The 55851-nt window shown below is 70.3% G+C and carries 50 protein-coding genes (2 of these 50 only partly in view); 25 read left to right on the forward strand and 25 right to left on the reverse strand.

All coding sequences use genetic code 11. The features are described 5' to 3' along the window. Positions 1-1689: the 5' portion of an ATP-dependent chaperone ClpB gene (gene clpB / locus IAI59_RS13505; RefSeq protein WP_207419705.1), read on the reverse strand. The gene continues 900 nt to the left of window position 1, outside the view; only the first 1689 of its 2589 coding nucleotides appear in the window; it begins with the start codon at positions 1687-1689; its stop codon lies off the left edge, out of view. Between the two features lie 146 nt (positions 1690-1835). Here clpB and IAI59_RS13510 point away from each other — a divergent pair, with 146 nt between their 5' ends. Further along, on the forward strand, positions 1836-2594 hold the full coding sequence (locus IAI59_RS13510) for an MOSC domain-containing protein (protein WP_207419704.1): 759 nt from the start codon (positions 1836-1838) through the stop codon (positions 2592-2594). Between the two features lie 56 nt (positions 2595-2650). Here the strand turns inward: IAI59_RS13510 and IAI59_RS13515 are convergent, their stop codons facing one another. From IAI59_RS13515 to IAI59_RS13545, 7 genes are all read right to left on the reverse strand, one after another. Next, a complete protein-coding gene (locus tag IAI59_RS13515; protein WP_207419703.1) occupies positions 2651-3145 on the reverse strand; it encodes a DUF4167 domain-containing protein in 495 nt (164 codons plus the stop codon). A 221-nt stretch (positions 3146-3366) separates the two neighbouring features. Next, positions 3367-4224, reverse strand: a complete 858-nt coding sequence (gene prmC, locus IAI59_RS13520) for a peptide chain release factor N(5)-glutamine methyltransferase (RefSeq protein WP_207419702.1) — start codon at positions 4222-4224, stop codon at positions 3367-3369. Continuing rightward, a complete protein-coding gene (prfA, locus tag IAI59_RS13525; RefSeq protein ID WP_207419701.1) occupies positions 4221-5291 on the reverse strand; it encodes a peptide chain release factor 1 in 1071 nt (356 codons plus the stop codon). The genes prmC and prfA overlap by 4 nt, the downstream gene beginning before the upstream one ends. Next, positions 5288-6598 carry a histidine--tRNA ligase gene (gene hisS, locus IAI59_RS13530; RefSeq protein ID WP_207419720.1) on the reverse strand — a complete coding sequence of 437 codons (1311 nt, stop codon included), beginning with the start codon at positions 6596-6598 and terminating at the stop codon, positions 5288-5290. The genes prfA and hisS overlap by 4 nt, the downstream gene beginning before the upstream one ends. Before the next feature lie 41 nt (positions 6599-6639). Continuing rightward, positions 6640-7764, reverse strand: coding sequence for a flavodoxin-dependent (E)-4-hydroxy-3-methylbut-2-enyl-diphosphate synthase (gene ispG / locus IAI59_RS13535; protein ID WP_207419700.1), 1125 nt, complete (start codon positions 7762-7764; stop codon positions 6640-6642). 107 nt (positions 7765-7871) lie between these two features. Continuing rightward, positions 7872-8915 (reverse strand): NAD(P)H-dependent flavin oxidoreductase, encoded by a 1044-nt coding sequence (locus IAI59_RS13540; RefSeq protein WP_237181032.1) that lies wholly within the window; start codon positions 8913-8915, stop codon positions 7872-7874. Further along, entirely contained in the window at positions 8915-10135 is a 1221-nt protein-coding gene (locus IAI59_RS13545; protein WP_207419699.1) for an aspartate kinase, read from the reverse strand. Before IAI59_RS13545 ends, IAI59_RS13540 begins: the two co-directional genes overlap by 1 nt. Before the next feature lie 135 nt (positions 10136-10270). Between IAI59_RS13545 and ubiG the strand changes: the two genes are divergently transcribed. Continuing rightward, complete coding sequence (gene ubiG, locus IAI59_RS13550) at positions 10271-10996, forward strand: bifunctional 2-polyprenyl-6-hydroxyphenol methylase/3-demethylubiquinol 3-O-methyltransferase UbiG (protein WP_207419698.1); 726 nt, start codon at positions 10271-10273, stop codon at positions 10994-10996. Between the two features lie 13 nt (positions 10997-11009). Here ubiG and IAI59_RS13555 read toward each other — a convergent pair whose 3' ends face one another. Genes IAI59_RS13555 through IAI59_RS13565 form a run of 3 tightly spaced genes read right to left on the reverse strand, consistent with a single transcriptional unit; the run spans position 11010 to position 12581 of the window. Continuing rightward, entirely contained in the window at positions 11010-11474 is a 465-nt protein-coding gene (locus IAI59_RS13555) for a DUF1178 family protein (RefSeq protein ID WP_207419697.1), read from the reverse strand. After that, on the reverse strand, positions 11474-11734 hold the full coding sequence (grxC, locus tag IAI59_RS13560) for a glutaredoxin 3 (RefSeq protein ID WP_207419696.1): 261 nt from the start codon (positions 11732-11734) through the stop codon (positions 11474-11476). The genes IAI59_RS13555 and grxC overlap by 1 nt, the downstream gene beginning before the upstream one ends. A gap of 4 nt (positions 11735-11738) precedes the next feature. Next, a complete protein-coding gene (locus IAI59_RS13565) occupies positions 11739-12581 on the reverse strand; it encodes a ComF family protein (RefSeq protein ID WP_207419695.1) in 843 nt (280 codons plus the stop codon). A 76-nt stretch (positions 12582-12657) separates the two neighbouring features. Between IAI59_RS13565 and IAI59_RS13570 the strand changes: the two genes are divergently transcribed. The 5 genes from IAI59_RS13570 (at position 12658) to IAI59_RS13590 (ending at position 18380) form a co-directional block, all read left to right on the forward strand. Continuing rightward, positions 12658-13548 (forward strand): methyltransferase domain-containing protein, encoded by an 891-nt coding sequence (locus IAI59_RS13570; protein ID WP_207419694.1) that lies wholly within the window; start codon positions 12658-12660, stop codon positions 13546-13548. A 61-nt stretch (positions 13549-13609) separates the two neighbouring features. Further along, a complete protein-coding gene (gene map / locus IAI59_RS13575; RefSeq protein WP_207419693.1) occupies positions 13610-14413 on the forward strand; it encodes a type I methionyl aminopeptidase in 804 nt (267 codons plus the stop codon). Between the two features lie 53 nt (positions 14414-14466). Then, the gene (radC, locus tag IAI59_RS13580; RefSeq protein ID WP_207419692.1) at positions 14467-15204 is read left to right on the forward strand and encodes a RadC family protein; all 738 of its coding nucleotides are present in this window, start codon (positions 14467-14469) and stop codon (positions 15202-15204) included. A gap of 91 nt (positions 15205-15295) precedes the next feature. Next, on the forward strand, positions 15296-16510 hold the full coding sequence (locus tag IAI59_RS13585; RefSeq protein ID WP_207419691.1) for an MFS transporter: 1215 nt from the start codon (positions 15296-15298) through the stop codon (positions 16508-16510). Between the two features lie 97 nt (positions 16511-16607). Further along, entirely contained in the window at positions 16608-18380 is a 1773-nt protein-coding gene (locus IAI59_RS13590; protein WP_237181031.1) for a chloride channel protein, read from the forward strand. 238 nt (positions 18381-18618) lie between these two features. Here the strand turns inward: IAI59_RS13590 and IAI59_RS13595 are convergent, their stop codons facing one another. Together IAI59_RS13595 and IAI59_RS13600 are read right to left on the reverse strand one after the other, a co-directional pair. Further along, positions 18619-19989: an ABC1 kinase family protein gene (locus IAI59_RS13595; protein ID WP_207419690.1), complete on the reverse strand. Its 1371-nt coding sequence runs from the start codon at positions 19987-19989 to the stop codon at positions 18619-18621. After that, positions 19982-21844, reverse strand: coding sequence for a M3 family oligoendopeptidase (locus IAI59_RS13600; protein ID WP_207419689.1), 1863 nt, complete (start codon positions 21842-21844; stop codon positions 19982-19984). Before IAI59_RS13600 ends, IAI59_RS13595 begins: the two co-directional genes overlap by 8 nt. Before the next feature lie 122 nt (positions 21845-21966). Here IAI59_RS13600 and IAI59_RS13605 point away from each other — a divergent pair, with 122 nt between their 5' ends. After that, complete coding sequence (locus tag IAI59_RS13605; RefSeq protein ID WP_237181030.1) at positions 21967-23682, forward strand: AMP-dependent synthetase/ligase; 1716 nt, start codon at positions 21967-21969, stop codon at positions 23680-23682. Between the two features lie 29 nt (positions 23683-23711). Here IAI59_RS13605 and IAI59_RS13610 read toward each other — a convergent pair whose 3' ends face one another. The 4 genes from IAI59_RS13610 to IAI59_RS13625 form a co-directional block, all read right to left on the reverse strand. After that, a complete protein-coding gene (locus IAI59_RS13610) occupies positions 23712-24827 on the reverse strand; it encodes a Gfo/Idh/MocA family protein (protein WP_207419688.1) in 1116 nt (371 codons plus the stop codon). A gap of 168 nt (positions 24828-24995) precedes the next feature. Further along, positions 24996-25298 (reverse strand): DUF2312 domain-containing protein, encoded by a 303-nt coding sequence (locus IAI59_RS13615; protein WP_207419687.1) that lies wholly within the window; start codon positions 25296-25298, stop codon positions 24996-24998. Between the two features lie 116 nt (positions 25299-25414). Beyond that, positions 25415-25723 carry a DUF1244 domain-containing protein gene (locus IAI59_RS13620; protein WP_207419686.1) on the reverse strand — a complete coding sequence of 103 codons (309 nt, stop codon included), beginning with the start codon at positions 25721-25723 and terminating at the stop codon, positions 25415-25417. Between the two features lie 52 nt (positions 25724-25775). Further along, complete coding sequence (locus IAI59_RS13625; RefSeq protein ID WP_207419685.1) at positions 25776-26960, reverse strand: pyridoxal-phosphate-dependent aminotransferase family protein; 1185 nt, start codon at positions 26958-26960, stop codon at positions 25776-25778. 139 nt (positions 26961-27099) lie between these two features. Here IAI59_RS13625 and IAI59_RS13630 point away from each other — a divergent pair, with 139 nt between their 5' ends. From IAI59_RS13630 to IAI59_RS13660, 7 genes are all read left to right on the forward strand, one after another. Then, the gene (locus IAI59_RS13630) at positions 27100-29985 is read left to right on the forward strand and encodes an FAD-binding and (Fe-S)-binding domain-containing protein (RefSeq protein WP_207419684.1); all 2886 of its coding nucleotides are present in this window, start codon (positions 27100-27102) and stop codon (positions 29983-29985) included. Continuing rightward, positions 29982-30557 (forward strand): DUF924 family protein, encoded by a 576-nt coding sequence (locus IAI59_RS13635; protein ID WP_207419683.1) that lies wholly within the window; start codon positions 29982-29984, stop codon positions 30555-30557. Before IAI59_RS13630 ends, IAI59_RS13635 begins: the two co-directional genes overlap by 4 nt. Before the next feature lie 308 nt (positions 30558-30865). Next, positions 30866-32059, forward strand: a complete 1194-nt coding sequence (locus IAI59_RS13640) for an OmpA family protein (protein WP_207419682.1) — start codon at positions 30866-30868, stop codon at positions 32057-32059. A gap of 202 nt (positions 32060-32261) precedes the next feature. Continuing rightward, positions 32262-33638 carry an MFS transporter gene (locus IAI59_RS13645; protein WP_237181029.1) on the forward strand — a complete coding sequence of 459 codons (1377 nt, stop codon included), beginning with the start codon at positions 32262-32264 and terminating at the stop codon, positions 33636-33638. A gap of 88 nt (positions 33639-33726) precedes the next feature. Next, a complete protein-coding gene (locus IAI59_RS13650; protein ID WP_207419681.1) occupies positions 33727-34017 on the forward strand; it encodes a DUF3253 domain-containing protein in 291 nt (96 codons plus the stop codon). Beyond that, positions 34014-35771 carry an ABC transporter ATP-binding protein/permease gene (locus IAI59_RS13655; RefSeq protein WP_207419680.1) on the forward strand — a complete coding sequence of 586 codons (1758 nt, stop codon included), beginning with the start codon at positions 34014-34016 and terminating at the stop codon, positions 35769-35771. Before IAI59_RS13650 ends, IAI59_RS13655 begins: the two co-directional genes overlap by 4 nt. Next, on the forward strand, positions 35768-36613 hold the full coding sequence (locus tag IAI59_RS13660; RefSeq protein ID WP_207419679.1) for a VOC family protein: 846 nt from the start codon (positions 35768-35770) through the stop codon (positions 36611-36613). Before IAI59_RS13655 ends, IAI59_RS13660 begins: the two co-directional genes overlap by 4 nt. On the opposite strand, the gene IAI59_RS13665 is transcribed toward IAI59_RS13660, so the two are convergent. Next, positions 36610-37275 carry a GntR family transcriptional regulator gene (locus tag IAI59_RS13665; RefSeq protein ID WP_237181028.1) on the reverse strand — a complete coding sequence of 222 codons (666 nt, stop codon included), beginning with the start codon at positions 37273-37275 and terminating at the stop codon, positions 36610-36612. The genes IAI59_RS13660 and IAI59_RS13665 overlap by 4 nt on opposite strands. A 141-nt stretch (positions 37276-37416) precedes the next feature. Between IAI59_RS13665 and IAI59_RS13670 the strand changes: the two genes are divergently transcribed. Genes IAI59_RS13670 through IAI59_RS13685 form a run of 4 tightly spaced genes read left to right on the forward strand, consistent with a single transcriptional unit; the run spans position 37417 to position 42098 of the window. Next, positions 37417-38370, forward strand: coding sequence for a 2-hydroxyacid dehydrogenase (locus IAI59_RS13670; RefSeq protein ID WP_207419677.1), 954 nt, complete (start codon positions 37417-37419; stop codon positions 38368-38370). A gap of 17 nt (positions 38371-38387) precedes the next feature. Further along, positions 38388-40139 carry an L-arabinonate dehydratase gene (araD, locus tag IAI59_RS13675; RefSeq protein WP_207419676.1) on the forward strand — a complete coding sequence of 584 codons (1752 nt, stop codon included), beginning with the start codon at positions 38388-38390 and terminating at the stop codon, positions 40137-40139. An 11-nt stretch (positions 40140-40150) separates the two neighbouring features. Further along, positions 40151-40873 carry a ribonuclease activity regulator RraA gene (locus IAI59_RS13680; RefSeq protein WP_207419675.1) on the forward strand — a complete coding sequence of 241 codons (723 nt, stop codon included), beginning with the start codon at positions 40151-40153 and terminating at the stop codon, positions 40871-40873. After that, positions 40785-42098, forward strand: coding sequence for an acyltransferase family protein (locus IAI59_RS13685; protein WP_272877389.1), 1314 nt, complete (start codon positions 40785-40787; stop codon positions 42096-42098). The genes IAI59_RS13680 and IAI59_RS13685 overlap by 89 nt, the downstream gene beginning before the upstream one ends. Here IAI59_RS13685 and IAI59_RS13690 read toward each other — a convergent pair. Together IAI59_RS13690 and IAI59_RS13695 are read right to left on the reverse strand one after the other, a co-directional pair. Then, on the reverse strand, positions 42085-43575 hold the full coding sequence (locus IAI59_RS13690) for an amidase (RefSeq protein WP_207419673.1): 1491 nt from the start codon (positions 43573-43575) through the stop codon (positions 42085-42087). The genes IAI59_RS13685 and IAI59_RS13690 overlap by 14 nt on opposite strands. Before the next feature lie 12 nt (positions 43576-43587). Further along, positions 43588-45195, reverse strand: coding sequence for a gamma-glutamyltransferase family protein (locus IAI59_RS13695; RefSeq protein WP_207419672.1), 1608 nt, complete (start codon positions 45193-45195; stop codon positions 43588-43590). A 115-nt stretch (positions 45196-45310) separates the two neighbouring features. Here IAI59_RS13695 and IAI59_RS13700 point away from each other — a divergent pair, with 115 nt between their 5' ends. Next, positions 45311-45652: a tRNA-binding protein gene (locus IAI59_RS13700; protein WP_207419715.1), complete on the forward strand. Its 342-nt coding sequence runs from the start codon at positions 45311-45313 to the stop codon at positions 45650-45652. Continuing rightward, positions 45653-46138, forward strand: coding sequence for a xanthine phosphoribosyltransferase (gene gpt, locus IAI59_RS13705; protein ID WP_207419671.1), 486 nt, complete (start codon positions 45653-45655; stop codon positions 46136-46138). A gap of 18 nt (positions 46139-46156) precedes the next feature. On the opposite strand, the gene IAI59_RS13710 is transcribed toward gpt, so the two are convergent. Further along, positions 46157-47149, reverse strand: coding sequence for a D-2-hydroxyacid dehydrogenase (locus tag IAI59_RS13710; RefSeq protein WP_207419670.1), 993 nt, complete (start codon positions 47147-47149; stop codon positions 46157-46159). A 107-nt stretch (positions 47150-47256) separates the two neighbouring features. On the opposite strand from IAI59_RS13710, the gene IAI59_RS13715 reads away from it, so the two are divergent. Genes IAI59_RS13715 through IAI59_RS13725 form a run of 3 tightly spaced genes read left to right on the forward strand, consistent with a single transcriptional unit; the run spans position 47257 to position 50377 of the window. Continuing rightward, positions 47257-48837 carry an ABC transporter substrate-binding protein gene (locus IAI59_RS13715; protein WP_207419669.1) on the forward strand — a complete coding sequence of 527 codons (1581 nt, stop codon included), beginning with the start codon at positions 47257-47259 and terminating at the stop codon, positions 48835-48837. Beyond that, the gene (locus IAI59_RS13720) at positions 48837-49604 is read left to right on the forward strand and encodes an SDR family NAD(P)-dependent oxidoreductase (RefSeq protein WP_207419668.1); all 768 of its coding nucleotides are present in this window, start codon (positions 48837-48839) and stop codon (positions 49602-49604) included. The genes IAI59_RS13715 and IAI59_RS13720 overlap by 1 nt, the downstream gene beginning before the upstream one ends. Further along, the gene (locus tag IAI59_RS13725; protein WP_207419667.1) at positions 49601-50377 is read left to right on the forward strand and encodes an N-acyl homoserine lactonase family protein; all 777 of its coding nucleotides are present in this window, start codon (positions 49601-49603) and stop codon (positions 50375-50377) included. The genes IAI59_RS13720 and IAI59_RS13725 overlap by 4 nt, the downstream gene beginning before the upstream one ends. Here IAI59_RS13725 and IAI59_RS13730 read toward each other — a convergent pair. From IAI59_RS13730 to IAI59_RS13745, 4 genes are all read right to left on the reverse strand, one after another. Continuing rightward, positions 50374-51534, reverse strand: coding sequence for a beta/alpha barrel domain-containing protein (locus tag IAI59_RS13730; protein ID WP_207419666.1), 1161 nt, complete (start codon positions 51532-51534; stop codon positions 50374-50376). The two genes, IAI59_RS13725 and IAI59_RS13730, sit on opposite strands and share 4 nt — an antisense overlap. Continuing rightward, positions 51531-52910 carry a class II 3-deoxy-7-phosphoheptulonate synthase gene (locus IAI59_RS13735; protein ID WP_207419665.1) on the reverse strand — a complete coding sequence of 460 codons (1380 nt, stop codon included), beginning with the start codon at positions 52908-52910 and terminating at the stop codon, positions 51531-51533. Before IAI59_RS13735 ends, IAI59_RS13730 begins: the two co-directional genes overlap by 4 nt. Before the next feature lie 99 nt (positions 52911-53009). Beyond that, positions 53010-53597 (reverse strand): LysE family translocator, encoded by a 588-nt coding sequence (locus IAI59_RS13740; protein WP_207419664.1) that lies wholly within the window; start codon positions 53595-53597, stop codon positions 53010-53012. Between the two features lie 46 nt (positions 53598-53643). Beyond that, the gene (locus tag IAI59_RS13745; RefSeq protein ID WP_237181026.1) at positions 53644-55137 is read right to left on the reverse strand and encodes an N-acyl-D-amino-acid deacylase family protein; all 1494 of its coding nucleotides are present in this window, start codon (positions 55135-55137) and stop codon (positions 53644-53646) included. Between the two features lie 75 nt (positions 55138-55212). Here IAI59_RS13745 and IAI59_RS13750 point away from each other — a divergent pair, with 75 nt between their 5' ends. Continuing rightward, positions 55213-55851, forward strand: partial view of a penicillin acylase family protein gene (locus tag IAI59_RS13750; RefSeq protein ID WP_207419663.1) — the 5' portion only. It continues 1725 nt past the right edge of the window; the window shows 639 of its 2364 coding nt (coding positions 1-639); the start codon lies at positions 55213-55215; its stop codon lies beyond the right edge, outside the window.

The following is a 55851-nucleotide window of genomic DNA, read 5'->3' on the forward strand; positions in this document are numbered from 1 at the left end:
CTGGTCCTCCATCCGCAGGAGCTTGGCACGCTCGCCTTCCAGCATCTTCTCCACCGGAACGCCGGTCCAGCGGCTGACCACGGCGGCGATGCTTTCTTCCGTCACCGCCTCGTTGACCAAGCGGCCGCCCTCGCCATCGCCCCCGGCGATCTGGCGCTCCAGCTCGGGAATGCGTCCGTAGAGCAGCTCGCCCGCCTTGGCGTAGTCACCCTTGCGCTGGGCGACCTCCACCTCGGTCCGCGCGCGGTCCAGTTCTTCCTTGGCCTTCTGCGCCTCGCTCAGCTTGCCCTTTTCCGCCTGCCAGGCGGTGGTCAGGGCGTCGGACTTCTCCTCGAGCTCCGCCAGTTCCTTTTCCAGCTTTTCCAGGCGGTCGCGGCTCGCGGTGTCGGTTTCCTTCTTCAGGGCTTCGCGCTCGATCTTGAGCATCAGCACCCGGCGGTCCACCTCGTCCAGCTCCTCCGGCTTGCTGTCCACCTGCATGCGCAGGCGACTAGCGGCCTCGTCCATGAGATCGATGGCCTTGTCCGGCAGGAAACGGTCGGTGATGTAGCGGTTGGACAAGGTGGCGGCCGCCACCAGTGCGCTGTCCGCGATGCGGACGCCGTGGTGCAGCTCGTACTTCTCCTTGATGCCGCGCAGAATGGAGACGGTATCCTCCACGCTCGGCTCGCCCACGAAGACGGGCTGGAAGCGACGGGCCAGGGCGGCGTCCTTTTCCACGTGCTTGCGGTACTCGTCCAGCGTGGTCGCGCCGATGCAATGCAGTTCGCCACGCGCCAGGGCAGGCTTGAGCAGGTTGGAGGCATCCATCGCCCCATCCGCCTTGCCGGCACCGATCAAGGTGTGCATCTCGTCGATGAACAGGATCACCTCGCCGGCCGCGCCCTCGATCTCGGTGAGCACGCCCTTAAGCCGCTCCTCGAACTCGCCGCGGTACTTGGCGCCGGCGACCATGGCGCCGAGGTCGAGCGCCAGCACGCGCTTGTCGCGCAGCGCCTCGGGCACGTCGCCATTGACGATGCGCAGCGCCAGCCCCTCGACGATGGCCGTCTTGCCCACGCCCGGCTCGCCGATCAGCACCGGGTTGTTCTTGGTGCGGCGGGCCAGCACCTGAATGGCGCGGCGGATCTCCTCGTCGCGGCCGATCACCGGGTCCAGCTTGCCCGTGCGCGCGGCATCCGTCAGGTCGCGCGCATACTTCTTCAGCGCGTCGAACTGCTGTTCGGCACTGGCGCTGTCGACCTTGCGGCCCTTGCGGACGGCCTCGACGGCGGCTTCCAGCTTCTGCGCGGTGGCCCCGGCGGCGACCAGCGCGCGGCCGGCCGGCGTGTCGCTGGCGGCCAGCGCCACCAGCAGGCGGTCCTGCGCCACGAAGCTGTCGCCGGCCTTGGTGGCCTGCTGCTGCGCGGTGTCCAGCACGCGCACGATCTCGGGCACGAACTGCGGCTGGCCGGCGCCGCCGCCCTGCACCTTGGGCTGGCGCCCGATCTCGGCGTCCACGGCGGCCTTGACCGGCATGGGGTCGGCGCCGGCCGCGCGGATCAAACCGGCGGCGGCACCCTGCTCGTCGTCCAGCAGCGCCTTGAGCAGGTGCTCCGGCGTCACACGCTGGTGATATTCGCGGATGGCGATGGTCTGCGCGGCCTGCAGAAAGCCACGGGCGCGCTCGGTGAACTTCTCGATGTCCATAAATGGCCCCTCCTGATTGAAGCGGACCGGTGCCGGGCGCCCCATGAAGGCGACACCCCGCACCGCAGCTATCGCCGATGTGGTAAGCTGGCCCGGCCGGCTTCAAGGCCCCGCCTGAGCAAAAATTCCCAGGAGACCCTTCGCCCATGCGTGTCGAGACATTGTACCGCTACCCTGTGAAGGGCCTGACCGCCGAAGCACTGGAGGAGGTGTCCCTGCGGGCCGGCGAATGCATCCTGCACGACCGCCGCTTCGCCCTGGCCCAGGGGGATGCACCATTCGACGCTGCCGCCCCGGCCTTTCTGCCCAAGCGACACTTCGGCTGCCTGATGGTGAACGAGCGGCTGGCCCTGGTGTCGGCGGTGTTCGACGGGCACAGTGGCCAGCTGCTTTTGCGCGTGCCGGGTGCGGCCCCCATGGCCGCCGACACCAACACCGAAGCCGGCCGCCAGGCGATCGCCACGGCCCTGACCACCTATCTGGGCGAGGAAGCCCGGGGCACGCCCCGCTTCGTGTCCGCCCCCGGCCATGCCTTCGCGGATGACCGGCACAAGGGCGTGACGCTGATCAACCTCGCCTCCATCGCAGCGCTGGAACAGGCGGCGGGCGTGCGCCTGGACCCGCTGCGCTTCCGCGCCAACGTGTATTTCAGCGGCCTGCCAGCCTGGGCCGAGTTCGACTGGGTGGGGCAGCAGGTGCTGCTGGGCGGCGCCACGCTGCGGATCGAGAAGCGAACGGTGCGCTGCCCCGCCACCCAGGTGAACCCCGCCAATGGCCAGCGGGACATCAACGTGCCCAAGCTGCTGCGCGAATATTTCGGCCATGCCGACCTGGGTGTCCACGCCGTGGTGGAGGAAGACGGCCGCGTGGCGCTGGGCGACGCGCTGGAACCCCTGCCGGCCTGAAACGCGAAAAGGCCGGACCGTCGCCGGTCCGGCCTTTTCGATCATGCCACCACCGCTTACTGGGCGGCGGCCTGGGGCTGCTCGTCGTCGGCGTCGGTCTGCACGTCGGGCTGCGGCAGCGGGCCATTGGCCTGCGGTGCCTGAGGCTGCTGGTCGCCGTCCTGGCCGTCCATCTGGTCGCCGTCCGTCGCCTGGTCGTAATTGCCCTGCGGGCGGCGCTGCTGCGGCGCCGGCTGGTTCTGCTGCGCGGCCTGGGCCATCGCGTTCAGGATGCGGAAGTAGTGCTCGGCATGCTGGAAATAGCTTTCCGCCATCACCCGGTCGCCGGAGCCAGTCGCGTCGCGCCCCAGTTGCAGATACTTCTCGAACAGCTGCTGGGCCGTGCCACGCAGCCGCATGTCCGGCCCGCTCGAATCAAAGACGTGGTTGCGGTTCATCGGCTGGTGGCCGCCGCCACCACCCCCGCCCCCGGCCTGGCGGAACTGGCCGCCGCCGCCCCCGCCGCCACCTTGACGATGGCCGCCACGGCCGCGCATGCGCTTCATGTTCATGGGTATTGCGTTCGCCGTCTCATGCTCGCGTTGGCCGACAAGGGGGCATCATGCCCCGGCTGGCCGGCATCGTCGCGGATGGTTGGTTAAGTCGCTGCGGTGCCGGGCGCCCGGGCCAACCGGCCCTGCTGACATCCCCGGCGGCTTTCAGGCCTGCTCCTGCATGACCCGCCGCTGCTGTGCACCCTAGCCGCCGGTTTCGCTGCCGCCAAACGATTTTTTCAGCCCTGCTGCAGGACCAGGGCGCGCTCCACCCCGCCAAGATCGGCATGGGTCCCGAGCACGACCAGGCCAGCGGCCCGCGCCAGTCCCGCCACCGCGGGTCCCTGCCCCTGCCCCAGCTCCAGCACCGCCCTGCCCCGGGGCAGCAGCAGGCGCGGCAGGTCGGCCACGATCAGGCGATAGGCATCCAGCCCGTCCGGGCCGCCATCCAGGGCCCGGGCCGGCTCATGCACCGCCACCTCGGGCATCAGCCCAGGGATGGCGGCGGTCTCGATATAAGGCGGGTTGGACAGCACCAGATCAAAGCCACCGGCCAGGGCAGCGGCCCAGGACCCGGCCAGAAAACTGCAACGGTCCCGCAGGCCGGTGGCAGCCGCGTTGCGCGCCGCCAGCGCCGCCGCGCCCGGCGACAGGTCCACCCCCACCCCGAAGGCGCCGGGGTGCTCGGACAGCACCGCCAGCAGCAGGCAGCCCGTGCCGGTGCCGAGGTCCAGCACCCGCACCGGCGCAGGCCCCTGAAGGGCAGCCTCCACCACCGCTTCCGAATCCGCGCGGGGGATCAGGGTATCGGGCGAGACTTCCAGTTCCAGCGTCCAGAACCCCTGGCGGCCCAGGATGAAGCCCATCGGCTCATGCGCCAGCCGGCGCCGGAGCATGGCACCGAAGCGGGTGGCGGCCCCGGGCGGCACCGGGGCGCGGGGGTCGCGCAGCAGTGCCGCAAGGTCTACCCCCATCGCCTCGCCCAGCAGCAACCGCGCTTCCAGGCGGGGGCTGTCGATCGCCGCCGCCCGCAGCAGCTGCCCGGCGCGGCACAGGATGCCGCCGACGCTGCCTTCCGGGTCGGCGCAGGCCGTCAAAGGTCGGCGGCGGCCAGGCGGCTGGCCTGGTCCTCGGCGGTCAAGGCATCGATGATGTCGTCCAGGTCGCCCTGCATGACCTTGTCGATCTTGTGCAGCGTCAGGCCGATGCGGTGGTCCGTCACCCGCCCCTGGGGAAAGTTGTAGGTGCGGATGCGCTCCGACCGGTCGCCGGTGCCGACCTGCGAGCGGCGGTCGCCGGCGCGGGCATTGTCGGCGGCCATGCGCTGCGCGTCGTAGATGCGGCTCCGCAGCACCTTCATGGCCTTGGCGCGGTTCTTGTGCTGGCTGCGCTCCTCCTGCATCGCCACCACGGTGCCGGTGGGAATGTGGGTGATGCGCACGGCGCTGTCGGTCTTGTTGACGTGCTGGCCGCCGGCGCCGCTGGCGCGGTAGGTGTCGATCCGCAGGTCGCTCTCGTTGATCTGCACGTCCACCTCCTCGGCCTCCGGCAGCACCGCCACCGTGACGGTCGAGGTATGGATGCGGCCCTGCGTCTCGGTGGCCGGCACGCGCTGCACCCGGTGCACGCCGCTCTCGTACTTCAGCTTGGCGAAGACGCCCCTGCCCTGCACCTCGGCGGTCGCGCCCTTGATGCCGCCAACCTCGCTGTCGTCGTAGTCCATCACCTCGAAACGCCAGCCCTGGGCGGCGGCATAACGCTGGTAGGCACCAAACAGCTCAGCCGCGAAGAGCCCGGCCTCGTCACCACCGGCGGCGGGGCGGATCTCCAGGATGGCGTTGCCCTCGTCGGCCGCGTCCTTGGGCAGCAGCATCAGCTGCAGGGCGCGTTCCAGCACCGGCACGGCGTCGCGCTGGGCGTAGAACTCCCCCTCCGCCAGCTCGCGCATCTCAGGGTCGGCCATCATCGCCTCGGCCTCGTCGCGCGCCTGGCGGGCGGCGCGCAGCGCGGCCACCTGCTCCACCACGGGGTCTAGCTCCGACAGCTCGCGCGCCAGGGCGCCGATCTGCCCACCCTCGGCCCGCTCCAGCAGCGCGCGGAGCTCATCCGCCCGGTACAGCAGGCGGTCGAGCTTTTCGTCCAGTCCGGAAGAAGTGCCGCTCATGCCGTCTCGTCGTCACCCTCGAAGCCGGCCTCGATGTTCTCGATCATCTGCTCCAGCATCGCGTCCTCGACGCCCGCGGCGGCCAGGGCCGGCAACAGCGCCGCGCTGTCCACCCGGTCCTGGGAGCCGTCCGTCAGGTTGCGGACGATGTACATGCCCTCCGCCACCTCGGCCTCGCCGATGATGATGGCGGCCTGGGCGTTGATCCTGTTGGCCCGCTCCATGCGCCGCTTCAGGTTGCCCTTGTAGGCGATCTCGCAGGGGATGCCGGCCTGGCGCAGCATCTGGGTCATGGCCAGGGCCGCCGGCTCCTCCGCCAGCCCGACCGGGATGACGGCCACGGGGCGCGTCGCCTCCGGGCTTTCCGGCAGCAGCTCGGCCAATCGCTCGACGCCGGCGGCCCAGCCGACGGCGGGGGTCGGCGGGCCGCCCATCTCCTGCACCAGCCCCTCGTAGCGGCCGCCGCCCATCACGGTGCCCTGGGCGCCCAGACGGTCGGTGACGAACTCAAAGGCGGTGTGGCTGTAGTAGTCCAGGCCGCGCACGATGCGCGGGTTGCGGCGGTAGGGCACGCCGAACTGCTCCAGGTATCCCAGCACCTTGTCGAAGAATTCCTTCGCATGCGGCGTCAGGTACGCATCGATGGTCGGCGCCGCCGCCACCAGCCGCCGGTCGCCCTCATCCTTGCTGTCGAGGATGCGCATGGGGTTCTTTTCCAGCCGCGCCTGGCTGTCGGCGGACAGGCTGGCGGCGTGCTGGCGGAAATAGGCGACCAGCGCGGCGCGGTAGGCATCGCGCGACATGCTGTCGCCGAGCGTGTTGATCTCCAGCACCACGCCGTCGTCGATGCCGAGCTGCTGGATGATCTGCCAGCCCATGGCGATCACCTCGGCGTCCGCCAGCGGCTCGGCGGTGCCCAGGATTTCGGCGCCGATCTGGTGGAACTGGCGGAAACGCCCCTTCTGCGGCCGCTCGTAGCGGAACATCGGGCCGGCATAGAATACCTTGCGCGGCAGGTTGCCCTGGGTCAGGCCGTTGCTCACCAGCGCGCGGCAAACGCCCGCCGTGCCCTCGGGCCGCAGGGTCAGGCTGTCGCCGCCGCGGTCCTCGAAGGTGTACATCTCCTTGGACACGACGTCCGAGGTCTCGCCGAGCGAGCGGGCGAAGACGCTGGTCGCCTCGAAGATCGGCGTCGCCCACTCCTCCATGCCGTAGAGGTTCGAAACGTGGCGGGCGACCTCGATCACCCCGTGCTGGCGGCGGAAGGTTTCGCCGATCAGGTCGCGCGTGCCGCGCACGGGCTGCACATCCTGGCGCCCGCGCGCCGGCTTGGTCTCGCTCAACTCGTTCACTCCGCCGCCTGCTTGGCGATCACCGCGGCCGCCGCGATCTCGGCGGCCTTCTTCTCGACCAGTTCCACGATGTGGTCGACCATCGTGGCGCCCTCGACCGTGTGGTCGGTGCGCCCGGCGTGATAAACCATGTGGCGCCCGGCGCCACCGCCGGTGACGCCGATATCGGTCATCAGCGCCTCGCCCGGGCCATTCACCACGCAGCCGATGATGCTCAGGCTCATCGGCGTGCGGATATGCGCCAGCCGCTCCTCCAGCACCGAGACGGTCTCGATCACGTTGAAGCCCTGGCGGGCGCAGGAGGGGCAGGAGATGATCTTCACCCCCCGGTGCCGGATGCCGAGCGACTTCAGGATGTCCCAGCCGACCAGCACCTCCTCCTCCGGCTCGGCGGAGAGCGAGACCCGGATGGTGTCGCCCACGCCGGCCCAGAGCAGGCTGCCCATGCCGATGGAGGACTTCACGGTGCCGGCGCGCTTGGTGCCGGCTTCCGTGATGCCGACATGCAGCGGGTGGTCGCAGGCCTCGGCCAGCTGGTTGTAGGCGGCCACGGCCAGGAACACGTCGCTGGCCTTGACGCTGATCTTGAACTCGTCGAACCCGTTCTGCAGCAGGTGGTCGGCGTGCCACAGGGCGCTTTCCACCAGCGCGTCGGGGTTGGGCTCGCCGTACTTCTCCAGCAGGTGGCGCTCCAGGCTGCCGGCATTGACGCCGATGCGGATGGAGCAGCCGTAGTCCCGCGCCGCCTTGATCACTTCCTTCACCCGCTCGGGCGAGCCGATGTTGCCCGGGTTGATGCGCAGGCAGGCGGCGCCGGCCTGGGCGGCCTCGATGGCACGCTTATAATGGAAGTGGATGTCGGCCACGATCGGCACGTTGACCTCGTGCACGATCTCCTTCAGCGCGGCGGTCGAGGCCTCGTCCGGGCAGGACACGCGCACGATATCCACGCCCGCGATCTCGGCGCGGCGGATCTGGGCGATGGTGGCCGCCGCATCCTCGGTCGGCGTGTTGGTCATGGTCTGGACGCTGACGGGCGCGTCGCCTCCCACCAGCACGTTGCCAACCCGGATCTGGCGGGACTTGCGACGGACGATCTGCTGATACGGACGATAGGACAAGGCGGCCTCCCGCTACGGTCTGCGCGGGATATGGCAGCACCGCCGCCGCTCGCCAAGCCACGGGCGCGGAAGGGCAGCCCTGCGGCCGCCCTCCCCGCCCGTCCGGGTCAGGCCCCGGCGCGGCGCGCGGCCAGGGCGGCCGAGGCCTGGGACAGCAGTTCACCGATGATCTCGGCCGCCGGCTGCTCCCGCGTCACCATGCCGACGCTTTGGCCCGCCATCAGCGAGCCGTTCTCCACGTCGCCATCCACCACGGCGCGGCGCAGGGCGCCGGCCCAGAAGTGCTCGATCTCCAGCTGGCCGGCGTCCTTGGCCACCTCGCCCGCCTTGTAGCGGGCCACCACGGCAGCCTGGTGCTCCAGAAAGCGCTTGGTGCCGCCGTTCTGCAGCGCGCGGACCGGGATCACCGGGAAGGCCTCGTCCAGCTGCACCGTCGGCATGGCGTCGCGCGCCGCGCCGCGGATAAAGGCACGCTTGAAGTTCTCATGGGCGATGCTTTCGCTCGCGCACACGAAGCGGGTGCCGATCTGCACGCCCGCCGCGCCCATCTCCAGGTAGGACAGGATCGCCTCGCCCCGCCCGATGCCACCGGCCACGTAGACTGGTACGTCGCGGATATGCGGCAGGATCTCCTGCGCCAGCACGGTCAAGGACACCGGGCCGATATGCCCGCCGGCCTCCGAGCCCTCGATCACCAGCGCATCGGCGCCGGAGCGGACCAGCTTCTTGGCCAGCGCCAGCGCGGGGGCGAAGCAGATCACCTTGGCACCGCCGTCCTTGGCCGCCTTGATGGCGGGGCCGGGCGGAATGCCGCCCGCGAAGACGATGTGGCCCACCTGCGCGTCCAGGCAGACCTGCACCAGCTCCATCAGGTTGGGATGCATGGTGATCAGGTTGACGCCGAAGGGCTTGTCCGTCAGCGCCTGGGTGCCGGCGATCTCCTCGCGCAGCCGGTCCGGCATCATGGCGCCGCAGGCGATCACGCCGAAGGCCCCCGCATTGGACAGCGCCGCCACCAGGTTGCGCTCGCTCACCCAGCTCATGGCGCCGCCCAGGATAGCGTAGGGGCTGCCCAAAAAGGCGGCGCCGCGCGCCATCAGCGAGTCCAGCGACGGGTCGAGGGCCACGGGTGCCAGCGCGTCCATGCTCATCAGCCTTCCGCGTCCAGCCCGTAGGCGGTGTGCAGGGCGCGCACCGCCAGCTCGGTGTATTCCAGGCCCACCAGCACGCTGGTCTTGATCTCGGAGGTCGAGATCACCTGGATGTTGATGCCCTTCTCGCTCAGGGTCTTGAACATCGTGGCGGCCACGCCCGCGTGCGAGCGCATGCCGATGCCGACGATGGAGATCTTGGCCACGTCCGGGTCCGTGATCATGCTGCCGTACTGGATCACCGGCCGCGCCTTCTCCAACACGTCCCGCGCCCGCGGCAGGTCGGTCTTGCCGACCGTGAAGGTCATGTCCGTGGTGCCATCGGCACCGAGGTTCTGCACGATCATGTCGACGTTCACATTGGCCGCCGACAGCGGCACGAAGACCTCGGCCGCGATGCCCGGCTTGTCCGGCACCGCGCGCAGCGTCACCTTGGCCTCGTCGCGCGAATAGGCGACGCCCGTCACCAGCGGCTGTTCCACGATCTCATCCTCGTCCACGACCAAAGAACCCGGCTTGTCCTCGAAGGAGGACAGCACCTGCACCCGCACCCGCTGCTTCATGGCCAGTTCGACCGAGCGGGTCTGCAACACCTTGGCGCCGACCGAGGCCAGCTCCAGCATTTCCTCGTAGGCCACCGCCGGCAGCTTGCGCGCGCGGGGCACGATGCGCGGGTCGGTGGTGTAGATGCCGTCCACGTCCGTGTAGATGTCGCAGCGGTCGGCCTTCACCGCCGCCGCGATGGCGACCGCCGAAAGGTCCGAGCCGCCGCGGCCCAGCGTGGTGATGCGGTTGTCGGGGCCGAGCCCCTGGAACCCCGCCACCACCGGCACCTGCCCCGCCCGCATGCGCTCGATCAGCGCCGCGCCCTCGATCTCCTCGACGCGAGCCTTGCCATGCGCGTCGTCGGTGCGGATCGGGATCTGCCAGCCCTGCCAGGAGCGTGCGTCCACGCCGATGGTCTGCAGCGCGATGGCCAGCAGGCCGATGGTCACCTGCTCGCCGGTGGCCACCACCACGTCGTATTCGCGGGCATCGTGCAGCGGCGACAACTCGGTGCACCACTTCACCAGCTGGTTGGTGGTGCCGGACATGGCGGACACCACCACGGCGACCTCGTGGCCCGCATCGACCTCGCGCTTCACCCGGTTGGCGACGTTGCGGATACGGTCCAGGTCGGCGACGGAGGTGCCGCCGAACTTCATCACGATACGGGCCATGCGGATCCGGAAGCTTGGTCGAAGAAGGGAAAGCCGAACCGCCACGGGTTGCGGCCGGCGCAAGGAGGCGACAGATAACGGCCACCGCGCCGCGCCGCAACCAGGCCCGTACTTGAACCAGGAATGGATGCCCCCATGACCGCCACCGCCACGCCTGGAGAGATCGCCAAGTTCGACGCCCTGGCGGCCGACTGGTGGGACCCGCGCGGCCCCATGGCGCCGCTGCATGCCATGAACCCGCTGCGCTGCGGGTGGGTGGCGCGGCACCTGGCGCCGGCGCATGGCGGCAACCCCGGGCATCTGGCGGGCGCCACGGTGCTGGATGTCGGCTGCGGCGCCGGGCTGGCGGCGGAGGGCCTGGCACGGCTCGGCGCCCGGGTCACCGGGCTGGACGCCGCCCCCGCCGCCATCGCCGCCGCCCGCGCCCACGCGGCAGCGGAGGGCCTGGACATCGACTACCGGCAAGGCATGCCGGAAGACCTGAGCGCCGAGGGCGCGCGCTTCGACGCCGTGATGGCGCTGGAGGTGATCGAGCACGTGGCGGACCGCGGCGCCTTTCTGCGGGCGCTCGCCGGGCTGACCCGGCCGGGCGGCACCGTATTCCTGTCCACGCTGAACCGCACCGCGCGGTCCTGGCTGTTCGCCAAGGCGGGGGCCGAATACGTGCTGCGCCTGCTGCCGCGCGGCACCCATGACTGGAAGATGTTTGTTTCCCCCGCCGAGCTGGGCGCCGAGGCCCGGCGCGCCGGGCTGCGCGTGGCGGCGATCAGCGGCATGGTGCCGCAGGGCGCGCCCAATGGCCCCTGGCGCGAAAGCCGGGACGTGGCGGTCAACTACATCGTGGCACTGGCCCGCGACTGACCGGCCGCCCGCTTCAGCCGTCGGCGCGGGGGACCCAGGGCAGGCGGGCGATGTCGATGCCCTCCTCGCGTAGCTCCTCGGCGTCCGTGTCGCTGGCCTCACCGTAGATGCCGCGGAACTCGGTTTCGCCCTTGTGCATGCGCCGCGCTTCCTCGGCAAAGCCCGGGCCGACGTAGTCGCAGTTCTTTTCCACCTCGGCCCGCATCTTCTGCAGCAACGCCACCATCTGCGCCGGGATCGGCCCCGCCGCGGCCTGCTGCTGCGGCAAGGGCTGCGGCTGGGCGGCCACCGGCTCCTCGGTACGTGCCGGGCGCGCCTTGGCGATGGCCGGCGCCATCAGCGCGCGCGAAACCTTGTCAGAGCCGCAGACCGGGCATTCCACCATGCCGGCGGCCGACAGCTTCCCGAAGGCATCGCTATCGCGGTACCAGCCGTCGAACTCGTGCGCCTGCTCGCAGCGGAGCTGGTAGTGGATCATCAGCCGGCCTGCAGCAGCGCGTCCAGCTTGCCGGCCCGCTCCAGCGCGAACAGGTCGTCGCAACCGCCGATCGCCTGGTCGTCGATGAAGATCTGCGGCACCGTGGTGCGGCCGCCGGACCGGCTGATCGCGGCCTCGCGCGCGGCGGAGCCGTGCGGGCTGTCGTGCTCGGTGAAGCTGATGCCCTTGCGGCCCAGCAGCGTCTTGGCGCGCGAGCAATACGGGCAGAACGGGGTGGTGTAGATTTCAACCTTGGCCATGCGGTCACACATCGTTGCCCTGCCAGTCGCGGTCAAGTGGAATGCGGCGGGATGGCAGGTCCGCGCCATCCGCCAGGGTCGGGTCCGGCACCCGGGCCGCCGCCAGCACGTCCACGGAGGCCGCCCCCGCCGCGAGCAGCGCCTCCGCGCAGGCCCGCGCCGTGGCGCCGGAGGTCATCACGTCATCCACCAGCAGCAGCCGCCGGCCGGCGATGCGCGCCGCCCCGCCCCCTGCCAGCCGGAAGGCCCCTTCCAGCGCCGCGATGCGCTCGCCGGCGGAAAGCCCGCCCAGCGCGGGGGTGGAGCGGCGGCGGCGCAGCAGGTCGGGCGCCCAGGGCACGCCGGACACACGGGACAGCCGCTTGGCCAGCAGCCCCGCCTGGTTGTACTTGCGCGACAGCAGGCGCCGGAAATGCAGCGGTACCGGCACCAGCAGTTCCGCCCGCGCCAGCAGCTCCCTTCCGGCAAAGGCCATCTGGCGGGCCAGCGGCTTCACCAGCTCTGTGCGATCCGCGTATTTCAAGGGCAACAGCAGCCGCCGGCTGGCCTTGTCGTAGATCCAGGCGGCTCGCGCTTGGCGGTATGCCGGCGGGTTGTTGGTGCACCGCTGGCAATGCAGAGGCCCCCCGGCCATGGTGCGGACGCCCTGGCCGCTGTGCAGGAACGGCACGCCGCAGCAATGGCATTGCGGCTCGCCGATCAGCGTCATCTCGCGAAAGCAGGCGGCGCAGACGGTGCCGTCCGTCGGCACCAGCTCGGCGCACACCAGGCAGCGCGGCGGCAGAAGCAGATCCACCGCCGCCATGCCGGCCTGGCGAAGGCCCTGCCACACCGTCCTGTTATCCATGCGCCTATCATATCACGCATCCGTGAGTGGGATGAAGCCCTTGCGCGGCACCGGCCGGCGGGCGCATCAGCCCCGCATGAGCGATGCGATGCAGGTGTTCGACCGCGCCCTGGTGCGGCGGCGGCGGGAACGGGCGGCGGCCGGGATCGGCGCGGTGCGGCCGGTGCTGGAAGCTGCGGCCGAGCGCCTGCTGGACCGGTTGGACGACACCACCCGTCGCTTCGAATCCGCGCTGGAGATCGGCGGCCGGGGCAGCGTCGCGCCCATGTTGACGGCACGCGGCATTCCCTTCGTGGCTTCCATGGACCTGTCGCCGGCCATGGCCCGCGGCGCCGGGGGGCTGGCCGTGGCGGGGGACGAGGAATGGCTGCCCTTCGGGGCCGGCAGCTTCGACCTGGTGGTGGCCAGCCTGTCGCTGCATTGGGTGAACGACCTGCCGGGCGCACTGGTGCAGATCCGCCGCGCGCTGAAGCCGGATGGGCTGTTCCTGGCCAGCCTGCCCGCACTGGGCACCTTGCAGCCGTTGCGCGAAGCCCTCGGCACCGCCGAAAGCGAGCTGCGCGGCGGCATCAGCCCGCGCGTTTCGCCGTTCCCGGAGTTGCGGGACGGCGCCAGCCTGCTGCAGCGTGCCGGCTTCGCCCTGCCGGTCGCGGACCGCGAAACGCTGGATCTGCGCTACCGCACGCCGCTCGCGCTGCTGCGTGACTTGCGCGCCGCCGGCGAAGGCAATGCGGTGCTGGCCGCCGACCGCCGCACGCCGCCGCGCGCGCTGTTCCCGCTCGCGCTGTCCCGCCTGCCCGCCCCGGGCGACGGGTTGCCGGTGGCGCTGCAGATGCTGGTGCTGACCGGCTGGGCCCCCGCCCCGTCCCAGCCGCAGCCCGCCCGCCCCGGCAGCGCCAATGCCCGGCTGGCCGATGCCCTGGGCACCGTGGAGCACAAGGCGGGCGACCCCACCCGGCCGCATTGAGGGGCAGCCATACGCGCGCGACTCTTGCAACCGCCGGTCGGCGGTCGCATCTTCGGCCACCATGGAACAATCGGCTTCTGAGTCCCGCCGCATCACCCTGCATGCGCCGGAAGATTTCGTCGGCATGCGCCGCGCGGGCCAGCTCGCCGCCGCTACGCTGGACATGATCACCGAGCACGTGCGGCCCGGCGCCGTGACCGAGGCGCTGGACAAGCTGATCCTCGACTACGTGGAAGCGCATGGCGCGACCTCCGCCACCGTGGGCTACCGTGGCTACCGCCACGCGTCCTGCATCTCCATCAACCACGTGGTCTGCCACGGCATCCCCGGCGCCAAGGTGCTGGCGGATGGCGACATCCTGAACATCGACGTCACGGTCATCCTGGATGGCTGGTTCGGCGACACCAGCCGCATGTACGTGGCCGGCACCGCCTCCACCAAGGCCAAGCTGCTGATGGACGTGACGCATGAAAGCCTGGTGCGCGGCATCAAGGCGGTGCGCCCCGGGGCGCGGCTTGGCGATGTCGGCCACGCCATCCAGTCCTACGTGGAGAAGCAGCGTTTTTCCGTGGTGCGGGACTTCTGCGGCCACGGCATCGGCCGCACCTTCCACGCCGCGCCCAACGTCCTGCACTTCGGCCGCCCCGGCGAAGGCCCGGTGCTGAAGCCCGGCATGTTCTTCACCATCGAGCCGATGGTCAACGCAGGCCGCCCCGAGGTGAAGGTGCTGGACGACGGCTGGACCGCCGTGACACGCGACCGCAGCCTGTCCGCGCAGTTCGAGCACATGATCGGCGTGACCGAGGACGGCTGCGAGGTCTTCACCTATTCGCCCGCCGGCATGCACAAGCCGCCCTACGCCTGACTGGACGCCGCCCGCCGTTCCGCCCAAGCTGGGGCGGAGCGGATGGAGGCGGGATGCGCAGGACCAAGGGCATGGCCGAGGCGGGGCTCGGGCTGGACATGCCCCCCGCGCCACCGGTGCCCAGCGCCGCCGAGGGCCACCGCGCCCGCATGCGTGGCAAGTTGATTTCCGCCGGCCCCGACGCGCTGCTGGACCATGAGCTGCTGGAAATGCAGCTCTTCCTCGCCCTGCCCCGCCGCGACACCAAGCCCATCGCCCACGCCCTGCTGGCGCGCTTCGGTTCCTTCGGCAACGCCATCGCCGCCAGCCCGCAGGAGCTGCGGCAGGTGGAGGGGCTGGGCGAGGCCGGCATCGCGGCGCTCAAGACCGTGCAGGCCGCCGCCCTGCGGCTGATGCGGCAGGAGGTGCTGGACCGCCCGGTGCTGGGCAACTGGGACCGGCTGATCGGCTACCTCAACGCCGTGATGGCGCGGGAAAAGACCGAGCAGTTCCGCGTGCTGTTCCTGGACAACCGCAACCGGCTGCTGGCCGACGAGGCGCAGGCCCGCGGCACCGTCAACCACACCCCCGTCTACCCGCGCGAGGTGGTGCGGCGCGCGCTGGAACTGCAAGCCAGCGCCCTGGTGCTGGTGCACAACCACCCGAGCGGCGACCCCGCCGCCTCGCGTGCCGACATCAGCATGACGGCGGAGGTCAAGGCGGCGGCCGATGCGCTGGGCATCGCGCTGCACGACCACCTGATCATCGGCAACGGCCGCCACCTGTCCTTTCGACGGGAAGGCTTGCTGTAGCGCCTGCCCTGGCCAGCACGGCCGCCCCGCGCCACACTGACGCCAAGCCCTGGCTTCACAGGGGCACGGGACGGAAGGGCGGACGCGGACCTTGAGATTGCCTGTCTGGGCGCTTGCCCTGCTTGCCACGCTGATCGCGCAGACCGTCAGTTCCTTTTCCCTGATCGCCCTGCCGCTCCTGGGGCCGCCGCTGATGCAGCGTGCCGGGCTGCCGCCGGAAGGCATCGGGCTGGTGTCCGCCCTGACCTCCGCCGGCACCTGCTGGTGCCTGGCCAGCGGCGGGCCGATGCTGCTGCACCATGGCCCCGTCCGGACCCTGCAGATCGGGCTCGGCTGCATGGCGCTGGGCTTGCTGGTGTTGTCGCAGCCGCTGGGGCTGCTCGGGCTGCTGGCCGCGGTGGTGATCGGCTTCGGGGCCGGGCCCAACACGCCGGCCGGCAGCCAGATCCTGATCCGCACGGCGCCGCCCCGCCACCGCACGCTGATCTTCTCCATCAAGCAGGCCGGCGTGCCGCTGGGCGGTGCGCTGGCGGGGCTGGCGGTGGCGCCGCTGGTGCTGGGGCACGGGGTGCCGTGGGCGTTGGGCGCCATCATCGCCGTGGTGCTGTTGACCGTGCTGGTAATGCAGCCCTTCCGGGCACGGCTGGACGGTGCGGAACGCACCGGCAGCCCGGGCTGGGTCCGGGCACTGTTGTCGCCCTCTGCCATGGCCCGGTCGATCGGCGCGCTGCGGGCGCACCCGGCCTTGCCGCTGCTCACGGCCCTGGGCACCTCCTTCACGGTGGTGCAGTCCTGTCTGAACGCCTTCACCGCCACCTATGCCGTCACCCGCCACGGCGCCTCGCTGGTCGAGGCGGGGCAGATCATGGCGTTGATGCAGGGTTCCAGCATGGTCGGGCGCATCGCCATGGGCTGGGTGGCGGACCGCATGGGGCATGCCGTGCGTCACCTGGCGTTGCAAGCCGTGGCATCCGCGCTGGCGGTGCTGCTGCTGATCACGCTGGGCGGGCAAGGCACCGGCGCGCTGTACGGCTGCGCGGCGCTGGTGGGCTTCACCGCCATCGGCTGGAACGGGGTGCACATCGCGGAACTGGCCCGCGTCGCGCCGCTGCACCTGGTCAGCGACGTCACCTCCGCCGCCAGCCTGTTCGGCTTTGCCGGCTCCGTATGCGGCCCGCTGCTGTTCACGCTGGTGGTGGGCTGGACGGGTAGCTATGCCCTGGCCTTTGGACTGGTTGCCGCCCAGCTCGCCGCCTTCGGGCTGGCCAGCGTGGCATTTATGTCCCGGTCCGGCGGCGCAAGCTGAGCGGGCGTCGATCCGGCCCTGGTGCTGGCCGCCTTTCTTCTGTCCAAGTGGCGGCGTAACGCCGGGCACCATGCCTTGATCGCCTGCCGGAAAGCTGATGCTGATGCCGCTGCACATGCCCCACATCCATCCCGGCCGCCGCTTCGGGGCGATGCGCGGCTGGTTGCGGCAGACCGAGCTGGGGCTGATCGCGCTGGCCGTGCTGGTAGGCGCCGCCAGCGGCCTGCTCGCGGTGGCCATCGGCGGCTTTGCGCGCATGATGCACGTGGTCTTCTTCGGACCGGAGGCGGCGCATGGCCTGTCATCCATCCGCAACGCCTCGCCCTGGGCGCTGCTGTTGCTGCCGGCACTGGGTGGTCTGCTGCTGGGTGGGCTGAACCTGTTGCTGGCGCGCATCCGCCCGCGCACGCCGGTCGATCCCATCGAGGCCAACGCACTGCACGGCGGCCGGCTGTCGCTGAACGACGGGCTGGTGGTGGTAGCGCAGAACCTGGTGTCCAACGGCTTCGGCGCCTCGGTGGGGCTGGAGGCGGGCTACACGCAGATCGCCGGCGGCGCGGCATCGCGGCTCGGCCGGCTGATCGGATTGCGGCGGGGCGACCTGCGGGTTCTGGTGGGCTGCGGGGCCGCCGGCGCCATCTCCGCCGCCTTTGACGCCCCGCTGACCGGCACCTTCTATGCCTTTGAACTGGTGGTGGGCTTGTATTCCATCGCCACCCTCGCGCCCGTGGTGACGGCGGCCGTCACCGCCCTGGCGGTGTCCCGCGCGCTGCGGGGCGACAATCCCGTGCTGGCAGTGGGCAGCGCCGATGGGGCCGATCTGCAAGGCTATGCCCTGGCCCTGCTGCTCGGCCTGCTGTGCGGGTTGGCGGGCATCGCGCTGATGCGCGGCGTGACGCTGACGGAACACTGGCTGCGGCGTGGCGTGCCCTGGCAGCACCTGCGGCCACTGGCCGGCGGGCTGGTGGTGGGTGCCCTGGCGCTGGTCACGCCCGGCGTGCTGTCGGCCGGCCATGCCTCGCTGCACCGGCTGTTCGGGGTGGAAAACACCCTGCAGGCCGTGCTGGTGCTGCTGGTGCTGAAGGCGATCGCGTCGGCCGTGTCGATCGGCGCCGGGTTCCGCGGTGGCCTGTTCTTCGCCTCATTACTCCTGGGTGCGCTGGTGGGGCAGGTTTTCGCACTCCTGCTGGCCATCGTCATGCCGCCGGGGGTGGATGCCACCTTTCTGATCACCGTAGGCACCAGCGCCTTCGGCGCCGCCGTGATCGGCGCGCCGCTGGCGATGACGTTTCTGGCGCTGGAAATGACCGGCAGCTTCGGCCTGACCGGCGCCGTGCTGGTGGCGGTGATCGCCAGCAGCGTCACGGTGCGGCGGCTGTTCGGCTATTCCTTCGCCACCTGGCGCTTCCACCTGCGTGGCGAAACCATCCGCAGCGCCCGTGACATCGGCTGGCTGCGTGACCTGACGGTGGGCAAGCTGATGCGGCGGGACGTGCGCACCGTGAAGCACGACACGCGCATCTCCTCCTTCCGCCGGGACTTTCCGCTGGGGGCGGAGGCGCGGGTGGTGGTGGTGGACGATGCCGGGCGCTACGCCGGCATCGTGAACGTGCCCGATGCCCACACCGAGACCGCCGATGACATGGACACGGTGGCGCCCCTGGTCTGGGGCGGCAAGACACCCCTGTTGCCCGCCATGAACGCCAAGGAAGCCATGGCGGTGTTCGAGGCCACGGAAAGCGAGGCGCTGGCGGTGATCGACACCACCGACGCGCGCAATGTCCTGGGTCTGGTCACCCAGTCCCACCTGCTGCGCCGCTACGGCGAGGAGCTTGAAAAGCGCCGGACCGAGGAACTGGGCGGCGCATGACGGACTCTTTAGCCCAGTCAGTCTGGACAGCGTTGCTGCGCATCCTGGGCCTCCGGCGCCGGGTGCCCGGGGGCCGCCCAGCGGACGCGGCCGAGGGCCCAGCCCTGGATCTGACCGACGAGGAATTCATCCGATGGCGGTCAGAAAAGATGAACGAGATCTGCGGCGGCCCGCCGGTCCTCACGGAGGAACAGCTGAGGCCGCGGCGGAGTGGCTGGAGATGGGTCCCCAGCCGACCTCAGACCGTCGGCGGCACGCCCGCTTCCTTGAGCGCGGTCGCCTGCCGGTTCGCCAGGTCCTCCTGCTTGTAGCCGGCGATCAGTTCGTTGAACATGCGGTGCCAGTTCAGCTCCGCGCCCAGGCGCATGAAGGCGCTGCCGAGGCCCACCGCGCTGCGGTCCACCAGCACGAACTCACGCGGCGGGCGCACGCCACCGGTGCGCTTCAGCCCGGCATGCACCTCCGCCGCCACCTTGCGGCCGAAGTCGGGGTCGCCGCCGGTCTGGATCGGCCGCACCCGGTCGTCCAGCAGCGGCTCGTGCAGGAAGCGCGCCCACAGGTCGAGCACTTCCATCTTTTCGCGCGTCAGGTTGGTGAAGCCCCAGTCGCGATAGGCCTGCTCGGCCTTGTCCTTGTCGCCGTCGCGCATCGCCTCGTACAGCGTGATGACGCCGGTCAGGAACTGTGGCGGGAAGACGCGGATGGTGCCGAAGTCCAGCAGGTTGATGCCCGCCGGCGCATCGCCGCTGGCCTGCCGCACCTGGTAGTTGCCCAGATGCGGGTCCCCGTGGATGACGCCGAAGCGGTAGAAGGGCGTGTACCAGGCGTGGAACAGCGCGCGCGCGTACGCGTTGCGCTCCTCCAGCGACGGGCCTTCCGCCAGCCGCTCCAGGATCGGCCGCCCGTCCAGCCAGGACATGGTCAGCAGGCGCTTGGAGCAGTAGCCCTCCACCGGCATCGGCACGTCCACGTCGGACTCGCCTTCCAGCATGCGGTTGTACAGCCGCATCTGGGCGGCTTCCCGCTCGTAATCGAGCTCCTCGCGCAGGCGGTCGCTCAGTTCCAGATACACGTCGTCATGCTGAATGGCGTCGTCCATGCGGGCGAACAGCCCCATGGCCAGCTTCAACTGGCGCAGGTCGGCTTCCACCACGCTGCTCATGTCCGGGTACTGCAGCTTGCAGGCCACCAGTTGCCCGTCCGGCAGGGTGGCGCGGTGCACCTGGCCCAGGCTGGCGGCGGCGGCGGCCTCCTGCCCGAAGGAGCGAAACCTCGACTGCCAGTCCGGCCCCAGCTCGCTGGCCATGCGGCGGCGCACGAAGTTCCAGCCCATCGGCGGCGCATTGGCCTGCAGCGCCGCCAGCTCCTGCTGGTATTCCGGCGGCAGGGCATTGGGTACGGTGGACAGGAATTGCGCCACCTTCATCAGCGGGCCCTTCAGCCCGCCGAGCAGCGCCTTCAGGTCGTTGGCGTGGTTTGCCTTGTCGGTCTTGATGCCGAGGTAGCGGGCCCCCGCCATGCGGGCAGCGATGCCCCCCACGGCGCCCGAGGTCTGCGCCATGCGCCGCACCTCGCCGAAGAGGGTGCGACCCTCGCGATCCTCAGCCATCCGCGCGCTCCAGTTCGTCGCGCCCGTCGGCGCGTTCCAGTTCGTCGATAAAGCCGGAAATGACATCGAGCCCCTTCTGCCAGAAGGCGGGGTCGGCGGCGTTCAACCCGAAGGGGGCCAGCAGCTCCTGGTGCCGCAGCGTGCCACCGGCCCGCAGAAGCTCAAGGTACTTGGCAGGGAAGTCGGCCACCTTGCCATCCTGGAACACACCATACAGCGCGTTCACCAAGCAGTCCCCGAAGGCATAGGCGTAGACGTAGAACGGCGAATGCACGAAGTGGGGGATGTAGGACCAGTAGATCTCGTAGTCCGGCGTGAACTCGAAGGCCGGGCCGAGGCTTTCCACCTGCACCTGCATCCACAGCGCGCCGATTTCCTCGCGCGACAGTTCGCCGTTGCGGCGGGCGTCGTGCAGCAGCGTCTCGAAGCGGTAGAACGCAATCTGGCGCACCACCGTGTTCAGCATGTCCTCCACCTTGCCGGCCAGCAGGGCGCGGCGGCGGCGGGGGTCCGTTTCGGCATCCAGCACGGCGCGGAAGGTCAGCATCTCGCCGAACACGCTGGCCGTCTCGGCCAGCGTCAGCGGCGTGCCGGACATCAGGTAGCCCTGGTCGGCCGCCAGCACCTGATGCACGCCATGGCCCAGCTCATGCGCCAGCGTCATCACGTCGCGCGACTTGCCGTGGTAATTGACCAGCAGATACGGGTGCGCGGCCGGCACGGTGGGGTGCGCGAAGGCGCCGCTGGCCTTGCCGGGGCGCAGCGCCGCGTCGATCCAGGGCCGGTCGAAGAAACGCTTGCCGATGCTGCCGAGCTGCGGGTCGAAACCGGAATAGGCCGCCAGCACGCGGTCCCGCGCGGCGTCCCACGGAATCTCGCTGTCATCCTCGTCCGGCAGGGGGGCGTTGCGGTCCCAGTGCTGCATCTTATCCAGCCCCAGCCACTTCGCCTTCATGGCGTAGTAGCGGTGCGACAGCCGGGGGAAGGAGGCGACGACGGCGCCGACCAGCGCGTCCACCACCTCGTCCTCGACCATGTTGGCGCGGTTGCGGCTGCTGCCGGGGCGTGGGTAGTTGCGCCAGCCGTCCACGATCTCCTTGTCCTTGGACAGGGTGTTGGTGATCAGCGTGAAAAGCCGGGCATTCGCCCCGAAGGCGGCCGAAACACCGCGGGCCGCAGCTTCGCGAACGCCGCGGTCACGGTCGGACAGCTTGTTCAGCGCGGCCGACACGTTCAGCGTTTCCTCGCCGACCTTGACCTCCATGCCGGCCACCGTCTCGTCGAACAGGCGGTTCCAGGCCGACCGGCCCGTCACCTCCTTCTCATGCAGCAGGCGCTCCGCCTCGTCAGACAGCTGGTGCGGGCGGAACACCCGCAGGTCGCGCAGGAAGGGGCGGTAGCGCGCCAGCGCCGGGCTCTGCGCCAGCTTGGCCTCCAGCGGCGCTTCCTCCAGCTTGTTCAGCTCCAGCGTGAAGAACAGCAGGTTGGAGGAGATGGCCGTCACCCGCTCCTGCATGGTCTGGTAGAAGCGGCCGTTGGCGGCATCCTGCGCGTCGCCCGCGAAGACCAGCTGGGCATAGGACATGATCCGCCCCAGCACTTCCTCGATGCGCTCATAGGTGGCGATGGCGGCGGCCAGGGCGTCGCCGGGCAGGTCAGCCAGCTTGCCGGCATGAGCCGCCTGGAACGCCGCGGACTCTGCCGTGGATCGCTGCAGGTCGGCTTCCAGCACCGGATCGGCGGGGCCGGCATACAGGTCCGACAGGTCCCAGACCGGCAGGCTGCCTTCCCCGCCCACGGCCTGGCTGCGGGATTCGGTGTCGCGGGGAAGCGGGCTGTCGGGAGTGAACTGCACGGTACGCCTTGCGGTTGTGGTTCTGTCCCTCCCGATATAAGCCCAATGACCGGCAGGCCAAGCGCCCGCCGCCACACGCCGGCAAAACAACCGCCGCGATCCGCGAAGACAGGGAGCTACGCTTGGCCGACAGCACCGCCACGGACCCCGCCTGGAACAGCCTGCCGGGCATGATGCTGTCCCTCGCCCGGCGCTGGCCGCAGCGGCCGATGCTGCGGTTCTGGCGGGACGGCGCCTGGCATAGCACAAGCTGGGCCGAATACGCCCTGGCCGTGGCCGCCGTCGCCGCCGGGCTGCGGGCGCGCGGCGTTTCGCCGGGTGACCGCGTGCTGCTGGTGTCGGAAAACCGGCCGGAATTCATCATCGCCGACACCGCCGTGATGGCGATCGGCGCCGTGTCCGTGCCCACCTACACCACCAACACGGCAGCCGACCACGCGCATATCCTGCGCGACTCAGGGGCGCGCGTGGCCGTCGTTTCCACCGCCAAGCTGGCTCGGGCGGTGCGCGACGCGGCGGGGCCGGACGGGCTCGACGTCCTGGTGCAGATGGAGCCCGGCGACGGCGTGGGATGGGCCGAGTTGCTGGCTACCCCCGCCGACCTGCCCATGCTGGTGGCCGAGGTGGACCACATCCCGCCCGGCCGGCTGGCCTGCCTGATCTATACCTCCGGCACCGGCGGCACCCCCAAGGGCGTGATGCTGCCGCACAGGGCCATGCTGGCCAACCGCCACGGCATCGCCGGCTTCATCGAGAAGCTGAACATGCCGGAAGGGTCCTGCTACCTGTCCTTTCTGCCCCTGAGCCATGCCTATGAGCACACGGTGGGCAACTTCCTGTTGCCGTCCTTCGGGCTGGAGGTGGTGTACAGCCGTGGCGCCGAGAAACTGGCGGCCGAGCTGCAAAGCATCCGCCCCGCCATGGTGACCGCCGTGCCCCGGCTGTTCGAGGTGCTGCGCGCCCGCATCCTGGCCGGGCTGGAAAAGGAAAAGCCGCTGGCCCGCAAGCTGTTCGACCGGGCCCTGGCGCTCGGGCTGCGGCGCATGGACGGGCCGAAGCTCGGGTTGCTGGAGCGGCTGGAGGATGCCGTTCTGGACCGGCTGGTGCGCAACAAGACGCGCGAGCGCTTCGGCGGCAAGGTGGCGGCGCTGGTATCCGGCGGCGCGCGGCTGGACCCGGGCCTGTCGGGCTTCTTTATCGCGCTCGGCCTGCCGGTGATCCAGGGCTACGGCCAGACCGAGGCCGGGCCGGTGATCAGCGTCAACCTGCCGTGGGACAACCGCCGCCACACCGTCGGCCGCCTGCTGGACGGCGTGGAGGCACGCATCGCCGGGGATGGCGAGGTGCTGGTCCGGGGCGCGCTGGTGATGGACGGCTACTGGAACAATCCGGACGCCACCGCCCAGGCACTGGTGGAACTGCCGGACGGCGGCGACCCCTGGCTGCACACCGGCGACGTGGGTGAGATCCACGACGGCTACCTGCGGATCACCGACCGCAAGCGCGACATCATCAAGACCCTGGGGGGCGACATGGTCAGCCCCGCGCGGATCGAGGGCATGCTGATGGCGGAGCCCGAGATCGCCCAGGCCGTGGTGGCCGGCGACGGCCGCCCCGGCATCGCCGCCTTGTTGGTGCCGGCGGACGGCATGCAGGACAAGGTGGCGGAGGCCGTGAAGCGGGTGAACGCCCGCCTGTCCTCCATCGAGCGTATCCGCTTCAGCAAGGTGATGCCGCCCTTCACCGCCGAGGATGGGCTGCTGACGCCGACCATGAAGATTAAGCGCCGCGCCGTGCTGACGGCCCACGCCGCGGTGCTGGACAGCCTTTACCGCTGACCAGCCCCGATGCGCGGGCCGGAGGCTGATCAGGCCGATTGCGGGATGATGCTGATCATCTCGTCTTCGCTGGGCTCCTTGGCCGGCTTCAGCTTCAGCGCCTGATCGGGCTGCACGGAGCGGCTGCGCTGCGCCGGCTCCAGCGTCACGGTCTCGCCGCTGTCCAGCGAGCGTTCCACCGCCTCCAGCACCCGCATGTCGAACAGCCCTTCCTCGCCATCGGCTTCCGGATGGCGGTCGTTCAGGATGCAATCCGAGAAATACTGCGTTTCGTTGCCGAACTGCTCCACCGGATCGAAGCTGTGGGTCTTCTCGCCATTCTTGGTCTTCTCGACATATTCGATACCGGTCGTCGGGCCGAACATGAAGGCGGGCGAGGCATGGATGCTGGCCTCGGTGCCGGCGAGGTCGAAGAACTCCGCCGGGGCGGTCGCGTAGCTGACGGTGAACTGCGCCAGCCGGTCACCGGGAAAGCGCAGCGTGACCGCCACCGTGTCATGGAAGTTGAAGCCGCGGCCCGGGGTCTTGGTCCCCACCGCGTGCACGGAAATGGGTTCCAGGCCGAACAGGTTGCGCGCGGCGTTCAGCGGATAGGTGCCCATGTCCGGCACCGGGCCGCCCCAGTAGCCGTTGTGCCCCCGTGAATTCGCTTCCGCGACGTTTTGGGCGAAGGTGGAAACAAAGGCGCGCAGGTCGCCGAACTCGCCGGCCCGGGCCCGGGTGATCATCTCCACCGTGCCCGGCTCATGGTGCAGGCGGTAGGCGATCATCAGCTTGGCGCCAGACTTCTGCTGCGCCGCCAGGATCTGCTCGGCTTCCGCCACGCTGGACGCCATCGGCTTTTCCAGCAGCACGTGAATGCCGGCCTCCAGCGCCGGGACGGTGTATTTCAGGTGCAGGAAGTTGGGCGTGGCGACGTAGACGGCGTCGATCTCGCCGGACGCCAGCAGCGCGTCGTATTGCTCATACGACCACGCCTTGATGCCGTAGAGCTTGGCCAGCTTGTCCGCCTTCACCGGATCGCCGGTGACCAGCGCCGCCAGCTCGGAATTGCTGGTGCGGGCGATGCCCGGCATGAAGGCCTGCTGCGAGATCTGCCCGCCGGCGACCACGGCGTAGCGGATCTTCTTCTTGAACCCGAACATGATGCAACCCCACTGAATGAACCCGGTCGCCGGGCCAACGCGGGGCCTCGTCGGGGGGTTGCCGCCGCCGGGCACGGCGCGGGCCGCCCCGTCCTGCGGCGGCCCCGTCCGGGGAGCGGGGCGACATCGCGAATGGCCGGGGAGGGACAGCCGCCCTCCCCGGCCCGGTCACATGCCCAGCGCGCGGCGGTACAGGTCCAGCAGGGTTTCCTGCTCTTCCACATCCGCCGGCTCCTGCTTGCGGATGCGGATGATCTGGCGAATCACCTTGACCTCGAACCCGGCCGACTTCGCTTCGGCGAAGATGTCCTTGATGTCGTCGGCCAGCGCCTTGCGCTCTTCCTCCAGGCGCTCCACCCGCTCGATGATCGAGCGCAGGCGGTCGGCGGCGATGCCACCGACTTCGCTTTCTGGGTCGGCCGCCTGGCGGTCGCGGCTGGCCTTCGCGTCCTGTTCGTCGAATTCGTCCATCAGGGGTCTCCGGCCAAGGTGCGAAACACACGTCCAAACAAGACCGGCGCCATGAAGGCGCCGGGGGCCGGGATATAGCCGGGCGGACCGGGGGCGGCAATCGCGCCGCCCAAGGCTCAGTGGGAGTGGTCGCCCTTGGAGAAGGCGGCCTGCTGCTGCGGGTTGGCTGCCTTCTGGTGCTTCGCCTGCCATTCCTTGTACGGCATGCCGTAGACCGTTTCGCGCGCCTCGGCATCCGGCAGCGGGATGCCCTGCCCTTCCGCCGCCTCGCGGTACCAGCGGCTCAGGCAGTTGCGGCAGAACCCGGCCAGGTTCATCAGGTCGATGTTCTGCACGTCCGTCCGCTCCCGCAGGTGCTCGACCAGGCGGCGGAAGGCGGCGGCTTCCAGCTCGGTGCGGGTGGCGGCGTCGATCTCGGTGGTCATGGGCGTGGCCCTCCTTGTCACCGCGACAGGTGGGGCGGGAGGGCCGCCCGGTTCAAGCGTTGCCGGACAGGTAGTCCATGGCCGCCTGCACACCGCCGCTCTGATGCGGCACGCCGGCCAGCCGCAGCCCCATCTCCACCCCCGTCAGCGTACCCATCACCTGCAGGTCGCCGATGTCGCCCAGGTGCCCGATGCGGAACACCCGGTCGTTCAGCCGGCCGAGGCCATTGCCCAGGCTCATGTTGAACTTGTCCAGGATGGCGGCGCGCAGCCCGTTGGCGGAATGGCCTTCCGGCAGGCGCACGGCGGTGAGCACGGGGGAATAATGGCGCGGGTCCTCGCACTGGATTTCCAGGCCCCAGGCGCGCACGGCGCGGCGGGTAGCCTCGCCATGGCGCTCATGCCGCGCGAAGACGTCGTCCAACCCCTGCTCCTGCAGCATGTCCAGCGCCGCATCCAGCGCGTACAGCATGTTGGTGGCGGGGGTGTAGGGAAAGTAGCCGGTGGCGTTGCTGGCCAGCATCGGCCGCCAGTCCCAGAAGGACCGCGGCAGCTTCGCCCCTTCCGCCGCCTTCAGCGCCTTGTCCGAGATGGCGTTGAAGGACAGCCCCGGCGGCAGCATCAGCCCCTTCTGGGAGCCGGAGATCGTGACGTCCACCCCCCACTCGTCGTGCTTGTACTCGACCGAACCCAGCGAGGAGATGGTGTCCACCAGCAGCAGCGCGGGGTGGCCCGCCGCATCCATGGCGGCGCGCACCTCGTCGATCCGGCTGGTGGCGCCGGTGGAGGTTTCGTTGTGCACCACCGCCACGGCCTTGATGGCGTGCCCCGTGTCGGCCCGCAGTCGCTCGCCGATCGCCGCCACGTCGGCACCACGCCGCCAGTCGGTTTCGATCAACAGGGGCTTCAGCCCCAGCCGCTCGGCCATCTCGCGCCACAAGGCGGCGAACTGCCCGGTTTCGCACATCAGCACCGCGTCGCCGGGGGACAGGGTGTTGACCAGCGCCGCTTCCCACGCGCCGGTGCCGGAGGCGGGGTAGATGATCACCGGCCCCCGGGTGCCGAACACCGGCTTCACCTTTTCCAGCAACTGCTTGCCGAACAGGCCGAAGTCGGGGCCGCGATGGTCCATGGTCGGGTTGTCCATGGCGCGCAGCACGCGGTCCGGCACGTTGGACGGCCCCGGGATCTGCAGAAAATGCCGCCCGGCGGTGGGCTTGGACTGGAAATAGGCCATGGTGCTCGGTTCTCCCTGGGGCACAGCCGTAGCCGCCATCCATGCGCCGAGCCAATGAGTTCGGCTTGTCGGATCAATGAGCATTATAGATCGGACAGGCGCCTTTCCGCCGGGTAGCATCCGGGCAAAAGGGAATGCCATGAACGCCATCACCACCTCCCGCGTCCTGCCCGGCGACCCCGCCCTGGCCGCCCGCCTGAAGCGTGAAACGGAAGGCGAGGTTCGCTTTTCCCCCGCCGACCGCGGCCGCTACAGCACGGATGCCAGCATTTATCAGGTGGAGCCGGTGGGCGTTCTGGTGCCACGCACGGTGGCGGACGTGGAGGCGGCCATGGCCATCTGCCGCGAGGCGGGCGTGCCCGTCCTGGCGCGCGGCGGTGGCACCAGCCAGTGCGGCCAGACCGTCAACCGCGCTCTGGTGATCGACTGCAGCAAGCACCTGCGGCAGGTGCTGGCGGTCGATGCGGCGGCGGGCATGGCGCGGGTGCAGCCCGGCATCGCGCTGGGCGCCCTGAACGACGCGCTGAAGGGCGAGAAACTGTTCTTCCCGGTCGATCCCTCCACCTGGGCGCGCTGCACCATCGGCGGCATGGCGGCCAACAACTCTTGCGGCTCCAAATCGATCCGCTACGGGCTGATGGCGGACAACGTGCTGGGCATCGACGCCATCCTGCCTTCCGGCACCCGCTTCGCCTTCGACGACGCACCGGGCGAGATGCCGCCAGAGGTCGCGGCCCTGGTGCGGTCGCTCCACGCGCTAGGCGAGCGCGAGGCGGCGGAGATCGCGGAACGCTTCCCGAAGCAGCTTCGCCGCGTCGGCGGCTACAATCTAGAGGCGCTGACGCCGGCCGGGCGCGGCAATCTGTCGCGGCTCCTGGTGGGCAGCGAAGGGACGCTGGCCTTCTCGGCCGCCATTGATCTGAAGCTCTGGCCGATCAAGCCGCGCAAGGCGCTGGGCATCTGCCAGTTCCCGACGTTTCGCGCCGCCATGGCCGCCAGCCAGCACCTGGTGACGCTGAACCCCGAGGCGGTGGAACTGGTGGACCGCACCATGATCGACCTCGGCCGCTCCATCCCGATCTACCGCGCCACCATCGACAGCATCGTGCGCGGCGAGCCGGACAGCCTGCTGATCGTCGAGTTCCATGGCCAGGAGGATGCGGCCCTGGCGCGCGAGCTGGACCGGCTGGAGGAGATGATGGGCGACCTCGGCTACCCCGATGCCGTGGTTCGCGTGATCGACAGCGGCTTCCAGGCGCAGGTGGCGGCGGTGCGGGAGGCCGGGCTCAACATCATGATGTCCATGAAGGGCGACGGAAAGCCGGTTTCCTTTATCGAGGATACCGCCGTCGACCTGCCCGACCTCGCCGACTACACCGAGCGGCTGAACGAGGTCTTCGAGAAGCATGGCACCAAGGGCACCTGGTACGCCCATGCCTCCGTCGGTTGCCTGCATGTCCGCCCCGTTCTGAACATGAAGGACGGCGCGGAGGTGGCCAAGATGCGTGCCATCGCCGAGGAATGCTTCGCCCTGGTCCGCGAATACAAGGGCAGCCACTCCGGCGAGCATGGCGATGGCATCGTCCGGTCCGAGTTCCACGAAAGCATGTTCGGCCCCCGCATCGTCCGCGCCTTCGAGGCGGTGAAGGATGCCTTCGACCCGCAGGGGCTGATGAACCCCGGCCGCGTGGTGCGCCCGCCGCGCATGGACGACCGCACGCTGTTCCGCTACCCGCCGGAATATGCCGCGGACCCGGCGGTGAAGCCGGCGCTGGACTGGTCCGCCTGGCCCGGCCCGCAGCGCGGATTCCTGGGCGCCGTGGAGATGTGCAACAACAACGGCACATGCCGGAAATTCGACGCCGATGTGATGTGCCCGTCCTATCGCATCACGCGGGACGAGCAGCACCTGACGCGCGGCCGCGCCAACACGCTGCGCCTGGCGCTCACCGGCCAGCTCGGCCCCGACGCCCTGGCGGGCGACGAGGTGGCGGAGGCGATGTCGCTTTGCGTGTCCTGCAAGGGCTGCAAGCGCGAATGCCCGACCGGCGTGGACATGGCCAAGATGAAGATCGAGGCCGCGCATGCCCGGGCCCAGAAGCACGGCATCCGGCTGAAGGACCGCATCATTGCCGAGCTGCCCCGCTGGGCACCCTGGGCGGCGAGGCTGCCCGGGCTGGCCAATGCGCGCGATGGCATTCCCGGGCTGGCGAGGTTGTCCGAGCGCGCCCTCGGCCTCGCCGCCGGCCGCGCCCTGCCCCGCTTCCGCCGGGACGTGTTCCGCGATGCCGAGGCGAACCGCCCCGGCGGCGAGGAGGCGGTCATCCTCTTCGCCGATACCTTCAACCGCTACTATGAGCCGGAAAACCTGCGCGACGCCGTGACGGTGCTGGCCGCCGCCGGCTGCTCCGTGACACCGGCCGCCGCGCCGGACGGCCGGCCGCTGTGCTGCGGCCGCACCTACCTCGCCGCCGGCATGGTGGACGAGGCGCGCGCCGAGGCGAAGCGGACGCTCGACGCCCTGTCGCAGTCCGACGCGCCGGTGATCGGGCTGGAGCCATCCTGCCTGACCACGCTGCGCGACGAATTCCTGTCCCTGCTGCCGGGCGAGGCCAGCACCCGCCTCGCCGCCCGCGCCCGGTTGACCGGCGAGTTCCTGGCCGGGCGGGACCTGCCGCTGCGACCCATCGGCACAGCGCAGGCGCATGTCCACGGGCATTGCCACCAGAAAGCCTTTGGTGCCTTCGCCCCCGCCGTGAAGGCGCTGAAGCAGGTGCCGGGGCTGGCGGTGGCGCCCATCGCCTCCTCCTGCTGCGGCATGGCCGGCAGCTTCGGCTATGAGGCCCGGAACCAGGATGCCAGCCGCGCCATGGCCGAGCTGTCCCTGCTGCCCGCCATCCGCGCCACGGCGCCGGAGGATGCCGTCGTCGCCGACGGAACCTCCTGCCGCCACCAGATCCGCGACCTGTCGGGGCGCGAGGCGGTGCATTCCATCCGCCTGCTGGCGCGCGCGGTGGCGCCATGAACACCGCGCGCGACGTCCTGCAATTCTGGTTCGCCGGCGACATGGCGACCGCCCGCCCCGCCTGGTTCCAGAAGGACGCGGCGTTCGACGCCGAGATCGCCCGCCGCTTCGGCTCCCTGGTCGGCCCGGCGCGTGACGGACAGCTGGACCATTGGAGGGCGGATGCCGAGGGCACGCTGGCCCTGCTGGTGCTGCTGGACCAGTTTCCGCGCAACCTGTTCCGGGGCCGGGCCGAGGCCTTCGCCTCCGACCCGCATGCCCGCGCCGTGGCGCGCGATGCCGTGCTGCGCCGGCAGCAGGACCTGGCGGTACCCCCCGCGGCGCGCAGCTTCTTTTATCTTCCCTTCGAGCACGCCGAAACGATGGCGGACCAGGACCTGTCCGTCGCCCTGTTCGAGGGATTGCGCGACCATGCCCCGGCGCGGGCCGCCGGCGGGAGCATCGACTATGCGTGGCGCCACCGGCGCGTGATCGACCGCTTCGGGCGCTTTCCACACCGCAACGCCGCGCTCGCGCGCCAGGACACCCCGGCCGAGGCAGTCTACCTGGCGCAGCCTAGCGCCGGGTTTTGACCGAGCTTAAGCTTTGCACGCAGACCTGCCCCGCGTTTCACGATCATCACGCCGATGTCATCGCAACCTATGCTGGTGCTGCTGGTCCAAACGGCCTCGTTCGAGGCATATGGCAAGCGAGTGAGAAGCTGTGACTCCAGGATAAACGCCACCCCTCCGAGCCCCAAACCGTTGATCTACAACGTGCCTCGCAGGAAGTATGGCATTTCTGCCACAGTGATCTTCATTCAACCGAAATAAAGCAACTGGCCCATGCAACCCGGGTTCTCCACTTGCCCGCACACTGGGTTCGCTGAGGAAAAACGATCATGACCTTCCGTCACCTGCTGCTTGCCGCGACCGCCGCGGTCGCCCTGCCCGGCGCCGCCATGGCGCAGTCCTCCTGGCTGCCGACCGCCGCTGCGCAGCCGATCACCGGCGTGTATCTCGGCGCCGGCGCTGGCTGGAACCACTACGGCCAGAACAACATGACGGCTGAGGGCCGCAACGCCCAGTACTTCGACGCCACGCGCGCCAGCCGCCAGGGCAACCTGGACTTCAACGAGGGCGGCGTCGGCGTGCTGTCGCTCGGCTACGGCTTCGGCAACGGCTTCCGCACGGAGATCGAGGGTTCCTACCGCTACAACGAGCTGGACAAGCTCGGTGGCTTCCCGGGCCGCAACGGTGGCGTCGCCACGTCCAACTTCCGCAACTTCGACGGCGAAGTGCAGCAGTACGGCGTGATGGCCAACGTCTACTACGACTTCCAGCTGCCTCAGTGGTTCCCGACCATGCCGGTCGCCGTCGTGCCGTACATCGGTGGTGGCGTTGGCTACATGTGGACGGACATCGACGCCAAGGGCAGCCGCGCTGCCGCCAACGGCAACACCGTGTCGATCAACGACACCGCTGGCCAGTTCGCGTACCAGGGCATCGCCGGTCTCGCCTTCCCGATCACCTCGGTGCCGGGCCTGTCGATCACCGCCGAGTACCGCTACACGGGCGCCCTGCAGTCCAAGTACGACGGTGACGTGCGCACCCCGACCGGCGCGACCGTTGCCACCGGCAAGTTCGAAGTCGACCAGGCGCACAACCACTCCGCCCTGATCGGTGTTCGCTACGCGCTGTACACCCCGGCCGCGGTTGCGCCGGCTCCGGTGGCGCCCGTCGCCCCCGCCGCCGCGCCGGCCCCGACCCGCACCTACCTGGTGTTCTTCGACTTCGACCGCGCCGACCTGACGGACCGTGCCCGCCAGATCATCGCCGAAGCCGCGCAGAACGCTGGCCGCGTGCAGACGACCCGCATCGAAGTGGCCGGCCACGCCGACCGCTCGGGCTCGCCGCAGTACAACCAGCGCCTGTCGCAGCGCCGCGCCGACGCCGTCGCTGCCGAGCTGACCCGCCAGGGCGTGTCGCGCTCGAACATCTCGGTGCAGGCCTTCGGCGAGAGCCGTCCGCTGGTCGCCACCGCCGATGGCGTGCGCGAGCCGCAGAACCGCCGCGTCGAGATCGTCCTGCGCTGATCACGCAGGACGGACGGAGGGTCTTGGCCCTCCGCTCGACCAAGGAAAAGGGCGCCGCAAGGCGCCCTTTTTCGTGTCCGCGCGCCTGCCGACGCTATGGGACCGTCCGGCCCGCGATGCGTGACGCGCAGAGCTGGCCCATGCTGGCCTTGCCGCGGGGAGCGGGGCAAGCTTCCGGCCTGATGTGCAAGGACCACGCCGCATGAGCCAGACCCATTCCGCGCCGCCCGATGGACTGCCGCCGGGCCAGCGGCTTTGGGCCATGGCCGCCATCGCGGTCGCCATCGCCCTGGCGGTGATGGACAGCTCGGTGGCCAACGTCGCCCTGCCCGCCATTTCACGCGATCTCGGCGCCGAGCCATCGGATGTCATCCTGGTGGTCAACGCCTATCAGATCGCCACCATCGTTTCGCTGCTGCCTTTCGCCTCGCTGGGCGAGAAGGTGGGGCACGAGCGGGTCTATACAGTGGGGCTCGCGGTGTTCACGGCCGCCTCGGTAGCCTGTGCCCTGTCCAGCTCACTGCCGTCGCTGATCGCGGCCCGGGCCATCCAGGGCTTCGGGGCGGCCGGGCTGATGAGCGTCAACACCGCGCTGATCCGCTACATCTGGCCGCAGGCCCTGCTGGGGCGCGGCGTCGGGACCAATGCGCTGATCGTCGCGGCCGCCTCGGTCGCCGGGCCACCCGTCGGCTCCGCGGTGCTGGCCGTGGCGCACTGGCCCTGGATCTTCGCCATCAACCTGCCGCTGGGGCTGGCCGCGCTGGCCTTGTCACGGTTCCTGCCACGCACCCACCGCAGTGGCCGCAGGTTCGATGCCGCCAGCGCGCTGCTCAGCGCCGCCACCTTCGGGCTGCTGACCCTCGGCCTGGAACAGTTCACCCGTGGCGCCGCCTGGTGGGTGGTGGTGCTGTTCGTCGCGGGCTTTCTGGGCTTCGGGCTCGCGCTGGTGCGGCGGCAGGCCGGGCGGCCCTCGCCCCTCTTGCCGGTGGACCTGCTGCGCATTCCCGTGTTCGCACTGTCCATCGCCACCTCCATCTGCTCCTTCACCGCGCAGATGCTGGCCTTCGTGGCCATGCCCTTCCTGTTCCAGCACGCGCTCGGGCGTTCGGCGGTGGAAAGCGGGTTGTTGATCACCCCGTGGCCGCTGGTGCTGATCGTGGTGGCGCCGTTGTCCGGGCGGCTGGCCGACCGCATCAACCCCGGCCTGCTGGGCGGTGTCGGCTTGGCGCTGCTGGCTGGCGGCATGGCGCTGCTGGCCACCCTTCCCTCCGCGCCCAGCGCCTTCGAGATCGGCTGGCGGGTCGCGCTGTGCGGCGCGGGCTTCGGCCTGTTTCAAAGCCCCAACAACCGGGTGCTGCTGGCTTCCGCCCCGCGCGAGCGGAGCGGGGGCGCCAGCGGCATGTTGTCCACGGCCCGGCTGCTGGGGCAGACCACCGGCGCGGCGCTGGCCGGGCTGGCGCTCAGCCCGCTGCTGGGCAGCAAGGATGGCGCTTCCCTCGCCATGATGATCGGCGCCGCCGTCGCGGCGCTGGCCGCCGTGGTCAGCCTCAGCCGTTTGGCGGCGACCCGGCGTGCGTGACCTCTGCGTCACCTTCCGCCGCCGCCTCTTGGAACCGCCGCGCCGAAGCCCCACCCTGCGCCCATCGCATGCCTGAGAGCCCCGCCGCATGAGCACCGCCAGCAACGCCGACCTTTCCGCCGAGATCCTGCGGCGCACCGCCGCCGCCGCGGCCGGCAAGTCCATCTGCCCCAGCGAGGTGGCGCGCCATTTCGCGCCCCCCGGCGACGAGGCCACCTGGCGCCCGCTGATGCCAAGGGTGCGCAAGGCCGCGCTCGCCCTCCAGGCCGAGGGGCGGGTGGAGATCCTGCGCAAGGGCAAGCCCGTCCCAGCCGAGGAGGTGCGCGGCGTGATCCGCCTGCGCGCGCCGCAGCCGGCCGGCGGACCCGACGGCGAATGAGCCGCCTCGACGGCTTCAAGGGCGTGCTGCGGGATGCCTGGGCCCTGGCCAAGCCCTACTGGAACAGCGAGGAAAAGTGGAAGGCACGCGGGCTGCTCGCCGTGATCGTCGCCCTTCAGCTCGGGCTGGTCGCGCTGAACGTGGTGCTGACCTACTGGCAGAACGCCTTCTACAACACCATGCAGAACAAGGACGGCGAGGCCTTCACCCAGCTTCTCGTCTGGGGCCACCGGCTGGAGGACGGCACCTTCATGCCGGGCTTCTCCATTCTGGCCGCGCTGTACATCGTGGTGGCCGTTTACGCCCTCTACCTGAACCAGGCGCTGCAGATCCGCTGGCGGCGCTGGCTGGTCGGCCACATGCTGTCCGACTGGCTGGGGCGGCATGCCTATTACCGCATGGCGCTGACCGAGGGCGGCGCCGACAACCCGGACCAGCGCATCGCCGACGACACGCGGCTTTATGTCAGCACCACCCTGAGCCTCGCGCTGGGGCTGATGAGCGCGGTGGTGACGCTGCTGTCGTTCATCGTCGTGCTGTGGGGGCTGTCCGGCGACATGACGCTGTTCGGCATCCAGATCCCTGGCTACCTCGTCTGGGTGGCGCTGATCTATTCCGTGGTCGGCACCGGCATCGCGCATCTGATCGGCCGCCGGCTGATCGCGCTGAACTTCAACCAGCAGCGCGTGGAAGCCGATTTCCGCTTCAACCTCGTCCGCGTGCGCGAGAACGTCGAGGGCATCGCCCTGCATGGCGGCGAGGCCGAGGAAGGCACCGGGCTGCGCCACCGCTTCGGCGCCGTGATGCGGAACTGGTGGAACATCATGCGCGTCACCAAGCAGCTCAGCTTCTTCACGGTGGGCTTCGCGCAGGTGGCCTCGATCTTTCCGCTGATCGTCGCCTCCCCCGCCTTCTTCGCCGGGCGCATTCCGCTGGGCACGCTGATCCAGACCAGCACCGCCTTCGGCTCCGTGCAGGGCGCGATGTCCTGGATCGTCACCAACTACGACGACATCGCATCCTGGCGCGCGACGGTGGAGCGCCTCACCGGGTTTCACCGTGCCGTCGCCGCCGCGCGCGCCGCGGCCGACGATGGGCCGCAGGTGGCGGCTGGCGCCGGCCCCGCGCTCGCCGCCAGCGGCCTGGACCTGGTCTTGCCGGATGGCCGGGAGTTGACGCGCGATGCCGCGCTGGAACTGCGGCCTGGGGAAGCGGTGCTGGTCACCGGCGCTTCCGGCAGCGGCAAGTCCACCCTGTTCCGCGCGCTGGCCGGCATCTGGCCCTTCGGCACCGGGCAGGTGTCGCGCCCGCCGGGCGAGGCGCTATTCCTGCCGCAGCGCCCCTACATGCCGCTCGGCACCCTGAAGCGTGCCGTCTGCTACCCGCAGGATGAAGCCGGGCATCCGGACGCCGAGGTCGTGGCGGCGCTGGAAGCCGCCGGTCTTTCCGACCTCGCCCCCCGGCTGCACGAAGCGGATGCCTGGGAGCGGCGGCTGTCGGGCGGCGAGCAGCAGCGGCTCGCCATCGCGCGTGCGCTGGTCAACAAGCCGCAATGGCTGTTCCTGGACGAAGCCACCGCCAGCCTGGACCCGGAAGGCGAGCGCGCCCTCTACACGACCCTGAAGCAGGCGCTGCCTGGCACCGCCATTCTTTCGATCGCCCATCGCCCGGCGGTCGCGCAGTTCCACGACCGGGTGCTGCGGCTGGCCGATGGCCGGCTGCACCCCGTGCCCCCGCAGGAGACGCCCGCATGAGTGCCATTCCCCCGCCCCGCTTCGACCACGTGGTCGTTTATGTGGAGGACCGGCTGGACGACGCCGCCGCGCAATACCAGCGCCTGGGCTTCCAGCTGACGGAACGCGGGCACCATACGCTGGGCTCATCCAACCATCTGGCGATCTTCGGTGACGACTATCTGGAGCTGCTGGGCTACGAGCCCGCGCGGGCCGGCAGTGCCAAGGGCGCCTGGGCCATGCCGCCGGGTTTGGGCGGCTTGGTCTTCAAGCCCGGTCCCGATGCCGGCTTCCGCGACGAGGTTCTGGCGCGCGGCGTGCCGGTCGAGGAGTCACGCGAATTCTCCCGTCCCGTCGAGGTCGATGGCGGCGAGCGGGACGCCAAGTTCCGCGTGACGCACCTGAAGCCCGAGGTAGCCTTCAACGGCCGTGTGTTCTTCTGCCACCACTTCACGCCGGAGCTGGTGTGGCGGCCGGAATGGCAAAAGCACGCCAATGGGGTATCGGGCATCGCCGAGTTCGTCGTGTGCAGCACCGACCCGGCCCGCGCGGCCGCGCCTTACCGCAAGCTGTATGGCGACGCGGTCTTTTCCGAAATCCCCGGCGGCGTCGCGCTGCGGGCGGGGACGGGCCGGCTGCTGATCCTGTCGCCCGACGCTGCCCGCGCCCATCTGGGCGAGGCTTTGCCGGAGTTGCCGGCGGACGGCGCCGACAAGATGGTCGGGCTGGTGCTGCGCACGGCATCGCTGTCCCAGGCGCGCGAAGCCTTGTCGGGGGGCGCGGTGCCCTTCATGGACGAAGGCAACCGCCTGCTGGTGGCTCCCGCGAGCGCCTGCGGGCTCGCCCTGGGTTTCGTCGCCTAGGCAAACCAATCGGGGTGCTGCGCCCGCACGGCGGGGATGCGCGTCAGCGTGGCGGAAAAGTTCTGCCGCAGCGCCGCCTCGGCCGCCGGAGCGTCACCCGCCGCGATGGCGCGGGCGATCTCGGCATGCTCGCCCACCACGGCCTGCATCTTGCCCGGCCCGGGCAGGTTCAGGCGCCGCAGCCGGTCCAGGTGGCCGCTGCGGCTCCGCACCAGGGGCCAAAGCCCGCCGATGTTGGCGGCCTCGTACAGCGCGGCATGGAAGGCATCGTCCGCTTGGGCGAAGCCATCCTGCCCCACCAGCCTCCGCTGATCATCCAGCATCGCCTGCAATGCCGCAGCCAATGCCGGCGGCGGCGCGGCGGCCAGGCGCCGCACCATCTCAACCTCCACGGCCGTGCGTAGGAACTGCGCCTGAGCCACGCTGCCGAGGTCGATGCGGGCCACGTGGGTGGAAGCGCTGGGCACCACCGTAACCAGCCCTTCCGCCTGCAGGCGGCTCAGCGCCTCGCGCACCGGCGTCTGGCTGAGGCCGAGGCGCAGCGCGATCTCCGCGCGTGACAGCGGCGACCCTGGTGGCAGGACCAGTTCGACGATGGCTTGCCGCAGGCTTGCATAGGCGGCGTCACCGGCCAGCGGGCGTGGGGCGATCGGCTGCAACATGGAGCCCAGCATAGCGCCTGAGACCAAAATCCGAAATATCGGTTGCTGGACGGGCTGGCGGGCCGGGTCTAGCATCGCCCGAACGGACCCAGAGCCGCGAGAGGAACACGCCCCCATGACCCCATCCCACCCGGTGACCGCATGAGCGCGCCGCGCCTCCTGCTCGCCCGCCGCATCACCCCTGCCGCGGAGGAGCGCGCGCGGCGGGACTTCGATGCCCTGGTCGCCGACCATGACCTGGATGCCGCCGAAACCATCGCCATGGCCAAGCAGCACAAGGCGGAGGCGCTGCTGATCGGCTCCCCCTGCAAGCTGGATGCGGCGGCGATCAATGCCTTGCCGGACCACGTCAAGGTCATCGCCAACGCCAGCGTCGGCTACGACCACATGGATGCCGAGGCCGCCAAGGCGCGCGGCATCGTCGTCACCAACACGCCGGACGTGCTGACGGATTGCACCGCCGACCTCGCCTTCATGCTGCTGCTGGCCGCCTGCCGGCGGGGCTATGAGTACGACAAGATGATGCGGGACGGCTGGGGCATCCGCATGGGGCTGGCCGATTGGCTGGGCCTGAAGCCCAGCGGCAAGACCATCGGCATTGTCGGCATGGGGCGCATCGGGCGGGCCATGGCGCAGCGCGCGCGTGGCTTCGGCATGAAGGTGATCTACCACAACCGCAAGCGCCTCGACCCCGAGCTGGAGCAGGGCGCCGAATACTTCGCCGACCTGAAGCAGATGCTGCCGCACAGCCAGATCCTGTCGCTGCACCTGCCCGCCGGCGGCGGCACGCTGATGACGCGCGAAACCTTTGCCCTGCTGCCCAAGGGCGCGGTCTTCGTGAATTCCGCGCGCGGCGCGCTGGTGGACGAGGATGCGCTGATCGAGGCGCTGTCCAGCGGCCACCTGTTCGCCGCCGGGCTAGATGTGTTCCGGAAAGAGCCTGACTACGACAGGCGTTTCGCGGATCTGCCCAACGTCTTCCTGTCGCCGCACATGGCCAGCGCCACGCAGGAAACGCGGGACGCGATGGGCAATCTCGCGCTCGACAACCTGGCCGCGGTCTGCGCCGGCCGCCCTGCCCTCACCCCCGTCTGAGCGGAAGCCCCGTCATCATGACCGCATCGCCCCTGCCGAAAATCAAGACTGCCGAGGAGCTGCGCTCGCGCCGCTGGTTCGGCCCCGCCGACCTCCGCAGCTTCGGCCACCGCTCCCGCGCCATGCAGATGGGCTACTCGCCCGAGGAATGGACCGGCAAGCCGGTGATCGCCATCCTCAACACCTGGTCGGACCTGCAGCCCTGCCACGCGCACTTCAAGACGCGCGTGGATGACGTCAAGCGCGGCATCCTGATGGCGGGCGGCTTTCCGGTGGAGTTGCCGGCGCTGTCGGTCAGCGAAAGCTATGTGAAGCCGACCACCATGCTGTACCGCAACATGCTGGCCATGGAGACGGAGGAGCTGCTGCGCTCCCACCCCGTTGACGGCGCGGTGCTGATGGGCGGGTGCGACAAGACCACGCCGGGGCTGCTGCTGGGCGCCACCAGCATGAACATCCCGGCCATCTTCCTGCCCGCCGGGCCGATGCTGCGCGGCAACTGGCAGGGCAAGCACCTGGGCTCGGGCTCGGACTCTTGGAAGTACTGGGACGAACTGCGCGCCGGCAAGATCACCGACCAGGACTGGCTGGCGGTGGAGGGCGGCATCGCCCGCTCCTACGGCACCTGCATGACCATGGGCACGGCGTCCACCATGACCGCCATCGCGGAAGCGGCGGGCATGGTGCTGCCGGGCGGCTCCTCCATGCTCGCGGCCGATGCCGGGCACATCCGCCTGGCCAGCGAAAGCGGCCGCCGCATCGTGGACATGGTGTGGGAAGACCTGACGCCGCAGAAGATCCAGAGCCGCGCGGCCTTCGAGAATGCCATCGCGGTGGCCATGGCCATGGGCTGTTCCACCAATGCCATCATCCACCTGATCGCCATGGCGCGGCGCGCCGGGCAGGACATCGGGCTGGACGACTTCGAGCGCTACAGCAGGAAGGTTCCGGTCATCGGCAATGTCCGCCCCAGCGGCAATGCCTACCTGATGGAGGATTTCTACTACGCCGGCGGCATCAAGGCGCTGATGAACAACATCCGCGAGCACCTCGACCTCACCTGCCTCACCGTGTCCGGCCGTACGCTGGGCGAGAACATCGAGGGTGCCAAGGTCCACAACGACGATGTCATCCGCCCGACCTCCAACCCCATCTACGGCGAGGGGTCGCTCGCGGTGCTGAAGGGCAACTTGGCGCCGGACGGCTGCGTCATCAAGCCCGCCGCCATGGACCAGCGCTTCCTGAAGCATTCCGGCCCCGCCGTCGTGTTCGACGACTACCCCAGCATGAAGAAAGCGGTGGACGACGAGAGCTATCCCTTCACGCCCGACACCGTGATGGTGCTGCGCAACGCCGGCCCGCAGGGCGGCCCGGGCATGCCGGAATGGGGCATGTTGCCGATGCCGAAGAAGCTGCTGAAGGAAGGCCACCGCGACATGATGCGGCTGTCCGACGCCCGCATGTCCGGCACCTCCTACGGCGCCTGCGTCTTGCACGTCTCGCCGGAAAGCTGGATCGGCGGCCCCCTGGCGCTGTTGAAGACCGGTGACATGGTGGAAGTCGATGTCGCGTCCCGCAGCATCAACATGCAGGTCTCCGACAACGAATTGGCCGAGCGCCGCGCCGCGCTGCAGGCGCCGGAGCCGCGCTACGAGCGGGGCTATGGCTGGATGTTCACCAAGCACATCCAGCAGGCCAGCGACGGCTGCGACTTCGACTTCCTGAAGACCGACTTCGGCCGCCCGGTCGATGAACCCGTGATCTACTGAGGCCGCGCCCGATGAGCATGAACCCCGACACCCGCGCCAAGCTGAAGACCGTCAGCACCGCGACGCTGGCCACTGCGCTGTTCAAGCGCGGCCTGCGCAACCAGATGATTCAGGGCGCGCAGCCCGTGGGTGGCACCAAGCGCGCGGAAAGCATGGTGGGCGAGGCCTTCACGCTGCGCTACATGCCGGCGCGCGAGGACCTCAACACGCTCGCCGTGTTCCGCGACCGCGGCCACCCGCAGCGCAAGGCGGTGGAGGAATGCCCGCCCGGCGCCGTGATGGTAATGGACAGCCGCAAGGATGCCCGCGCCGCCTCGGCCGGCGGCATCCTGGTGACGCGGCTGATGATGCGCGGCGTGGCCGGCGTGGTGACGGATGGCGGCTTCCGGGATTCCGCCGAGATCGCCTCGCTGGAGATGCCGGCCTATCACACCCGCCCCTCGGCACCCACCAACCTGACGCTGCATCAGGCAATCGACATCAACGTGCCGATCGGCTGCGGCGACGCGCCGGTCTTCCCGGGCGATGTGATCGTCGGCGATGCCGATGGCGTCATCGTCATCCCCGCCGAGATCGCCGACGAGATCGCGGCCGAGGCGGTGGAGATGACCGCCTTCGAGGATTTCGTGACGGAGCGGGTGCAGGGTGGTCAGGGCATCCTCGGCCTGTATCCGCCGACCGACGAGGGCAACCTCGCCACCTTCGCGAAATGGCGGCAGCAGAAGGACCGGTAGGATTTCCGCTTCGCTTCCCGGCGGTTCACCTCCCGCCCGCGTCTCCTATCTCGACTCGCTCCGTGGTTTGGCCGCCGTGCAGGTTCTATTGCTCCACTTCGCAACAGGCCTGCTGCCAGGCCTTGCCCTGTCCACGCCGAAGCAGGGCACGCTGGCCGGCTTCGTCCACGCTTCGCCGCTGTTCGTGCTGTATGACGGCTATTCCGCCGTGTACCTGTTCTTCATCCTCAGCGGTTACGTGCTGACGCTGGCGTTCCAGGCGCGTGAAACCCGCCCCCTGCCGGCCCTGGCCGGGCGACTGGTGCGGCTCGGCCTGCCTGCCCTGGTGGCGGGCATCCTGTCCGCCACGATCTTCGCCGTTTTCGGTGGCCTGAACCCGGAGGTCGGGCGGCTGGTCGACTCCACTTGGTACGCCCACCTGTGGCAACCGACCCTCGGTGTCACGAACCTCGTCAAGGATGTCGTGGTCAGCGGGCTGCTGCTTGGCTACCTCCCGGTGGAACCCTGGATGGGCCTGTTGCCCGGCTGGCGCCTGACGCTGGACGTGTCGCTCAGCGCGCCGCTGTGGACCCTGTCGGTCGAGCTGTATGGCTCGGTGCTCATCTGGCTCCTGGTCGCGCTGGAACGGCGGGGGGTCTGGCCCTGGCGCATCGGCCTCGCCGTCGCTCTGCTGTTGCTGTTGCGCGGGCCTTATCTCTGCTTTCTGGCCGGCCACCTGATGGCCCGTCACCGCTTCGCGGAGCGGGCACCGGTGGTCGCGCGCTTGCCGGCGTTGCTGCTCATCCTGGGCGGGTTGGCGCTGTGCGTCATGGCGGAGTTCCGCATGCTGCCACCTGTCACCGCCTTCTGCGCGGCAAACCTGCCCCTGGTGCCCTGCTCCCCCGGCGGCCTGCAGCAGAAGATCTATGGCAGCCTGCTGGTCTTCGTCGGTCTGGTGCAGCTTCCATGGCTGCGACAGGCGCTGCAGGCCCGATGGGCAAGGGGATTGGGCGAGATATCCTTCTCGCTCTACCTCACCCATTGGCCGCTGCTGTTCGGGCCGGTGGCGGCGCTGGTGCTGGCACTGCAGGGACCGCTGGGCCTGCCGCCGGCGCGGCTGCTCGCCATCGTGGCGGGCCTCGCGCTGTCCTTCGCGCTGGCCCGCCTGTTTCTGCCGGTGGACCGGCTGGCGGTGCGGCTGTCCCGCAGGGTGCAGGGCCGCCGCCCCGCGATCAGTCGAAGCTGAGAAAGCCCGGCATCGCCGAGATCGGTGGTGCCGCGCGCAGCTTCGCCAGATCCGGCACCGGGCGGGACAAGGTGGCATCCCCCGCCACCGCCGCCTCGATCGCCGCCGCCACCGCGATCACCTTGGCATCCGCGCCGCGGGCCCCGACGATCTGCATCCCGAAGGGCAGGCCCGCGCGGTCCAGGCCCATCGGCAGGCTGATGGCCGGGTGGCCGGGCAGCGTCACCGCATAGGCGTTGGCCAGCCACTGGAAGTAGGTGCGCGTCGGCTGACCGTCGATCTCGGCGGGGTACAGCTCACTCCACGGGCGGGGCGAGATGGTGATGGCGGGCGCCAGGATGACGTCCACGTCGCCGGCGAAGAAAGCCTGCCACCGGCGGTAGATCTGCGTTTGCAGCACCTGCGCCCGCGCCACGTCGGCGGCCGAATAGGTCCAGCCGCGCTCCACATCCGCCCGCACGTTGGGGCCGACGCTGTCCGGTGCCTTGCGCACCCGCTCGTCGAACCCGGCCAGGAAGCTGACGGCGCGCAGCACCTCGAAGGCCTCGTCGGAACCGCTGCAATCGGGCGAGCGGTGCTCGACGGAAGCGAACAGCGGCGCCAGCGCCGCGAGGCGGGAGGCGAAGACCTCGCGCACGTGCCGTTCCGTCGGGGCGAAGCCGAAATCCTCCGTCGCTGCCACGCGGATCGCCGACAGATCCACCCTGCCCTGCCAGGACATGTTCTGACGCACGTCGGTGCCCGGCAGCGTGTAGGCCAGCGGGTCGATGTTCGCGTCCCCCGCCATGACGGACAGCAGCAGCGCCACGTCCCCCACGTCGCGTGCCATGGGGCCGAGCACGGACAGGCCCGACCAGCCCAGCGCGCGGCGGCTGTTGGGCACCAGCCCCGGGCTGGGGCGGAAGCCGGTGATGCCGTTGAAGGCTGCCGGGTTGCGCAGCGAGCCGCCGGTGTCCGAGCCGCTGGCCAGCGGCACCATGCCGGTGGCCAGCACCACCGCCGAACCGCCGGAGGACCCGGCGGCCGAGCGCGTGGGATCGAAGGGGTTGCCGGTGGCGCCGTAGACGGCGTTGCGGGTGTTGCCGCCCGCCCCGAACTCCGGCGTGTTGGTCTTGCCCAGGATGTTGCCGCCGGCGGCGCGGATCGCCGCCACGTGGTGGTCATCCTGCTTGGGCACGTTGTCGCGGAAGATCGGGCTGCCGAAGGTGGTGGCCAGCCCTTCGGTGGAATCCAGGTCCTTGATGCCGATGGGCAGGCCATGCAGCGGGCCGAGCGTGTCGCCGCGCATCACCGCCGCCTCGGCGGCCCGGGCGTTGCTGCGCGCGCGGTCCTCGTCCATCGCCACCATGGCGTTGACGGCGTGGTTCACCTCCGCCACGCGCTTGAGACAGGAGTCCAGCAGTTCCACCGGGGACAGCGCCTTGGCGCCGATCATTCGCCGCGCGGCGACGGCGGACAGGTCACAGGGTTCGGTCATGTCGGGAATTCCTCAGTAGCCCAGCGCGCAGCCGTCCTTGCGCGGGTCGGACCCGCCGATCAGCACGCCCCGCGCACGGTCGATCAGGATGGCCTGGCCGCCGCCATGCGGCTTGTCGATCATCTCGAGCTGGTGACCCATGCGGGCCAGCCGGTCGATCGCGGCGGCCGGGATGCCGCGCTCCACCTGCAGCTTGCCGGCGTAGGGGAACAGCCGCGGCAGGTCGAGCGCGGCCTGCACGTCCAGCCCGTATTCGAAGTGGTTGGACAGGAACCACGTCTGCCCCATCGGCTGGAAGTGGCCGCCCATGACGCCGAAGGGCATCAGCGGCACGCCGTCGCGCATCACCATGCCGGGGATGATGGTGTGCATGGGCCGCTTGTGGGGCGCGATGCAGTTGGGGTGCCCTTCCTCCAGCCGGAAGCCGAAGCCGCGGTTGTGCAGCATCACGCCACTCTTCTCGGCCAGGATGCCGGAGCCGAAGCTTTCGAACAGCGAGTTGATGAAGGAGCAGGCGTTGCCCTCGGCATCCACCACGCAAAGGTACACCGTGTCCTTGTGCACCGGCAGCATCTCGGCGAGGCCGGCGGGCGGCATCTCGCGCATCGCGCGCTCGTCGTCGATCAACGCACGCAGCTTGGCGGTGTAGTCGGGCGAGGTCAGCTTCGCCACCGGCACGTCCACCTGGCTGGGGTCGGCCAGAAAGCCGTCGCGGTCGCGATAGGCGAGCCGCGCGACCTCCACATGGCGGTGCATGCGGGTGACGGACAGCGGATCGCCCGCCGGGGTCTCGAAGCCACCCAATGTTCCGAGCATGGACAGCACCAGCATGCCTGAGCCGTTGGGCGGGCACTGGAACACGTCCAGCCCCTTCCAGCGCGTCTGGATCGGCTCCACGAACTGCGCGATGTCGATGCCGGCGGCGAAGTCGGCTTCCGTGTGGCTGCCCCCGGCGGCCTGCAGCGTGGCCACCATGTCGGCGGCCACCTCACCCTCGTAGAAGCCCCGGGCGCCCTCGGCGGCGATCTTGCGCAGGGTCTTGGCCAGGGCCGGCTGGCGGAACACGTCGCCCACCTGCGGGCTGTGGCCGCCGGGCAGGAAATGGCGCGCGGTCTGCGGATGCTTGGCCAGCTTCGCGGCGGCGACCTCCCAATCGGCGGCCACGCGTGGATGCACCGGGTGGCCTTCCTCGGCCAAGCGGATGGCGGGCGCCAGGATCTCATCCAGACCCTTGCGGCCGTGCGCGGCATTCAGCTTCACCCAGGCGGAGACGGCGCCCGGCACCGTGACGGAATGCGCGGAAGTCGCCTCCATCTTGTCCAGCCCGTCGGCGCGCAGCCGCTCCGGCGTCGCACCGGCGGGCGCCCAGCCGGAGCCGTTCATCGCCACGACCTTGCTTTGCCCGGCGGGCACGTAGAGGCAGAAGTTGTCGCCACCGATGCCGGTCGACTGCGGCTCCACCACCGCCAGCACGGCGGCCGCGGCAATGGCGGCATCCATGGCATTGCCGCCCGCCCGCAGCATGTCCACCGCCGCCAGCGTCGCCGCCGGCATGGAGGTGGCGGCCATGCCGTTCATGGCCAGGACCGGGCTGCGGCCGGGGTGGTGGAAGTCGCGCATGCAAAACTCTCTTTTCGGCGGAATGTCGGACAATCGCGGCGCGAACGCTGGCACGGCCGGGCCGTCGCGTCCATCCACCCTTCCGGCCAGCCGCCGCCTGCGCTATCCCGTTGCAATGAGCAGCACCGCGACCATCGAGGATTTCGAGCGCATCGACATCCGCGTCGGCACCATCCTCGATGCCCAGCCGCTGGAAGGCGCGCGCAAGCCCGCCATCCGGCTGGAAATCGACCTGGGGCCGGAAATCGGGGTGAAGCGCTCTTCCGCCCAGATCACCGTGCATTATGCGCCGGACAAGCTGATCGGCCGGCAGGTGCTGTGCGTGGTGAACTTTCCGCCGCGCCGCATTGCCGGGTTCCAGAGCGAGGTGCTGACCCTCGGCCTGCCCGATCCCGACGGCGCGGTGGTCCTTCTCCGACCCGATCTCGCCGTGCCCAACGGCGGCAGGATGTTTTGAATGGCGCCGCGCTACTACACCGTTTCCTGGGACCAGCTGCACCGCGACGGCAAGGCCCTCGCCTGGCGGCTGGTCGAGCGCGGGCCGTGGCAGGGCATCGTCGCCATCACGCGCGGCGGGCTGATCCCGGCCGCCATCGTGGCGCGCGAGTTGGATTGCCGCATGATCGAGAGCGCTTCCATCGTCACCTATGACGAGGAGGTGAAGGGCGACCCCGTGGTGGCCAAGCCCCCCGCCGCCGCGCTGGAAAGCCAGGGCGAGCACTGGCTGGTGCTGGACGACCTGGTGGACACCGGCACCACGCTGCGCGTGGTGCGCAACCTGTTGCCCAAGGCGCATTACGCCACGGTCTACGCCAAGCCCGCCGGCAAGCCGCTGGTCGACACCTTCGTGACCGAGGTCAGCCAGGACACCTGGATCCTGTTCCCCTGGGACACCGAGCAGCAGTTCGTGCCCCCCATCGCCAAGGCCGCCGCCGGCAAGTAGCCGGCGGCGACCCGCCGCTCAGTACCCGGCCTGCGGGTCGATGCGGTTGGCCATGGGCTTGCCCTCCCGCGCCGCGCGCAGATTGGCGAACAGGATGTCCAGGCTGTCGTCGTTGTAGGTTTCCGGGTCGTCCACCGACATGTGCGGGGTGATGAACAGCCCCGGCACGCTCCACAGACGGTGGCCGGGTGGCAGCGGCTCCGGCACCGCCACGTCCGTCAGCGCACCGCCGAGGCGGCCGGCTTCCAGCGCATCGGCCACCGCGTCCTGGTCCCACACCGGGCCACGCGCGATGTTCACCAGCTTGGCCCCCTGGGGCAGCAGCCCGACGCGGCGGCGGTCCAGCAGCCCGCGCGTGGCCGGCGTCAGCGGGCAGGCCAGGACCAGGAATTCGGCGTCCGGCAGCACGCTGTCCAGCGCGTCCTGCGTCACCACGCGCTCGCAGGCCTCATGCGGCCGGTCGGTGTTGCGCACGCCCGTCACCCGCATGCCGAACTGCGCCGCGCGCGTGGCCACCGCACCGCCCAGCGAGCCCAGGCCCACCACGATCAGGCGGCGCCCGGCCAGCACGGAACCGAAGCGCGGCGCCCATTCGCCGCGCTGCTGCGCCTGGGCAAAGGCCGGCAGGTGGTTGGCCAGCATGAGCAGCGCCATCAGCCCGAACTCGCCGGCCTTGACGCTGTGCGCGCCGCGGTTGTTCAGCAGTGCCACATCCTCCGGCAGCCAGTCGAAGGGGGCCAGGCGGTCCAGCCCGGCGGAGGTGCAGAAGATGGTCCGCAGCTTCGGCGCCAGTGGCTTCAGCCCCTCATGCGCCAGGCGCTGGTGCACGATGCGCACCCAGGTGACCAGCAGCTCGGCCTCGCCGATCGCGGCCTGAAAGCCGGCCTCGTCCGCGGCGAAGCTCGGGCGTAGTCCGGCCATGTCGGGGTTGCGCTTCACCGCTGCCGCCCATTGCGCCGGCGTGACGGGAAACAGGGTTTCGTTTTCGGGGTTCTGAATATGGACTCGCATGGCGCGCACCCTGCCACGCCGCGCCTGCCCGACCAACTGCTTGACACCTGCGCCTGATGCCGGGGGAATGCGCGGCAACCGAAACGACCGCCCAGGAGTCCTGTCCGATGCCCCGCGCCTTCCGCCTTGCCGCGCCATTGGCGCTGGCCACGCTCCTGGCCGTGCCCGCCGTGGCGCAGAACCTGACCGTCGGCATCCAGGGCGAGCCGAGCACGCTGGACCCGCAGTTCAACCTGCTGGGCACCAACACCTCGGCCCTGCGCAACATCTACGACACGCTGGTGTCGCGCGACCCGGCGTTGCAGATCCGCCCGTCGCTGGCGGAATCCTGGCGCGCGGTGGACGAGACGACCTGGGAATTCAAGCTTCGCCCCGGCGTCACCTTCCATGACGGCAGCCCGCTGACGGCGGAGGACGTGCGCTTCAGCATCGCCCGCCTGCCCAATGTGCAGGGCAACCCGAACAGCTATGCCACCTACATCCAGGGCATCAGGGAGGTGCAGGTGGTGGACCCGCTGACGGTCCGCTTCATCACCGACGGCCCGGTGCCGCTGCTGCCCATCAACCTGACCAGCGTGTTCATCCTCTCCTCCGCCAAGGGGGTGCAGACGACCAGCGCCTTCAACAACGGTTCGGCCGCCATCGGCACGGGTCCTTATCGTTTCGTGTCCTGGCAGCCGGGGCAGCCCATGGTGCTGGACCGCAACGACGCCTATTTCGGCGGCCGCCCCGACTGGTCGCGCGTCAGCTTCCGCCCCATCCCGGCCGATGGCGCGCGCGTCGGCGCGCTGCTGGCGGGCGACGTGGATTTCATCAACGCCGTGCCGTTGCAGGACGTGAAGCGGCTGGAAGCGGAAGGCGCAGGCCAGCGCTTCAAGGTCTTCGGCGGCGTATCTTCCTACGTCTACATGCTGTTCCCCGAGATGGGGAAGGACAGCATGCCCGGGCTGCGTGACGCCCAGGGCCAGCCGCTGAACAGGAACCCCTGGCAGGACGCGCGGGTGCGCGAGGCGGTGTCGCTGGCGCTGAACCGGCAGAGCATCGTGGAGCGGCTGATGGAAGGCCGTGCGCGCGTCGCAAACCAAGCCATTCCGGAAGGATTCTTCGGCTATTCCCCCGCCGTGCCGCCCGCGCGCTTCGACCTGGAGCGCGCGCGGGCATTGCTGCGGGAGGCCGGCTATCCCAACGGCTTCCAGACCAGCCTGTCCTGCCCCAGCGACCGCTTCGTCAACGACAGCAAGATCTGTGAGGCCGCGGCGCAGCAGTTGCAGCGCGCCGGCATCAAGGTGGACCTGAACGTCATGCCGCGCGCCACCTTCTTTCCCGCCCGCGCGCGGCGCGAATGGCCGCTGCACGCCGCCGGCTGGGGCAGCCTGACGGGCGAAAGCAGCTACTTCCTGACCAGCCAGATCCACACGCCGAGCCGCGAGCTGGGCCTCGGCGCCATCAATTATTCCGGCATCTCGGTGCCCGGCATCGACACGTTGATCCAGCAGGCCCGCCGCACGCTGGACGAGGGCGCCCGGCGCGCCTTGCTGGAACAGGCCATGCAGCAGACCATGGCGCAGCACCTGGTGATTCCCATCCTGACCTTCGAATCCCTGTGGGCCGGGCGCGGCGACCGCCTGGACTTCACGCCCCGCGCCGACGAGGAAACGCTGGCCATCGAGATCCGGGCCCGCCGCTGATGCCCTTGTCCATCGATCTTTCGGGCAAGCGCGCGCTGGTCACCGGCGCGGGCACCGACGGCATCGGTCGCGCCACCGCGCGGCTGCTGGCGGAGGCCGGCGCGCGGGTGGCCGTGCACCACATGGCCGAGCCGGCCGTGGCCATGGCGCTGGCCGCCACGACCGGTGGCGTGGCGCTGCAGGCCGACCTGTCTGACGTGGAGGCCGCATGTGCCCTGCCGCACCGGGCGGCCGAGGCGCTCGGCGGCCTGGACATCCTGGTGTCCAACGCCGGGGTGCTGCTGCGCAAGCCGCTGGCGGAAACGACGGACGCCGAGTTCGCCCGGGTGCACGCCATCAACCTCGCGGCCGGCTTCGCGCTGGGGCGGGAAGCGGCGGGCATCATGCGCGCGGGCGGCGGGGGCGGGCGGATCGTCTTCACCTCCTCCGTCAACCAGTGGATGCCCAATCCGGGGCTGGTGGCCTATGGCAGCGCCAAGGGCGGGCTGATGCAGCTGGCGCGGCAGATGGCGCTGGAGCTGGCGGCGGAGAACATCACGGTGAACCTCGTCGCCCCCGGCACCATCGAAACGGAATTCAACCGCGTGGCGCGGGAAAGCCCCGGCTGGCGCGACGCCAAGCTGGCCCTGATCCCGGCCGCCCGCACCGGCACGCCGGAGGACGTGGCCGGCGCCATCCTGTTTCTGGCCAGCGGCCTCGCCGGCTATGTGACCGGCAGCACCGTCACGGTGGACGGCGGGCTGTCCTTGATGGGAATGCGCCCGTGACCTGGGAAGCCTATGCCGTCCGCTACGCCGAGGATACGCACCGCACGGAGGCTCGCAGCTTTCTGGGCGGGGCCGGCGGCGACGCGCCCTTCCCCTTCGCCTACCACGCCTTCCTGTTGAAAGGGCCGGATGGCTGGGTGGCCTTCGACACCGGCGCCGACGAGGCCGCCTGCGCCCGCTACGGCAAGAGCTTCGTGCAGGGGCTGCCCCGCGCCATGGCGCTGCTGGGCATCGACCCGGCGGCGGTGCGGCACGTGGTGCAGACCCACCTGCACTGGGACCACGCGGGGCAGCCCGGGCTGTTCCCCAATGCCACCTTCCACATGCAGGCGCGGGAGATGGCCTTTGTCACCGGCCCCGCCATGCGCCACCCCATGCTGCGGGCAGGCTATGAGGCCGCCGACATCGCCGCGCATGTCGCCTTGCTGCACCAGGGGCGGCTCATGCTGCATGACGGGCGGGTGGACCTGCTGCCGGGCCTGACGCTGCTGCATGCCGGCGGCCATACGGACGGGCTGCAATTCGCGGTGCTCGGCACCCGGCGCGGCCGCATGGTGCTGGCGGGCGACGTGGTGGCGACGCGCGCGCATCTGGACCGCCGCATCCCCTTCCCCTCGCTGTTCCACGTGGGCGACGCGCTGGCGGGGTTCGAGGCCGTGCTGGCGGCGGCCGATGCGCCGGAGCTGGTGATCCCCTCGCACGACCCCTGGGTGGCCCTGGCGCACCCGCCCGCCCTCGCGGGGGGCGAGGGCTGGCTGGTGCGGCTGGACTAGCCCTGGCGCTTGCGGGCGCCGTTCTTGCGAAGCAGGAACTCGCGGCCGATCTTCACCTGCGGCTTGCCGTCATACTCGATGATGTCGGCGGTCGCGTAGGTTTCGCTCCAGGTGTTGGGAATGAAGCTGCCGGTGCCCACCACGTCCACCGGCGCCTTGGCTTCCGCCATCACCCGGCACTTAGTGACACCGAAGCCGGAGGAGGCGACGATCTTCACCTTGGGGTATCCCGCCTGGTCCAGGGCTTCCCGCATCCGCCAGATGGCGGCGGCCGAGACGCCGGTGCCGACCAGGTGGCGCAGTTCCGTTTCGCTGCGATAGCGGCGGATGGTGCTGGGGGCATGGCGCTCCAGCACCGCGTAGCTTTCCGCCGGGTCCAGCCCTTCCAGGAACCGGCCGCCATGGGTGTCCAGCCGCACCGACAGCCGCCCCCCGGCCGCGAGCTCGGCGAAGCGGGCGCAGACCTCGATGCCGTCCGTGACCTCCCGCCCGAAATAGTCGACCAGCACGGTCAGGCTTTCATCGGGAAAGGTCTCGAAGAACATCTCGGCCGCGCGCACGGTGCTGCCGGCGTAGCCGATCAACGCATGCGGCATGGTGCCGTAGCCGCGCGCATTGCCGAACCAGTGCGCGGTCTGGTCGTTGGCGTTGCCGATGAACCCCTGGGCCCCTTCGCGCTTCGCGGCGGCGGAGCCGACGGAAGCGGCGTAGGCCATCATCTCCTGCATCTCGGCGCCGGCGCAGTGCCGCGCCTCCATGGCCAGAAACGGCACCTGCGGCAGTTCCAGCGCCATCTGATAGGCGTTGTGCGCCGCGACGCAGGGTGCGCCGAGCTTCTGCAGGTACAGCGTTTCCAGATCCGCGAGCTGCGTGAAGGAGCCTGTGATGTAGAGGATCGGGTCGCCCGCCCCCACCCACTCGCCTTCCTTGTGCATCAGCTCGATCTCGATCTCCGTGCCGCGCTCAACGGCCACGGAGGCCAGCCATTCCAGCGCCAGCCGCGGTGCCGAAACCACAGGGCGGCGCAGAAACACCGCGTAGGTGACGCGGCAATCGCCGAAGCGCGAAACGATCGCCTTGGTGCGGTTGAAGTAGACGTCCGTGCGCCCGGCGATCAGCGCGTCGCCAGGGGTCAGCACCGGGGTGTCGGCGGTCACTGCGCGGCCACCAGCGGCATGCGGCTGCCTTCGGGGCGGCGGGCCTTCAGCTCCTCCGCCACCAGGAAGGCCAGCTCCAGCGCCTGCTCGGCATTCAGCCGCGGGTCGCACTGGGTGGCGTAGTTGGCGGCGAGGTCGGCCTCGGTCAGCTTGTGCGCGCCGCCGATGCATTCCGTCACGTCGCGCCCCGTCATCTCCACATGCACGCCGCCGGGCCATGTGCCGGCCTCGCCATGCGCGTCAAAGAAGCCGCGCACCTCCGTCAGGATGCTGTCAAAGGAACGGGTCTTGTAGGCGCCGGCGGTGTGGGTGTTGCCGTGCATGGGGTCGCACAGCCACACCACCTCGCGCCCCGCGTCGCGCACCGCGCGCAGCAGCGGCGGCAGCTTTTCCGCCACCTTGCCGGCGCCCATGCGGCTGATCAGCGTCAGCCGGCCAGGCGCGTTGCCGGGGTTCAGCAGCTCGCACAGCCGCACCAGCTCGGACGGGTCGGTGGTGGGGCCGACCTTCAGGCCCAGTGGGTTTTTCACCCCGCGCAGGAACTCCACATGCGCGCCATCCGGCTGCCGCGTGCGGTCGCCGATCCACAGGAAGTGGGCGGAACAGGCGTACCAGTCGCCCGTGGTGGAATCCACGCGGGTCAGCGCTTCCTCGTAGGGCAGCAGCAGCGCCTCGTGGCTGGTGTAGAACTCGGTTTCGCGCACCTGCGGCGCGTTGGACATGCCGCAGGCCGCCATGAAGCGCAGCGTCTCGTCGATGCGCGACGCCAGGTCCTGGTAGCGCTCGGCCAGCGGGCTGCGCTCCACGAAGCCGAGATTCCAGCGGTGCACCTGGTGCAGGTCGGCGTAGCCGCCGGTGGCAAAAGCGCGCAGCAGGTTCAGCGTGCCCGCCGACTGCATGTAGGCGAATTCCATGCGCGACGGCTCGGGCAGCCGCGCCTCGGGCGTGAACTCGGGGCCGTTGATGATGTCGCCGCGATAGGACGGCAGCGTCACCCCGCCCTGCGTCTCGGTGTCGGAGGAGCGCGGCTTGGCGAATTGCCCGGCCATGCGGCCCAGCTTCACCACCGGCAGCCCGCCGCCGAAGGTCAGCACCACCGCCATCTGCAGCAGCACCCGGAAGGTGTCGCGGATGGTGTTGGCGTTGAAGTCGGGGAAGCCCTCGGCACAATCGCCGCCCTGCAGGATAAAGGCGCGCCCCTGCCCGGCATCGGCCAGCTGCTGCTGCAGGCGCCGGGCCTCGCCGGCGAAGACCAAGGGCGGAAAGCCGGCGAGCTTCGCCTCCATCGCCTTCAGCTTCGTCGCGTCCGGATAGTCTGGCACCTGCCGGATCGGCATGTCGCGCCAGCTTCCGGGCTGCCACCCGCGCACCGTCATCACACTCGTCTTCCTCGTCTCAAGCTTATTGGCCGGAACGATAGACCGAGCCGGGGGCCGAGGGCTACCGGGCAGGCGCGCGGCTGCCCTGCGGCAGGCTCAGCGCAGCAGCGGCAGGACGCTGGCGGCCAGCAGCAGACCCATGGCGAGGTTGAAGCGCCGCCATGCGCGCGGCGTGTGCAAAAGCCGCCCCGCGCCCCGGCCCACCGCTACCCAGACCAGCAGGCAGGGCAGCGACACGGCCCCGAAGACCAGCGCCACGCGCAGCCCGGTGGCTAGCGCGCCCTCCCCCGGCTGGGCAAAGGCCGGGATCGCGGCCAGCGCCACCATCCACGCCTTGGGGTTGACCCACTGGAACCCGGCGGCGCCCCAGAAGCCAAAGCCGCGCGGGGCGGCACCGGAGACGGGCGCCGGCGCGCGGCCGATCTTCCAGGCCAGATACAGCAGCCAGGCCACGCCGAGGTAGCGGAGGATGCCCTGCAAGGGCGGGCTGGCCGCCAGCGGCGCCGCCAGCCCCAGGGCGGCGGCCAGCAAAAGCGCCATGAAACCTAGGCTGATGCCCAGCAGCGCCGGCAGCGTGCCGCGAAGCCCGCCCGCCGCCGCCATGGCGCTGACCATCAGCGTGTTCGGCCCGGGCGTGACGCTGGAGGCCACGGCGAAGCCCAGCAGGGGCAGGATCGTTTCCATGCCGGGCAGCGTGGCGCGCCGCCCGGTTTAGGTCAATGCTTCTGACCTACCTGCCGCGCGTCACCAGCCGCCCCGGCTTCTGGCCGGTCGCCTTGCCCTCGGCGAAGGACAGCACGCCATTCGCCCAGACCCGCTCGATGCCGACGCTCATCTGGATCGGGTCCTCGAAGGTGGCGTTGTCGATCACGGTGGCGGGGTCAAACAGCACCAAGTCGGCATAGGCGCCCTCCCGGATCACGCCGCGGTCCACCATGCCGAACACGCCCGCCGCGCGGCCGGTCATCTTGTGTACCGCCGTCTCCAGGTCGAACAGGCCGAGCTGGCGGGAATAGAAGCCCAGCACGCGCGGAAAGGTACCCCACAGGCGCGGATGCGGCTTCTCGTCATGTGGCAGGCCGTCGGAGCCGATCATGGACAGCGGGTGGCGCATGATGCGGCGCACGTCCTCCTCGTCCATCTGGAAGGTCACGGCGCCGGCCGGGGTCAGCCGCTCGGCCGCGGCGCGCAGGTCGGTGTTCCATCCGCGCGCGATCTCGGACAGGTCCTTGCCCGCCATCTCCGGGTAGGGCACCGACCAGGTGATGATGGTGCGCAGGTCCGACCGAACCTTGTCCGCCATCAGCACGGTGGAGCCGGCGGGATAGGGATACATGTCGAAGGCCACTTCCTGCATGGAGGCGGCGGCGCCGATCAGCCCCAGAGTCTGCACGCTGCGGCCGTAGTTCTCCGGCATCGAGCACTTGTGGTGGCTGATCACCACCGGCCGCCCGATGCGCGTGCCGATCCGCAGCGTTTCCTCGATCGAGGCGCAGACGTGGTTGGCCTCGTCGCGCATGTGGCTGGTGTAGAGGCCATCCGTGGTGCGCAGCGCGTCCGCCACCGCGATCACCTCTTCCGTCGTCGCCGCGCTGTTCAGCGGATAGTACAGGCCGGTCGAGAAGCCGGACGCGCCTTCCAGCAGTGACTGCTTCAGCCGCGCGTGCATGCGGTCGATCTCGCTGTCGCGCGCCACGCGGTGCACGTCGCCGTTCATGGATTCCACCCGCAGCGTCTGGTGGCCGATCAGCGCGTAGGTGTTGACCTCGCTGCCCTGGGTCTTCAGCGCGTCCGCGTAGTCGCCGAAGCTGTCGAAGGTCCACCAGGCCTCGTCGCCCAGCAGGTCCAGCGGCGCCGGCGGGCGCTTGGCGGTGTGGCGCATGGGCGAAAGGCTGATGCCGCAGTTGCCCACCACCACGGTGGTGACGCCCTGGCTGATCTTGCACAGCGTGCAGGCGGGGCCGCACAGCACGGCGCGGTCGTCATGCGTGTGGGCGTCGATGAAGCCCGGCGCCAGGGCCTTGCCGGTGCCGATCACCTCGCGCTCGGCCCGCGCGCCACCCAGGTCGCCCACGCCCACGATCCGGTCGCCGCTGACGCCCACGTCGCCGATGCGCCGGGGCGCGCCCGTGCCGTCGAAGATGGTGGCATCGCGGATGATGGTGTCGCAGTGCAGCGCCATGGCGGAACGCTCCTCAGGAAAGCCGGCAGGGGATGCGATCATGCCCCCGTCCGCCACGTTGCGCCAGCCGCCCCCCGCCCCTAGCCTTCCCGCCGCCCGAGCTGGAGGAACGCCCCGATGAACCAAACCACACCGCACGAAACCCTGACGGTCCCGGGGCTGCAGGCGCCGGCCTCCATCGTGGTGGACCGCTGGGGCGTGCCGCACCTGCGTGCCGAGTCCGAGGCCGACCTGTGGTTCACCCAGGGCTTCAACGCGGCGCGCGACCGGCTGTGGCAGATCGACCTGTGGCGCAAGCGCGGGCTCGGCCTGCTGGCGGCCGATTTCGGCCCCGGCTTCCTGGCCCAGGACCGCGCGTCCCGCCTGTTCCTGTACCGCGGCAACATGGATGCCGAGTTCGCCGCCTATGCGCCCGACGCGCGCGACATCTGCGCCGCCTTCGCCAGCGGCATCAACGCCTATGTCGACCTTTGCGCGCGCGAGCCGGAGCGCCTGCCACCGGAATTCGCGTTGCTCGGCACCACCCCGCGCCACTGGGCGGCGGAGGACGTGGTGCGCATCCGCAGCCACAGCCTGACGCGCAACGCCCTGTCGGAAGTGCTGCGCGCCGTGGTGCTGTCGCGTGCCGACCTCGCCACCGACCTGCTGCGCCGCGACATCGAGCCGATGCGCGAGCCGACGCGGCCGCGCGGCCTGGACCTCGCCTCCATCGCGCCGGAATGCCTCGACGTCTTCAAGCTCGCCACCGCCGGCGTC

Origin of the sequence: Roseomonas haemaphysalidis (assembly GCF_017355405.1) — a bacterium.
Taxonomy (GTDB): Bacteria; Pseudomonadota; Alphaproteobacteria; order Acetobacterales; family Acetobacteraceae; genus Pseudoroseomonas; species Pseudoroseomonas haemaphysalidis.

What these genes read in the sequence shown, in the direction of transcription:
- IAI59_RS13690 (WP_207419673.1), bottom strand. Translation starts at nt 43,575, where the DNA reads ATGACCGAACCCTGTGACCTGTCCGCCGTCGCCGCGCGGCGAATGATC.
- IAI59_RS13700 (WP_207419715.1), top strand. Translation starts at nt 45,311, where the DNA reads ATGAGCAGCACCGCGACCATCGAGGATTTCGAGCGCATCGACATCCGC.
- IAI59_RS13650 (WP_207419681.1), top strand. Translation starts at nt 33,727, where the DNA reads ATGAGCACCGCCAGCAACGCCGACCTTTCCGCCGAGATCCTGCGGCGC.
- IAI59_RS13715 (WP_207419669.1), top strand. Translation starts at nt 47,257, where the DNA reads ATGCCCCGCGCCTTCCGCCTTGCCGCGCCATTGGCGCTGGCCACGCTC.
- prfA (WP_207419701.1), bottom strand. Translation starts at nt 5,291, where the DNA reads ATGAGCGGCACTTCTTCCGGACTGGACGAAAAGCTCGACCGCCTGCTG.
- map (WP_207419693.1), top strand. Translation starts at nt 13,610, where the DNA reads ATGGAACAATCGGCTTCTGAGTCCCGCCGCATCACCCTGCATGCGCCG.
- IAI59_RS13630 (WP_207419684.1), top strand. Translation starts at nt 27,100, where the DNA reads ATGAACGCCATCACCACCTCCCGCGTCCTGCCCGGCGACCCCGCCCTG.
- radC (WP_207419692.1), top strand. Translation starts at nt 14,467, where the DNA reads ATGCGCAGGACCAAGGGCATGGCCGAGGCGGGGCTCGGGCTGGACATG.
- IAI59_RS13695 (WP_207419672.1), bottom strand. Translation starts at nt 45,195, where the DNA reads ATGCGCGACTTCCACCACCCCGGCCGCAGCCCGGTCCTGGCCATGAAC.
- IAI59_RS13570 (WP_207419694.1), top strand. Translation starts at nt 12,658, where the DNA reads ATGAGCGATGCGATGCAGGTGTTCGACCGCGCCCTGGTGCGGCGGCGG.
- IAI59_RS13660 (WP_207419679.1), top strand. Translation starts at nt 35,768, where the DNA reads ATGAGTGCCATTCCCCCGCCCCGCTTCGACCACGTGGTCGTTTATGTG.
- IAI59_RS13610 (WP_207419688.1), bottom strand. Translation starts at nt 24,827, where the DNA reads ATGTTCGGGTTCAAGAAGAAGATCCGCTACGCCGTGGTCGCCGGCGGG.
- grxC (WP_207419696.1), bottom strand. Translation starts at nt 11,734, where the DNA reads ATGGCCAAGGTTGAAATCTACACCACCCCGTTCTGCCCGTATTGCTCG.
- IAI59_RS13510 (WP_207419704.1), top strand. Translation starts at nt 1,836, where the DNA reads ATGCGTGTCGAGACATTGTACCGCTACCCTGTGAAGGGCCTGACCGCC.
- IAI59_RS13640 (WP_207419682.1), top strand. Translation starts at nt 30,866, where the DNA reads ATGACCTTCCGTCACCTGCTGCTTGCCGCGACCGCCGCGGTCGCCCTG.
- IAI59_RS13540 (WP_237181032.1), bottom strand. Translation starts at nt 8,915, where the DNA reads ATGAGCATGGACGCGCTGGCACCCGTGGCCCTCGACCCGTCGCTGGAC.
- IAI59_RS13625 (WP_207419685.1), bottom strand. Translation starts at nt 26,960, where the DNA reads ATGGCCTATTTCCAGTCCAAGCCCACCGCCGGGCGGCATTTTCTGCAG.
- IAI59_RS13665 (WP_237181028.1), bottom strand. Translation starts at nt 37,275, where the DNA reads ATGTTGCAGCCGATCGCCCCACGCCCGCTGGCCGGTGACGCCGCCTAT.
- IAI59_RS13515 (WP_207419703.1), bottom strand. Translation starts at nt 3,145, where the DNA reads ATGAACATGAAGCGCATGCGCGGCCGTGGCGGCCATCGTCAAGGTGGC.
- gpt (WP_207419671.1), top strand. Translation starts at nt 45,653, where the DNA reads ATGGCGCCGCGCTACTACACCGTTTCCTGGGACCAGCTGCACCGCGAC.
- ubiG (WP_207419698.1), top strand. Translation starts at nt 10,271, where the DNA reads ATGACCGCCACCGCCACGCCTGGAGAGATCGCCAAGTTCGACGCCCTG.
- IAI59_RS13555 (WP_207419697.1), bottom strand. Translation starts at nt 11,474, where the DNA reads ATGATCCACTACCAGCTCCGCTGCGAGCAGGCGCACGAGTTCGACGGC.
- IAI59_RS13655 (WP_207419680.1), top strand. Translation starts at nt 34,014, where the DNA reads ATGAGCCGCCTCGACGGCTTCAAGGGCGTGCTGCGGGATGCCTGGGCC.
- IAI59_RS13735 (WP_207419665.1), bottom strand. Translation starts at nt 52,910, where the DNA reads ATGACGGTGCGCGGGTGGCAGCCCGGAAGCTGGCGCGACATGCCGATC.
- IAI59_RS13720 (WP_207419668.1), top strand. Translation starts at nt 48,837, where the DNA reads ATGCCCTTGTCCATCGATCTTTCGGGCAAGCGCGCGCTGGTCACCGGC.
- IAI59_RS13740 (WP_207419664.1), bottom strand. Translation starts at nt 53,597, where the DNA reads ATGGAAACGATCCTGCCCCTGCTGGGCTTCGCCGTGGCCTCCAGCGTC.
- araD (WP_207419676.1), top strand. Translation starts at nt 38,388, where the DNA reads ATGACCGCATCGCCCCTGCCGAAAATCAAGACTGCCGAGGAGCTGCGC.
- IAI59_RS13710 (WP_207419670.1), bottom strand. Translation starts at nt 47,149, where the DNA reads ATGCGAGTCCATATTCAGAACCCCGAAAACGAAACCCTGTTTCCCGTC.
- IAI59_RS13615 (WP_207419687.1), bottom strand. Translation starts at nt 25,298, where the DNA reads ATGGACGAATTCGACGAACAGGACGCGAAGGCCAGCCGCGACCGCCAG.
- IAI59_RS13680 (WP_207419675.1), top strand. Translation starts at nt 40,151, where the DNA reads ATGAGCATGAACCCCGACACCCGCGCCAAGCTGAAGACCGTCAGCACC.
- IAI59_RS13670 (WP_207419677.1), top strand. Translation starts at nt 37,417, where the DNA reads ATGAGCGCGCCGCGCCTCCTGCTCGCCCGCCGCATCACCCCTGCCGCG.
- IAI59_RS13590 (WP_237181031.1), top strand. Translation starts at nt 16,608, where the DNA reads ATGCTGATGCCGCTGCACATGCCCCACATCCATCCCGGCCGCCGCTTC.
- IAI59_RS13565 (WP_207419695.1), bottom strand. Translation starts at nt 12,581, where the DNA reads ATGGATAACAGGACGGTGTGGCAGGGCCTTCGCCAGGCCGGCATGGCG.
- IAI59_RS13645 (WP_237181029.1), top strand. Translation starts at nt 32,262, where the DNA reads ATGAGCCAGACCCATTCCGCGCCGCCCGATGGACTGCCGCCGGGCCAG.
- IAI59_RS13595 (WP_207419690.1), bottom strand. Translation starts at nt 19,989, where the DNA reads ATGGCTGAGGATCGCGAGGGTCGCACCCTCTTCGGCGAGGTGCGGCGC.
- IAI59_RS13745 (WP_237181026.1), bottom strand. Translation starts at nt 55,137, where the DNA reads ATGATCGCATCCCCTGCCGGCTTTCCTGAGGAGCGTTCCGCCATGGCG.
- IAI59_RS13545 (WP_207419699.1), bottom strand. Translation starts at nt 10,135, where the DNA reads ATGGCCCGTATCGTGATGAAGTTCGGCGGCACCTCCGTCGCCGACCTG.
- IAI59_RS13635 (WP_207419683.1), top strand. Translation starts at nt 29,982, where the DNA reads ATGAACACCGCGCGCGACGTCCTGCAATTCTGGTTCGCCGGCGACATG.
- IAI59_RS13620 (WP_207419686.1), bottom strand. Translation starts at nt 25,723, where the DNA reads ATGACCACCGAGATCGACGCCGCCACCCGCACCGAGCTGGAAGCCGCC.